At 71.6% G+C, this 54570-nt stretch carries 25 protein-coding genes and 3 pseudogenes; 5 read left to right on the top strand and 23 right to left on the bottom strand.

The annotated features are described in order from the left end of the window. Nucleotides 1–132: 132 nt before the first annotated feature. From ABT147_RS40055 to ABT147_RS40045, 3 genes are all read right to left on the bottom strand, one after another. Nucleotides 133–1287 carry a uroporphyrinogen-III synthase gene (locus tag ABT147_RS40055; protein ID WP_351415885.1) on the bottom strand — a complete coding sequence of 385 codons (1155 nt, stop codon included), beginning with the start codon at nt 1285–1287 and terminating at the stop codon, nt 133–135. 225 nt (nt 1288–1512) lie between these two features. Continuing rightward, nucleotides 1513–2895: a nitrate/nitrite transporter gene (locus ABT147_RS40050; protein WP_351415882.1), complete on the bottom strand. Its 1383-nt coding sequence runs from the start codon at nt 2893–2895 to the stop codon at nt 1513–1515. Nucleotides 2896–3286: 391 nt separating this feature from the next. Then, nucleotides 3287–5521: an MMPL family transporter gene (locus ABT147_RS40045; RefSeq protein WP_351415880.1), complete on the bottom strand. Its 2235-nt coding sequence runs from the start codon at nt 5519–5521 to the stop codon at nt 3287–3289. 365 nt (nt 5522–5886) lie between these two features. Between ABT147_RS40045 and ABT147_RS40040 the strand changes: the two genes are divergently transcribed. Then, nucleotides 5887–7104, top strand: coding sequence for an acyltransferase family protein (locus tag ABT147_RS40040; RefSeq protein ID WP_351415877.1), 1218 nt, complete (start codon nt 5887–5889; stop codon nt 7102–7104). Between the two features lie 229 nt (nt 7105–7333). Here the strand turns inward: ABT147_RS40040 and ABT147_RS40035 are convergent, their stop codons facing one another. Next, nucleotides 7334–8947 (bottom strand): serine hydrolase domain-containing protein, encoded by a 1614-nt coding sequence (locus tag ABT147_RS40035; RefSeq protein WP_351415875.1) that lies wholly within the window; start codon nt 8945–8947, stop codon nt 7334–7336. A 196-nt stretch (nt 8948–9143) separates the two neighbouring features. Beyond that, complete coding sequence (locus tag ABT147_RS40030; RefSeq protein WP_351415872.1) at nt 9144–9908, bottom strand: TetR/AcrR family transcriptional regulator; 765 nt, start codon at nt 9906–9908, stop codon at nt 9144–9146. 219 nt (nt 9909–10127) lie between these two features. Here ABT147_RS40030 and ABT147_RS40025 point away from each other — a divergent pair, with 219 nt between their 5' ends. Continuing rightward, nucleotides 10128–11660, top strand: coding sequence for an MFS transporter (locus ABT147_RS40025; protein WP_351415870.1), 1533 nt, complete (start codon nt 10128–10130; stop codon nt 11658–11660). 180 nt (nt 11661–11840) lie between these two features. Here the strand turns inward: ABT147_RS40025 and ABT147_RS40020 are convergent, their stop codons facing one another. The 18 genes and pseudogenes from ABT147_RS40020 to ABT147_RS39935 all read right to left on the bottom strand — a co-directional run bounded on the left by ABT147_RS40020 (nt 11841) and on the right by ABT147_RS39935 (nt 51184). Next, complete coding sequence (locus tag ABT147_RS40020) at nt 11841–13106, bottom strand: acetylornithine transaminase (protein ID WP_351415868.1); 1266 nt, start codon at nt 13104–13106, stop codon at nt 11841–11843. Next, the gene (gene argB / locus ABT147_RS40015) at nt 13103–14041 is read right to left on the bottom strand and encodes an acetylglutamate kinase (RefSeq protein WP_351415890.1); all 939 of its coding nucleotides are present in this window, start codon (nt 14039–14041) and stop codon (nt 13103–13105) included. Before argB ends, ABT147_RS40020 begins: the two co-directional genes overlap by 4 nt. A 59-nt stretch (nt 14042–14100) precedes the next feature. Next, nucleotides 14101–15252, bottom strand: coding sequence for a bifunctional glutamate N-acetyltransferase/amino-acid acetyltransferase ArgJ (gene argJ, locus ABT147_RS40010; protein ID WP_351415865.1), 1152 nt, complete (start codon nt 15250–15252; stop codon nt 14101–14103). Further along, the gene (argC, locus tag ABT147_RS40005; RefSeq protein WP_351415863.1) at nt 15249–16277 is read right to left on the bottom strand and encodes an N-acetyl-gamma-glutamyl-phosphate reductase; all 1029 of its coding nucleotides are present in this window, start codon (nt 16275–16277) and stop codon (nt 15249–15251) included. The genes argJ and argC overlap by 4 nt, the downstream gene beginning before the upstream one ends. Nucleotides 16278–16430: 153 nt before the next feature. Beyond that, nucleotides 16431–16928: an AAA family ATPase gene (locus tag ABT147_RS40000; RefSeq protein ID WP_351415861.1), complete on the bottom strand. Its 498-nt coding sequence runs from the start codon at nt 16926–16928 to the stop codon at nt 16431–16433. 321 nt (nt 16929–17249) lie between these two features. After that, entirely contained in the window at nt 17250–18479 is a 1230-nt protein-coding gene (locus ABT147_RS39995; RefSeq protein WP_351415858.1) for a cytochrome P450, read from the bottom strand. A gap of 451 nt (nt 18480–18930) precedes the next feature. Further along, the gene (locus tag ABT147_RS39990) at nt 18931–19827 is read right to left on the bottom strand and encodes a dimethylarginine dimethylaminohydrolase family protein (RefSeq protein WP_351415856.1); all 897 of its coding nucleotides are present in this window, start codon (nt 19825–19827) and stop codon (nt 18931–18933) included. Beyond that, on the bottom strand, nt 19824–20039 hold the full coding sequence (locus ABT147_RS39985; protein WP_351415854.1) for an MbtH family protein: 216 nt from the start codon (nt 20037–20039) through the stop codon (nt 19824–19826). Before ABT147_RS39985 ends, ABT147_RS39990 begins: the two co-directional genes overlap by 4 nt. A gap of 79 nt (nt 20040–20118) precedes the next feature. Continuing rightward, nucleotides 20119–21447, bottom strand: coding sequence for a lysine N(6)-hydroxylase/L-ornithine N(5)-oxygenase family protein (locus tag ABT147_RS39980; protein ID WP_351415851.1), 1329 nt, complete (start codon nt 21445–21447; stop codon nt 20119–20121). 107 nt (nt 21448–21554) lie between these two features. Next, nucleotides 21555–22250, bottom strand: a complete 696-nt coding sequence (locus ABT147_RS39975) for an FMN-binding negative transcriptional regulator (protein WP_351415848.1) — start codon at nt 22248–22250, stop codon at nt 21555–21557. A gap of 115 nt (nt 22251–22365) precedes the next feature. Next, complete coding sequence (locus ABT147_RS39970) at nt 22366–38805, bottom strand: non-ribosomal peptide synthetase (protein WP_351415846.1); 16440 nt, start codon at nt 38803–38805, stop codon at nt 22366–22368. Between the two features lie 6 nt (nt 38806–38811). Next, nucleotides 38812–42303 (bottom strand): annotated as a pseudogene (locus ABT147_RS39965) (acyl carrier protein); the annotation flags it as partial. Between the two features lie 141 nt (nt 42304–42444). Continuing rightward, the gene (locus ABT147_RS39960) at nt 42445–43329 is read right to left on the bottom strand and encodes a condensation domain-containing protein (RefSeq protein ID WP_351415841.1); all 885 of its coding nucleotides are present in this window, start codon (nt 43327–43329) and stop codon (nt 42445–42447) included. After that, on the bottom strand, nt 43326–47324 hold the full coding sequence (locus ABT147_RS39955; RefSeq protein ID WP_351415839.1) for an SDR family NAD(P)-dependent oxidoreductase: 3999 nt from the start codon (nt 47322–47324) through the stop codon (nt 43326–43328). The genes ABT147_RS39960 and ABT147_RS39955 overlap by 4 nt, the downstream gene beginning before the upstream one ends. Continuing rightward, nucleotides 47321–48136: a thioesterase II family protein gene (locus ABT147_RS39950; protein WP_351415837.1), complete on the bottom strand. Its 816-nt coding sequence runs from the start codon at nt 48134–48136 to the stop codon at nt 47321–47323. Before ABT147_RS39950 ends, ABT147_RS39955 begins: the two co-directional genes overlap by 4 nt. Nucleotides 48137–48309: 173 nt before the next feature. Continuing rightward, nucleotides 48310–49413, bottom strand: a complete 1104-nt coding sequence (locus tag ABT147_RS39945) for a ParB N-terminal domain-containing protein (protein WP_351415834.1) — start codon at nt 49411–49413, stop codon at nt 48310–48312. Nucleotides 49414–50078: 665 nt separating this feature from the next. Beyond that, a pseudogene (locus tag ABT147_RS39940) lies at nt 50079–50513 on the bottom strand (GtrA family protein); the annotation flags it as partial. 200 nt (nt 50514–50713) lie between these two features. Beyond that, the gene (locus ABT147_RS39935) at nt 50714–51184 is read right to left on the bottom strand and encodes a helix-turn-helix domain-containing protein (RefSeq protein WP_351415832.1); all 471 of its coding nucleotides are present in this window, start codon (nt 51182–51184) and stop codon (nt 50714–50716) included. A gap of 441 nt (nt 51185–51625) precedes the next feature. On the opposite strand from ABT147_RS39935, the gene ABT147_RS39930 reads away from it, so the two are divergent. The 3 genes and pseudogenes from ABT147_RS39930 (at nt 51626) to ABT147_RS39920 (ending at nt 54223) form a co-directional block, all read left to right on the top strand. Next, the gene (locus ABT147_RS39930; RefSeq protein WP_351415830.1) at nt 51626–52261 is read left to right on the top strand and encodes a ScbR family autoregulator-binding transcription factor; all 636 of its coding nucleotides are present in this window, start codon (nt 51626–51628) and stop codon (nt 52259–52261) included. 142 nt (nt 52262–52403) lie between these two features. Then, a pseudogene (locus ABT147_RS47480) lies at nt 52404–52576 on the top strand (beta-ketoacyl synthase N-terminal-like domain-containing protein); the annotation flags it as partial. A 654-nt stretch (nt 52577–53230) separates the two neighbouring features. Continuing rightward, nucleotides 53231–54223, top strand: a complete 993-nt coding sequence (locus ABT147_RS39920; RefSeq protein ID WP_351415828.1) for a ScbA/BarX family gamma-butyrolactone biosynthesis protein — start codon at nt 53231–53233, stop codon at nt 54221–54223. Nucleotides 54224–54570 lie beyond the last annotated feature (347 nt).

The raw sequence follows: 54570 nt of genomic DNA, 5'->3' as shown, positions 1-54570 counted from the left end.
CGCGCAGTTCCCCGCGCCCCTGAAAAAGCAGGGGCTGCGCCCCGTGCTTTTTCAACGGCCCGCAGGGGCCGTTGCCTTCAGGGCGCGGGGAACTGCGCGACCAGCCCCCACTCAGCCGCGGACGAACGGTCCTCACGCGTCGTACTTCGTGTCCGCCGCCGGGTCCAGGGCCAGGCGGTAGCCGCGTTTGACCACGGTTTGGATCAGCTTGGGGGTGCCGAGGGAGGTGCGGAGGCGGGCCATGGCTGTTTCTACGGCGTGTTCGTCTCGGCCGGCGCCGGGGAGGGCGCGGAGGAGGTCGGAGCGGGGGACCACCCAGCCGGGGCGGCGGCAGAGGGCGCGGAGGAGGGACATGCCGGCCGGGGGGACGGGGCGGAGGGCGCCGTCGACGAGGACCGCGTGGCCACGGATCTCCACGCGGTGGCCGGCGATGGGGAGCGTGCGGGCGCGGCCGGGGAGTTCCTGGCAGAGGAGCTGGACGAGGGGGCCCAGGCGGAAGCGTTCGGGCTGGACCGTGTCCACGCCGTGCGCCTGGAGCGGGAGGGCTGTCACCGGGCCCACACAGGCGGGCAGGACGTCGTGGTTCAGCGCGTTCAGCAGCTCCGGGAGCAGGCCCCGGTCCTGGGCGCGGGAGAGCAGGGACGCCGCCGCCGGGGCGCTCGTGAAGGTGAGGGCGTCGACGCCCCGGGCGACGGTGGAGTCGAGGAGTCGGTCCACGGGGGTGATGTCCTCGGGGGGCATCCAGCGGTAGACGGGGACGCCCACGACCTCCGCCCCCGCCGCACGAAGCGACTCCACGAAGCCGGGGAGCGGTTCGCCGTGGAGCTGGATGGCCACACGGCGGCCCTCGACGCCGTGCTCCAGCAGCCGGTCGAGCACCTCGGCCATGGACTCGGAGGAGGGGGACCACTCCTCCGTGAGTCCGGCGGCCCGGATCGCGCCCTTCACCTTCGGTCCTCGGGCCAGGACCTCGACGCCCCGCAGCCGGTCGAGGAGGGCCTCGCCCAGGCCCCAGCCGTCCGCCGCCTCGATCCAGCCGCGGAAACCGATGGCGGTCGTCGCCACCACGATGTCCGGTGCCTGGTCGAGCAGGTCCTTGGTCGCGGCGAGCAGTTCGCTGTCGTCGGAGAGCGGCACGATGCGCAGGGCGGGCGCGTGGAGGACCGAGGCTCCCCGGCGCTGGAGGAGCGCCCCGAGCTCGTCGGCCCGGCGGGCGGCCGTGACCCCCACGGTGAACCCGGCGAGCGGCCCGTGTTCCGTCTGTGCTGCCCGATCCGTCCGATCCATCAGATGCGTCCTGTCTGGTCGATCGGCTCGATCGGCTCGATCTGATCGCCCGGGTGACTGCTGTTCGTCGTACATGGCTCTCGTCCCGCAGTCGAGTCGTTGCACTCGGTGGGCGCACCGATTGGTGGGCCCACATGCCGAACGAGCCTGTCAACGGCGCGTGACAGGCTCGGTTCGGGTTGATGTCGGCGGTGTTACGTCGCACGTGTCACGGCATGGGTGATGTCACACCTCGGCGTAGCTGAGCTGCGGCTTCGCCTCAGTGGTGGCCGTCGCCGCAGAGGCGTTCGAGGCCTGGCGGCGAAGGTATACGGCCCAGGTCACCGCGAAGCAGAGGCCGTAGAAGGCGAGGAAGGTGACGAAGGCGCCGGTGCCGGAGCCGACCGTCAGGAAGGACTGGCGGAAGGCCAGGTTGATGCCGAGGCCGCCGAGCGCGCCCACCGCGCCGATGATGCCCATGGAGGCGCCGGAGAGACGGCGTCCGTAGGCCGCGGCCTCCTCGCCCTCCAGGCCCTTGGCGAGGGCCTTGGCCTGGAAGATGCCCGGGATCATCTTGAAGGTGGAGCCGTTGCCGAGGCCGCTGAGGACGAAGAGCGCGATGAACGCGGTGGTGAAGAGCGGCAGCGACTTCTGCATGGAGGCGATGACGATGATCCCGGTGGCGGCGGCCATGCCGACGTAGTTCCACAGGGTGATCTTGGCGCCGCCGTACTTGTCGGCGAGCGCGCCGCCGAAAGGCCGGATCAGCGAGCCGAGCAGCGGGCCGATGAAGGTGACGTAGGCGGACTCCAGGGGCGTACGGCCGAACTGGGTCTGCAGGACGAGGCCGAAGGCGAAGCTGTAGCCGATGAAGGAGCCGAAGGTGCCGATGTAGAGGAAGGACATGATCCAGGTGTGGGCCTCCTTCACGGCGTCCTTCGCGGCACCGGTGTCGTTCTTCACGGACGCGATGTTGTCCATGTAGACGGCGGCGAGGACCGCGGCGATGACGATGAAGGGGATGTAGATCCCGAGCAGGACGCGGGGACCGCCGGAGGCGCCGATGACGGCGAGACCGATGAGCTGCACGACCGGGACACCGATGTTGCCGCCGCCCGCGTTGAGGCCGAGCGCCCAGCCCTTCTTCCGCAGCGGGAAGAAGGCGTTGATGTTCGTCATGGAGGAGGCGAAGTTGCCGCCGCCGATACCGGCGAGCATCGCGCAGATCAGGAACGTGTTGAACGAGGTCCCCGGCTCCATCACGACGAAGGCCGCGACGGTCGGGATCAGCAGCAGGCTCGCCGAGACGATCGTCCAGTTGCGTCCGCCGAAGATCGCCACCGCGAAGGTGTACGGGATGCGGACGATGGCGCCGACCAGGGTGGCCATCGAGACGAGGAAGAACTTGTCGGCCGGGGTGAGCCCGTACTCGGGGCCCATGAAGAGCACCATCACCGACCAGACGGTCCAGATGGAGAAGCCGATGTGCTCCGAGAGTACCGAGAAGAGAAGGTTGCGGCGGGCGACCTTCTCACCGGTCTCGTTCCAGAAGGCCTCGTTCTCCGGATCCCAGTGCTCGATCCAGCGGCCTCCCCTGCTCGATGCGGGGGCAGTGCTCGGGGCTGTCATGACGCCTCCACGTTCTCCGGGCTCAGGTGTTGCGATGCGGTATGAGGGGTGATGAGTCCCGAAGGTAGGGAGAGCGCGTTTCCTGCCTGTGGCACCGGGTGACCGGTAAGGAACTTTGCTCTCACGATGACGAGGGTCCGCCGGTGAGGAAGACGCCACATTGGCCGCGGTGGCGCTGCGCGGCTGGGCCTCGGATCAAAGTACCCGATGGCTGTGGTGGGCCCGGTCCGATGGGTTCGTCGTCGGGTGCGGGCCCGGTGGGGGCTGGTCGCGCAGTTCCCCGCGCCCCTTAAAAGCTCGGGTGCGACCCGTGCTTTGAAGGGGCGCGGGGGAACCCACGGAACGGCCCGGCGATGGTGGTGCGTCGCCGGGCCGGCCGTGGGGTGGGGGGTCAGTCCACGAGGGACGGTTCGCGTGTGCGCTGGTGCGGGACGTGGGCGCGGCGGCCGGTGGCGAGCTTGGCGCCCTCGACGTCCATGTCGGGCAGGACGGCGTCCAGCGGGCGGGGCAGCCACCAGGCCGAGCGGCCGAGGAGGGCGAGGACGGCGGGCACGATGGCCATCCGGACGACGAAGGCGTCGAGGAGGACGGCGATGGCGAGGCCGAAGCCGATCATCTTGACGAAGTCGTTGGCGTCGAGGATGAAGCCGGAGAAGACGCTGGCCATGATGATCGCGGCGGCGGAGACCACCCGGCCGCCGTGCCGGAAGCCGGTGACGACCGCGTCGCCGGGGCTCTCGCCGTGGACGAAGGCCTCGCGCATCCGGGTGACGAGGAACACCTCGTAGTCCATGGCGAGTCCGAAGACCACACCGATCATGAAGATCGGCATCGTGCTCATGATCGGCCCGGGCTGGTCGATGCCGAAGACGTCCTTGAGCCAGCCCCACTGGAAGACGGCCACGACAGCACCGAGTGCCGCGGTCACCGACAGCAGGAACCCGAGGGCCGCCTTGAGCGGAACCAGGATCGAGCGGAAGACGAGGACGAGCAGGACGAAGGCGAGTCCGACGACCAGGCCCAGATACGGGACCATCGCGTCGTCGAGGGTCTGGGAGAAGTCGATGAACAGCGCGGTCTGGCCGGTGACCAGGACGGTCGCGCCGATCTTCGGCTCGAACCCGGTGGCGGTGTCGCGGATGGAGTGGACCAGGTTCTCGGTCCGCTCGTCGGTCGGGCCGGTCGTCGGGATGACGTTGACCATCGCCGTGTCGCCCGCCTTGTTGACCGTGGCGGGGCTGACGGAGGCGACACCGGGCTGTTCGGCCAGGTCCTTGCCGACCCGTTCGGCGGCCGTCTTCGCGTCCTTGGCCTCGACGGTGATGAGCAGCGGGCCGTTGAATCCGGCGCCGAAGGACTCCGACAGCATGTCGTAGGCCTTGCGCTGGGTGGTGTCCTCGGCCATCGTGCCCTCGCCCGGCAGCCCCAGTTCCAGGCTCGCGGCGGGTACGGCGAGTGTGCCGAGGCCGACGACACCGAGGAGCAGGACGGCGACCGGGCGGCGCAGCACCCAGCCGGCCCAGCGGGAGCCGAGGTTGGGCTTGGCCTTGGCGGCGCGCTTGGCGGCCTTGCGCTGCCGGCGGGCGCTGAGGGGCTTGCCGGAGTAGAGGTGGCGCTCGCGGCGGGGCAGCGCCTTGACCGGGGCGTAGGCGAGGAGCGCGGGGACGAAGGTGATCGCGATGAGGACGGCGACGGCGACCGTGCCGGCCGCGGCGAGTCCCATCTTGGTGAGCATCGGGATGTCGACGACGGCGAGGCCGGCGAGGGCGACGATGACGGTCAGGCCCGCGAAGACGACGGCGGACCCGGCGGTGCCGATGGCGCGTCCGACGGCCTCCTCGCGGCCATGGCCCTCGGCCATCTCGGAGCGGTAGCGGGAGACGATGAACAGGGCGTAGTCGATGCCGACGGCCAGGCCGATCATCAGGGCCAGCGTGGACGTCGTACTGGACAGGCCCAGGGTGCTGCCGAGCGCGGTGATGCCGCAGATGCCGACGCCGACGCCGATGACGGCGGTCAGCAGCGACATACCGGCGGCGATCATGGAGCCGAAGGTCACCAGCAGGACGATGGCGGAGACCAGGATGCCGAGGGACTCGGCGTTGTTCTTGGCGGCCTCCACCGCGACGGCGTCACCGCCCGCCTCGACGGTCAGTCCGCTTTTACGGGCGTCGGCCGTGGCCTCGGTGAGGGCGTCCTTCGCCTTGTCGGTGAGCTCGGTGGCGGCGACCTCGTAGAGGACGGTCGCGTAGGCGGTGGTGCCGTCCTTGCTGACGGCGCCCGCCTGGTAGGGGTCGGCGACGCCCTTCACGAGGGGCGCGTCGGCCAGGTCGGCGAGGAGCTGCTCGACCTTGGCCTTCTGGTCGGGGTCGGAGACCTTGCCCTCGGGGGCGCGGACGACCACACGGGCGGTGGCACCGTCCGCGCTCGCGTCCGGGAAGCGCTCCTTGAGCAGGTCGAAGGCCTTCTGCGACTCGGTGCCCGGCATCGAGAAGGTGTCGGCGGGCGGAGCCGGCGCGGCGGAGGCGGCATAGCCCACGCCGAACAGGATCAGCAGCCACAACAGTGTCGTCCGGCCTCGCCGTCGGAAGGCGAGTCGGCCAAGTTTTGAGAGGAACGTAGCCACGGCGAAGGGGACTCCCGTCGGGTTCGCTGGGTGGGGCTCTGGCAAACGTGGAAACCCGCCCACCGTAACAAACCGCGAGAGCGGTTTAGTCATATTGGCGGGCTGAGCGAAATGGACACTTGAACATCGGGGAACACCCAGGCAGGGCAGGGCAGTTGCGTGCGCCGCAGACGAGCAGGCCAGGAACCCTGAGGGGCCGTGATGCCTGCGAGCGGAAGGCGAACGACCACTTTTCGCCAATCTGGAAAACCGCGTGAGTGGTTTGTTAGCGTCCGGGCATCTTCCGCACCGCCCACCGAGACGAGAGGCCCTTCGCCGTGACAACTTCCCTGGACAGACCTCGCCCGGCCCCGCCGGCGAGCGCCATGGCCGGCGGGGCATCCCCCGTACGGGCCGAACGGGTCTTCGAGCCCGCGGTGGACGGCCTGCGCGCGGTCGCCACGCTGATGGTGCTCGTCGCCCACCTCGCCCAGTGGACCGGGGCGCTCATCGACAAGACCGGCAAGCCGGGCCCGTTCGCCCCGGTGATGACGGGCTTCCTGGTGGCCATCCCGATCTTCCTGATCATCAGCGGCTATCTGCTCTACCGGCCCTGGGCCGACGCGGCGCTCGGCGGCCGCAAGGCGCCGAACACCCTGCACTACTACTGGCACCGCGTCCTGCGGATCTTCCCGGCCTACTGGCTGTTCATGATCACCACACTGCTGGTGTTCAACCGGGAGCAGCTCGGCGACGGCTGGCGCACCCTGCGGCTGCTGACCGTGCAGCATGTGCAGAACTGGGCGGACCTGCGCACCGATCCGGGCATGACCAACTGGGCGCAGACCTGGAGCCTCGCCACCGAGGTGCACTACTACATCGCGCTGCCCGTCGTGGCGTTCGTGCTGCACAAGGCGCTGCGGGCGACCAAGAGCCTGAAGGTCGCCGGGGCGTTGCTCACCACCGTGATCGTGGCCGACTTCACCTGGCTGGTCGCGACGAGCCCGTCGAGCCCGCTGGGCCCGCCGTCGCTCTGGTGGCTGCGCGGCTACCTCGGGTTCCTGGCGGCCGGCATGCTGCTCGCCCTGGTCGCCGCGAAGGCGCGCACCGGGCAGCGGCTCGCCTTCGTGGAGTTCGTCCGCAGCCGTCCGTGGGCCTTCTGGGGGGCGGCGGCGGTGGCGTACGCGCTGGCCAACACCGAGTGGGCGGGGAGCATCGCGTCGATCTCGCTCACCAAGGACGAGGCCGCGATCAAGTACGTCTGTCATCTGGTGATCGCGGTCGGGCTCGCGGCGCCGTTGCTGCTGGCGCAGGGCAGTGGGCCCGAGCGGTTGCTGTCTCGGCCGACGATCGTGTGGCTCGGGCGGAACTCCTGCGGGATCTTCCTGTGGCACCTGGTCGTCATGCAGGTCACCGTCTGGTACCTGCTCGACAGTGACTTCGCGCAGCTCGGTACGGGGGCGTTCTTCGCTCTGCTGCCGTTCGTGCTGGCGTTGTCGGTGCTGGCGGGGTGGCTGTCCTACACGTTCGTGGAGATGCCGTTGCTGAAGCGGTTCCGGATTCGGTCGCATCGGCCGGTCGCAGAACCGGAGCGCTCCGCTTGAGGGTGGGGTGTACGCGTGAACGCCGGCCCCTTGGGGAGGGGCCGGCGTTCGTGTGTGCGCCTCTGAGCTCGGGGGGTTCGGATTGTTCGGCGGGTGCGGGTGCGTCGTGGCTGGTCGCGCAGTTCCCCGCGCCCCTGGGGAAAGCGGGGGCTGCGCCCCCTGCCTTCCCCAGGCATTCCCCAGGTCTTCCCCAGGCCTCAGGCCCAGGCCCAGGCCCCAGAAAGACCGCTTACGCCGTCTTCGGGGCCGCCCTCATGCCGATGTAGGCGTACTTGGTGCCGTCGGGGGTGGTGGTGAAGACGACCGGCATCCAGTCTTCGGTGAAGGAGGCGCCGCCGCCGGAGCCGGCGAAGACCGTGTCGGAGAGGGGGACGAGTTCCATTTCGAGGTCCGGGGAGTAGCCGGCCATGCCGTCGACGAAGGCGTAGACGAGGTGGGGCTTGCCGTCCTTCTCGGAGACGGTGATGAGGACGCCCTCGCGCTTGTAGGTGCCGGCCCAGGGGGTGATGTCGACGGTGGGCGGCTGTTCGGCGGGGGCGAAGGGGGCGGGCATCGTGACGTCGGCCAGGTCGGCGAGCAGTTCGCGCATGAGGTCCGCGTAGAGGAGGCGGGAGCCGCCGCCGTTGGTCAGGAGTGCGACGGCCACGCCGGCGCCCGGCACCACCCGGAGGTAGGCGTACTGGCCGATGGAGGCGCCGTCGTGGCCGAAGCCGGGGACGCCGTCCCAGTCGTAGAGGGTCCAGCCGAGGCCCCAGCCGTCGGCGCTCACGGTCCACTTGTCGGGCACGTCCGTCTCGCGGTGCTGCATCGCGGCGACCGAGTCGGGGCCGAGGAGCGGGGTGCCGTCGGCCGCCTTGCCGCCGCCGAGGTGCAGCCTGGCGAAGCGGACCAGGTCACCGGCGGTGGCGCAGACCCGGGCGGCCGGGCCCGCGGCGCGCGGCATCAGGTCCCAGGCCGGAGCGAGCATCTGCTCACCCTCCGGCCCGGTGAGATGCCCCATCGCCGCGCGGAACGGCAGGACCTCCTCGGGGAGCGTCATGGTGTGGGTGAGGCCGAGCGGGGTGAGCAGCCGGTCCTTGAGGGCCTGGTCCCAGGTGGTGCCGGTCAACACCTCGACGATGCGGCCGAGCACCACGTACCCGATGCCGCTGTACGACACCGCCGTGCCCGGCGGACAGTCCATCGCCACGCCCTTGGCGGCCTCGACGTACTTGGCCAGGCTGTCGTCGCCGCGCCCGGTGTCAAGGTGGAAGTCGCAGGTCAGGCCGCTGGTGTGGGACAGGAGCATCCGGGTGGTGATGACCTTCGTGGCCTCGGGGTCGATGGTCGCGAACTCCGGCAGGACGGTGATCACCGGGGCGTCCAGGTCGAGGTCGCCGGACTCGGCGAGCTGCATGATCAGGGCGGCCGTGTAGACCTTGGCGATCGAGCCGAGCTGGAAGACGGAGTCGGTGGTGGCCTCCACCTCGGTCTGCCGGTTGAGGACACCGCTGGCCAGCTCCTGGACCTCGTCGTCGATCACGAAGGCGAGGGTCGCGCCGGGGACGTCGTGCGTCTCCCGCAGCTCGTCGAGGCGGTGCTGCCAGTGGCCGAGGTCGATCCGGCGGCCGGTGGCGAGTTCGATGACGTCCGCCTCGGGGGCGGGGGCCGCGGTGGGCTCCTGGGCCGCGGCGGGCCCGGGGGCCGGCGGCGGATTCGTCCTGCCGAAGGTGTCCCAGGTGCCGGAGGCGCCGTCCATCGTCCAGGTCCCGGTCAGGCCCCAGCTGTCACTGGCCTCCCAGCTGCCGGTCGCGATCCAGGTGCGGAGGTCGTTCCACTGCGAACCCTGCGTCTTCTTCGACATGGCGTGTCCTTTGGGGGGTTGGGATACCGATGGCGGGGCCTGCCCGACCACACGTTGTGCGGTACGAGGAACACTGTACGGAGTGCGCACAGTGTGCGCAAGTCCGTACGGCGTTCATTACCGGCCAAGGAAAACCGCCCACGGCCGGTACTGATCGCCGTGGACGGTTTGCCGTGAGCGCGGGCCGGGCCTGGACTCAGCCCTGTGCGGAGCCCCGGCCGAGGCGGGCCTGGAGACCGTCGAGGACCCAGTCGAGTCCGTGGCCGAAGTTGTCCACGAGCACCTCGGACGAACGGCCGCCGGCCTGCGCGGAGTAGCGCCGGCGGAGGTGCGGATAGTCGCGGGTGGCCTGTTCGACGGCCGGCCACACCTTGCGCGTCCAGTCCTCCTGACTTTGCCCGCTGCGGGCGAGCATCGTGAGCCAGGCGGCCTCACTGGTGGTCATGCCGAGCACGTACGCGAAGAGGATCCGCACCACGTGGTCGGCCTGCTCCAGGTCGAAGCCCGCCTCCTCCAGCATGGCGAGCATGCTCTCCGTGAGCCGCATCGAGTTCGGCCCCAGGGAGACACCCACCTCGCCCAGCATCGGGGCGATCCAGGGGTGACGCAAGATCGTCGAGCGAACACCGTGTGCACAACGGGCCGCCGCCGCCCGCCAGTCGGCGGCGGCGTCCGGGCCCGGCACCTCCATCTCGCCGTAGATGTGGTCGACGACCAGCTCGATCAGTTCGTCCTTGCTCGCCACGTACGAGTACATCGAGGTCGCGCCCGCGTTCAGCCGGGTGCCGAGGCGGCGCATGCTCAGCGCGGCGGCACCCTCCTCGTCCAGCAGCCTCACGGCCTCCGCCACGATGACGTCCCGGCTCAGCACGGGCTGTTCGCGCTTCTGGCGCTGCGGGCGGGTCCACACGGACTGGATCACCTGGTTCCCGGACTGCTTCTCGGACTGCTTCTCGGGCATGCGGCCTCCTCCTCGTCTTTCACGTCAGCCTATCGACCCGACGAAACGTCGTACGGGATTGCGCACAGCGTACGCTCTCCGTACAGTGTTCGACCAGTGGCACACCGCACGGGAATCCGTCGGGGGTGGCGCGGCGCGAAATCGACTGGATAACAAACCGCGTTGCTGGTTTTATTGAGCTCCGGAGCAGCCCCACATCTCTGTTCGAAAGGTTTCGTCATGGAAGTCGACGTCAAGGAACGTCACCCACGCCGCTGGCTGATCCTGATCGTGTTGTGCCTCAGCACTCTGGTGCTGGTCATCGACAACATGGTGCTGACGGTGGCGGTGCCGCCGATCGCGGAGGACCTCGATGCGAGCGCCCAGGACATCCAGTGGATCCTGGAGTCGTACATGCTGGTCTTCGCCGGTCTGCTGCTGACCGCGGGAAGCCTGTCCGACCGGTACGGCCGCCGCAAGGTCATGATCATCGGCCTGACGGTCTTCGGGGCCGCTTCGGTGCTCGCCACCTGGGCCGGAAGCGCGGAGACGCTGATCCTCGCCCGGGTCCTGATGGGTATCGGCGGCGCTCTGCTGATGCCCAGCACGCTGTCGATCCTCATCACCGTCTTCGACGAGGAGGAGCGGCCCAAGGCGATCGGCGCGTGGAGCGCGGTGGCCATGATCGGTCTGGTCGGCGGGCCCGTGTTCGGCGGTGTGCTCATCGCCCACTTCTGGTGGGGTGCGGTCTTCCTCATCAACATCCCGATCGCCCTGCTCGCGATCGTCTCGGCGCTGGTGCTGATGCCGGAGTCCAAGGGGCCGTGGCGCAAGCCCGACCCGGTGGGCACCGTGCTGTCGGTGATCGGGATGACCGCGCTCGTCTGGACGATCAACGAGTGGCCGAAGGACGGCCTCACCCACCCGAGCACCCTGGCGGCGGCCGTCGTGAGCGTGCTGGCGCTGGTCGGTTTCGGGATCTGGGAGACCCGGATCGACTCGCCGATGATCCCCATCTCGCTGTTCAAGAACCGGGTGTTCACCGGGGCGAGCTTCTCGCTGGTCCTGCTGACGTTCGCCAACGGCGGTCTGATGCTGGTCCTCACGCAGTACCTCCAGTTCGTCATGGGCTACTCCCCCACCGAGACGGGTCTGGCCTTCATGCCGGCCGCCGTCGCCTCCCTCGTCTTCAACGGGGTCGGCGCCGCGCTGGCCAAGAAGATCGGCAACCGGGCGCTCGCCGTCAGCGGGCTCCTGGTCATCGCGGGCGGGTTCGCCACGCTGTCGACGCTGTCCACGGGGGACGGCTTCGGGACGCTGGCGGTGGCGATGACGCTGATGGGCGCGGGTGCGGGTCTGGCGATGCCTGCCGCCATCGCCGCGCTGATGAGTGCGGTGCCGGAGGAGCACGCGGGGGTGGGGTCGGCCCTCAACGACACGATCCAGCAGGCGGGGGCCGCGTTCGGTGTGGCTGTGCTGGGTGCGGTGTTGTCCAGCACGTACTCGTCCGGGATGCCTTCCTCGGCGCCGGCCGCCGCGCGGGAGTCCATCGGGGAGGGGCTGGCTGTGGCCTCGCGTACGGGGGATGACGGGCTGCTGGACTCTGTGCTGGACGCGTTCACCGGGGCGGTGTCCAGCAGCTTCACGGTCGGGGCGGCCGGGGTTGTGGGGGCGGCTGTGCTGGCTCTGTTCCTGATGAAGGGGGCCGGTAAGGGGGAGGCTCCGCCGGTTGCGGCGGAGGAGGAGACGCCGGAGGTGGTGGGGGTTCACTGAAGGTGGTGTGAGGTCATGACGGCGGCGGGGCTCCATGGGTGGTCCTTGGAGCCCCGCCGTCGTTTTTGGGTGCCTACGAGCTCGGGGGTTCTGGTTCGTGGGCGGGTGCGGGTGCGTTGGGGCTGGTCGCGCGGTTCCCCGCGCCCCTGAGAGGCGGCTGCGCCGCCGTCCAGTGGTCGGCTAGGGGCGGGTCGTCAGTGCTTCGTTCAGGATCGATGGGAGTTGGGTCAGGAACAGGTCCGCGTCCTCGGGCGAGAGGATCAGGGGTGGGGCCAGGCGGATTACGTTCGGGGTGGCCGCGTTGAGGAGGAAGCCCGCTTGTTGGGCCGTGTGTTGAATTTCGGCCGCCATGGGTTCCCGTAGGGCTATGCCCAGCAGGAGGCCCGTGCCTCGGACTTCGGTGATCAAGGGGTGGGACAGGGACTCGATGCCTGTGCGCAGGTGTTCGCCCACGTGTTTCACCTGGGCCAGGAGGCCGTCGGTCTCGATCGTGTCCAGGACCGCGAGGGCCGCCGCGCAGACGACCGGGTTGCCGCTGAACGTGGAGCCGTGGGAGCCGGGGGTCAGCAGGTCCGCGGCCCGGCCGTGGGCCAGTGTCGCGCCGATGGGCAGGCCGCCGCCCAGGCCCTTGGCCAGCGTCGTCACATCCGCCTCGACGCCCTCCGCCTGCGCCGCGAACCAGTGGCCGGTGCGGCCGATGCCGGTCTGGACCTCGTCCAGGACCAGGAGGGTCCCGGTGGCCTCGGTGATCTCCCGGGCCGCCCGCAGATAGCCGGGGGGCGGTGTCACCACACCGTTCTCGCCCTGGATCGGCTCCAGGACCAGCAACGCGGTGTCCTCGGTGACCGTCGCGCGCAGGGCCTCCACATCGCCGTACGGGACGAAGTCGACCGGGCCCGGGAGCGGGGCGAACGGGGTGCGCTTGGCGGGCTGGCCGGTCAGGGACAGGGCGCCCATCGTGCGGCCGTGGAAGCCGCCCAGCGTGGAGACCATGTGCGGACGGCCCGTACGGCGGCCGATCTTGAAGGCGGCCTCGTTGGCCTCGGCACCGGAGTTGGAGAAGTACACGCGGCCCGCGCGGCCGGACAGCTCCAGCAGGCGTTCCGCCAGGGCCACCGTCGGTTCCGCCATGAAGAAGTTGGAGATGTGGCCGAGGGACGCCGCCTGTTCGGTGATCGCCCGCAGGATCGCGGGGTGCGCGTGGCCCAGGGAGTTCACCGCGATGCCGGCCAGGAGGTCCAGGTACTCGTTGCCGTCCGTGTCCCACACCCGGGTGCCCGCGCCGCGCGCCAACTGCAGGCGGGGGGTGCCGAAGTTGTCCATCATGGCGCCCTGCCAGCGGCGGGTGAGGTCACCGCCGTACGCCCCGCGTCCGGTCCCGCTCGTACCGGTCTTCGTACCGGTCTTCGTATCGCCGTGCGTGTCGCCGTTCGTATCGCCGCTCATGCGGCCGCCTCCATTCGGCTCGTGGTCCGGGTCTCGTCCGGCACGACCATCGTGCCGATGCCCTCGTTGGTGAAGATCTCCAGCAGGATCGAGTGCTTGACCCGGCCGTCGATGACGCGGGCGGTGCGCACCCCGTTGCTGACGGCGTGCAGGCAGCCCTCCATCTTGGGGATCATGCCGCTGGCCAGGCCCGGCAGCAGATCGCGCAGTTCGCTCGCGCTGAGCCTCGGGATGACCTCCTCGCTGTGCGGCCAGTCGGCGTAGAGGCCCTCGACGTCGGTGAGGATGAGCAGCATCTCGGCGCCGAGCGCGGCGGCCAGCGCGGCGGCGGCCGTGTCCGCGTTGACGTTGAAGACACCGCCCCCGGCCGCGTCCTTGGCGTCGGAGCTGCGGGCGATGGAGGAGATGACGGGGATGCGCCCGTTGTCGATGAGGGCCTGGACCACGCCGGCGTCGACGGTGGCGACCTCGCCGACGCGGCCGATGTCGACCGGTTTGCCGTCGACGTCGGCGTAGCACTTCACGGCGGTCATCAGCCGGGCGTCCTCGCCGGTCATGCCGACGGCGTGCGGCCCGTGCTCGTTGAGCAGTCCCACCAGTTCGCGCTGCACCTGGCCGGCGAGGACCATCCGGACGACGTCCATGGTCTCGTCGGTGGTGACCCGCAGCCCGCCGGTGAAGTGGGACTTCAGACCGAGGCGTTCGAGCTGGGCGCTGATCTGCGGGCCGCCGCCGTGCACGACGACCGGGTTCAGGCCGGCGTGCCGCAGGAACAGGATGTCCTGGGCGAAGGCGGCCTTGAGTGCCTGGTCGACCATGGCGTTGCCGCCGAACTTGATGACGATGGTCTTGCCCTGGTGCCGGGCCATCCACGGCAGCGCCTCGACGAGCGCGTGGGCCTTGGGCAGCGCCTTCTGTCTGCGGTCGGCGGCCAGGCCGGTCGGGGTCAGATGGCTGTCGGGTCCGGCGTCGGCGCCGGTCTCTATGAGTGTGGTCACGACGAGTACTCGCTGTTCTCGTGGACGTACTGGGCGGTCAGGTCGTTGGCCCAGATCACGGCGGACTCGGTGCCGGCGGCGAGGTCGGCGGTGATGCGCACCTCGCGCCCGCTCATGTCGACCAGTGCGCGGTCGTCGCCGACCGAGCCGCTCTTGCACACCCAGACGTCGTTGATGGCGACGTTCAGCCGGTCGGGGTCGAAGACGGCGGCGGTCGTACCGATCGCGGACAGCACCCGCCCCCAGTTGGGGTCCTCGCCGTGGACGGCGCACTTGAGGAGGTTGTTGCGGGCGATCGTGCGGCCCACCTCGACCGCGTCGGTCTCGCTGTCCGCGCCGACCACCTCGATACGGATGTCCTTGCTGGCGCCCTCGGCGTCGCCGATGAGCTGCCGGGCGAGGTCGGCGCAGACGGCGCGTACGGCCTCGGCGAACTCCCCGGGATCCGGGGTGACTTCGGTGGCGCCGGAGGCGAGCAGCAGGACCGTGTCGTTGGTGGACATGCAGCCGTCGGAGTCGACCCGGTCGAAGGTGGTCCGGGTCGCGTCGCGAAGTACCTTCCCCAGTACGGCACTTGGCACATCGGCGTCGGTGGTGAGGACGGCCAGCATGGTGGCGAGGCCGGGGGCGAGCATGCCGGCGCCCTTGGCCATGCCGCCGACCGTCCAGCCGTCGCCCTCGTACACGGCCGTCTTGTGCACGCTGTCGGTGGTCTTGATGGCGACGGCCGCCCGCTCGCCGCCGTCCGGGGAGAGCTGGGCGGCGGCCGTCTCGATTCCGGTGAGCAGCCTGTCCATCGGCAGCCGTACGCCGATGAGTCCCGTCGAGGCCACGGCCACCTCGTCGGCACCGCGGCCGAGGATCTCCGCGGCCTTCCTGGCGGTGGCCAGCGTGTCCTGGTAGCCCTCGGGTCCCGTGCAGGCGTTGGCGCCGCCGGAGTTGAGGACGACCGCGGAGACATGGCCGTCGGCGAGGGCCTCGCGGGTCCAGTGGACGGGCGCGGCCTGGACGCGGTTGGAGGTGAAGACACCGGCGGCGGCCGACCGCGGACCGTCGTTGACCACGAGGGCGAGGTCGGGATTGCCGTTCTGTTTGATCCCGGCGACGACACCCGCCGCCGTGAACCCTTTCGCTGCGGTGACGCTCATGGTGCGACTCCGATCGTGGAAAGCCCCAGGTCCTCGGGGAGCCCGAGGGCGACGTTCATGCTCTGGACGGCACCCCCCGCGGTGCCCTTGGTGAGGTTGTCGATGGCGCTGATCGCGATGATCCGGCCGGCCGAGGTGTCGAGGGCGACCTGGATCTGTGCCGCGTTCGACCCGTACACGGCGGACGTGGCGGGCCACTGCCCGTCGGGCAGCAGGTGAACGAACGGTTCGTCGTGCAGTGCCTTCACGTACGCGGCCCGTACGTCGTCGGCGGTGACCCCCGGCTTCGCCTTCGCGCTGCAGGTGGCGAGGATGCCGCGGGGCATGGGCGCCAGGGTCGGGGTGAAGGAGACGGAGACCGGCTCCCCCGCGGCGGCGCTCAGGTTCTGCATCATTTCAGGGGTGTGCCGGTGTTCACCACCCACGCCGTACGGGCTCATCGACCCCATGACCTCGGAGCCGAGGAGGTGCGGCTTGGCCGCCTTGCCCGCGCCGGAGGTCCCGGAGGCGGCGACGACCACGGCCTCGGGTTCGGCGAGCTGGGCGGCGTACGCGGGGAACAGGGCGAGCGAGACGGCGGTCGGGTAGCAGCCCGGCACCGCGATCCGGTTCGTCCGCCTCAGCTCCGCGCGGGCCCCGGGGAGTTCCGGCAGGCCGTAGGGCCAGGTGCCGGCGTGCGGGGAGCCGTAGAAGCGCTCCCAGTCGGTGCCGCTGCGGAGCCGGAAGTCGGCGCCGCAGTCCACGACGAGCACGTCCGGGCCCAACTCCCGGGCGACGGCCGCCGACTGGCCGTGCGGCAGGGCGAGGAACACCACGTCGTGTCCCGCCAGCACCTCCGTCGTCGTCGGCTCCAGCACCCGGCCCGCCAGGGGCGGCAGATGTGGCTGGAGGCCGCCCAGCAGCTGCCCCGCGTTCGTGTTTCCCGTCAGGGCGCCGATCTCCACCTCGGGGTGCCCGAGTAGCAGGCGGAGAAGCTCACCTCCCGCATAACCGCTCGCTCCGGCTACGGCTGCTCGCACTGTCATGACCCCTCCCGGTTCGGCATGGGTTGCCGTTGTAACCGGGGGCGGAGTGGCCCAACAAGGTGTTTCATCATGTCCATGACAAGAAAGTGAGGTCAGGAACGCGAACGGGGCGGTGGCATCAGCTCGATGCCACCGCCCCGTTCACCGGGTGATTCAGCCCACCAGCCGCAACGGCCCCCCGTACACCGCCTCGACATACCCGAACCCCTCCGCCGGCAGGTCGGGGGTGGCGTCGACCGTCTCCGCGTACTGGAGGCGTACGACCTCGTCGGGGACGCGGCGGTCCGGCGAGCGCCGGGCGTTGCGCTCCAGACAGGTCTCCAGCGGGGTGGTCAGGATGAGCGCCGCCGCCGGGACGCGATGCCGGCCGGCGATGTCGAGCAGTTTCGCGCGCACCGCGCGGTCGGGGCCGTCCGCGTCGACGACCGTGGTCAGCCGGCGCGCCAGCCGCGCCTCCAGCACCTCCCCCATCACATGGACCGCCTCGTCGGTCGCCCCCTCGTCGACCGGGTCGTCGCAGATCCGCTCCCGGAACGCGTCCAGTTCCAGCACCGCGCTCGGTGGCCAGGCTCCGGCGAGCGCGCTCTTGCCGCTGCCCGCCGCCCCCAGCAGCACGATCAGGATCGGGTCGGGCAGAACCGCGTCGGCCATGGCTCGTCTCCTCTCGGGTCTGGGTGGACGAGCCGGGTACCGCCCCCGGGGAGCCCGTACAAGACCGAACGGCCCGCTCCGGGCGGGCCGTTGATCAGGGTGTGCGCGATGTACGGGGTGTACGGGGATGTCCGAGGGAGGTGAACCCGGCCCCCACGACTGTCCGTCAAGGATCGTCCAAGGGCGGGTGTCCAGTCCAGAGATGACAGAAGAGGAGGGGAGAGGAGGAGAGAGGGAGGGAGGGGGAGGGGGAAGGGCAGGGGAGGCGAGGGCAGGGGTGGGGTGAGGAGGGGCGGGGCGGGGGCGGGGCGCCCGGGGGTGTCAGAGGCGGACCGGCAGCGACACCAGGTGGATGCCGTCGCCCGGCATCGCCACGTACTCCAGGGCCTCGCGGTCCACGGCGAGGGTCAGGCCGTCGTTGCGGACGAACAGGGTGTCCAGGACCACCTCGGCCTGGAGGCGGGCGAGGGCGGCGCCGATGCAGAAGTGGGGGCCGTGTCCGAAGGCCATGTGGCCCACTCCGCGCCCGAGTTCACGGCCGATGTCGAGCTTGTCGGCGCCGTCCGGGAACTCCTGCGGGTCGTGGTTGACGCCGACCAGCGCGGCCGTGACCGCCTCGCCCCGCTTCACGGGCATCCCGGAGAACTCCAGGTCCTCGGTGGCGTACAGGGGGGCGCCGATCGGCACCGGTGTGGTGAAGCGGAGGAGTTCGGGGACCGCGCGGCCGGCGAGCAGCTCGGGCTCCTCGCGCAGCCGGGCGAGCTGGTCGGGGTGGTCGAGCAGGGCGAGGATCGCGTCGGCGATGAAGTGGGCGGGCGGCATGATGCCCGTGTTGATCAGCAGCAGGAAGATGGCGATGATCTCCGTCTCGCCGAAGTCGCCCTCCTCCTGGCTCACCCGGATCAGCTCGGAGATCAGGTCGTCCGACAGTGCGGCCGTGCGCTCCTCGATGAGCTGCTTGCAGTGCTCGACCATGCCCTTGAGGGCCGGGATGAAGAGCTCCGGGTCGCCGGAGATGTAGTCGCGGATCCAGGCGCAGATGCGGGGCTGGTCGGCCGCGTCCACGCCGATCAGTTCGCAGACCCCGAAGCCGGCCAGCGGGTGGCTGAGGCTCTCCAGCAGGTCGGCCTCGCCCTGGGCGGCCATCTCCGCGTACAGGTCGTGGGTGATCTTCTCGATCTTCGGGCGCAGGGCGTTGATACGGCGGGCCGTGAAGGCGCGGGTGATCAGGGTGCGCATCCGCGTGTGGTCCTCGCCGTCGGCCAGCACGAGGATGCCGAGGTAGTCGCGGTACTCCGCGGGCAGCCCGTACGCCTCGATCATCTGGTCGGCGATGCTCGGGCCGTCCTGGCCGGGGAGCTTGGCGCTGTCGCGTACGAAGCGGGGGTCGGTGAGGGCGGCCTTGGCGTCCTCGTAGCGGGTGAGCAGCCAGACCGGGGTCTCCACGTCCGGGAGGGTGACGCGGACGAGGGGGGCCTGCTCGCGCAGGCTCGTGAAGCCGCCGGGGGTGCTGACGAACTTCGAGGTCAGGCTGAGGACTTCCTGCGACATGGTGTCTCCATCCATGGGACGTGTTGTCCGCCGACGGCCGGGCCGACCGGATGGCTTGAAACATACCGGGACAGCGGTATGTTTTCTATCGCGTTCAACTGTTCGGGGGTGGGGGGGGGTGGGGGTGCCTGCGGCGCGGGGGCATGGCTGAGGGCCGCGCGGGTGCTGCGCGGCCCTCGGGGTGGGGGTGGTGGTGTTTCGCGGGAGAGCTCGGGGGGTGGGGGTTGCGGGGCGGGTGCGGGTTCGGTGGGGCTTCTCGCGCAGTTCCCCGCGCCCCTGAAAAGCCGGGGCTGCGCCCCGTGCTTTTCAGGCCCGCAGCCCCGGTCCTCTTTCGAACCGTAGCCCCGTCGCTTTTCAGGCCCGCAGGGGCCTGAAGCTTTTAGGGGCGCGGGGAACTGCGCGAGAAGCCCCACTCACCCGCAGCCGCCGACGGACCCGCAGCCCCGAGTTGTCAGGCGCCCGGTCCCAATTCCAGCGTGCAGGACTTGATGCCGCCGTCTTCCCGGACCAGCTCGGAGAGGTCCATGCCGATCGGGCGGAAGCCGCGTCGGCGGAGGTGGTCCATGACGGGGCCCGCGGCCTCCGGCAGGATCACGTGGAGGCCGTCGCTGACCGCGTTCAGACCCCCCGCCGCGACATCGGGCTCGTCGACCAGGAGCGCGTCGGGGAAGAGGCCGGCCAGAACATCCCGGCTGACCTCGGAGAACGCGGCGGGACAGTACATGATCTCGTCGCCGTCCAGGACGGACAGCGCGGTGTCGAGGTGACCGAACCGGGGGTCGGCCAGCTCCAGGCTGATCAGGGGCCGCCGGAAGTAGTCCAGCGCCTCGCGGTGGGCCTCGGGCGGGCTGCCCAGCCGCCGCCCGGCGAGCACCCACCGGGTGGTGGCCAGGAAGTCCCGGGCCCCCTCGTTGGCGTACACCGCACCCCGCACCTCGGTGAAGCCCTGCGCGCGGAACCAGTCCAGATACGCCGCCTCCCCCGCCGGACCGCCCCGCCGCGCCCCCAGCACCCGCCCGTCGACCACCGTCGCGGTCGCCGCCGCGCGGACCGCGTCCGGCAGTCCGGGCAGCGGGCCGATCAGGCGGACGTCGTGGCCGAGGGAGAGGTAGAGGCTGTAGAGGCGGCCCCACTGCATCAGGGCGCGCCGGGAGGTCAGGGGCGCGGAGGTCCGGTCGGTCCAGGGCCGGTCGGCCTCCACCGCGTCGAACGGATACGGCTGGCACATCAGATACCGGCGGCGGGTGGCGGTGCGCTCCCCGCGGTGGTGCGCCGCCGGCCGGAGGGGGATCCGGCGGCGCACCGTGGCGCGAGGGCGGGGAAGGACGCCCTCGCGGCGGGCGCTCATACGGCGGCCATGGCCTCGCGGAGGCTCTTGGGTCGCAGGTCGGTCCAGTGCCGCTCGATGTACTCCAGGCACTCCTGCCGGCCCGCCTCGCCGAACACCGCCCGCCAGCCCGCCGGGACCGGGGTGAAGGTCGGCCACAGCGAGTGCTGCTCCTCGTCGTTGACGAGGACGTGGAAGGTGCCGTTGGCGTCGTCGAACGGATTGGTGCTCATGTCGGTTCAACTCCCTTGATCTGTACGGTGGTTGGCTGCGATTGGGTGTGGCTGGTCGTGACTGTCCGTGGTCGGCCGGTCAGCTGATCGTGGAACTGGCCGTCGTGTGCTGTCGTGCCGCCAGGTCGATCGCTATGGCGTCGGCTATCTCGCCGCTGCGGATGGCGATGTTGGACAGCAGCGCGGAGGCGAGGCCGTGGGTGTGCTCGGTGCCGCCCTGGAGGTAGATGCCGACGTTGAGGTCCGGCGAGGTGACGAGGCGGTAGTCGCGCTCGACCCGCAGCCGGCCCTGTTCGTCGCGCAGGCAGTGCGGCGCCAGGTCGCCCAGCAGTGCCGTCGGGTCCATGGAGTCGTACCCCGTGGCGAAGACGATCGCGTCGACGTCGAGGCCGTAGGTGGAGTCGTCCCGTACGGAGTGCATCGTGAGCCGGGCCCCGTCGGCGGTCTGTTCGACGGCCTGGACCCGGGAGAGGTTGAGCAGGTGCAGGCGCTTGATCCGGGCGACCTCGTCGTCGTACGCGCGCTGGTAGAGGTCGCGGATGACCTCGTCGTCGGCGACGCCGTAGTTGGTGTTGCGGTGGTAGCGCCAGAACGAGTCGCGGGTGCGGTCGGTGCCGCCGTAGTAGTCGTCGACGGCGTCGGCGTCGAAGATGCGGTTGGCGTAGGGGGTGTCGTCGGCGATCGAGTAGCCGTACGACGGCATGATCGCGTAGACCTCGGCGTGCGGGACGGTGTCGTAGACGTACCGGGTGATCTCGGCGGCGCTCTGGCCGGCGCCGACGACGGCGAACCGGCGGACGCGTCGCTGGTCGAGGGTGTTGAACCGGCCGAGGAACTCGGAGCTGTGCCAGACGCGTTCGCCGCGGTCGATGCCGGTGGGCATCGTGGGGACGAGGCCGGTGGAGATGACCAGGTTGCGTGCCTCGACGAGACGGGTGCCGCCGCGCGGGGTGTTGTCCTTCACCTCGACGCGCACGGTGTCGACGGGGCCGCCGGTGTGCCCGTCGGGGAGGTGGACCGCGTTCACCTCGCAGTTGTAGCTGACGCGGTCCGAGAAACTCGACTCCGCCCAGTCGAGATAGTCGTGGAATTCGTTCCGGGTGGGGAAGAAGTTCTGGTTGTTCACGAACTGGGCGAGGCGGCCGGCGGCGTGCAGATAGGAGATGAAACTCCACTGGGAGGCCGGATTGCGGAAGGTCGCCAGGTCCTTCAGGAAGGAGATCTGCATCTTCGTGTCGGGAAGCAGCATGTTGCGGTGCCAGCCGAGGGACGGCTGCTTCTCGAAGAAGGCCGAGGTGAGCGGCTTCTCGTCCTTTCCGCGCTGCTCCTCCAGGGCGATGGCGAGCGAAAGGTTGGACGGCCCGAAACCTATTCCCACGACCTCGTACGCTTCGGTGTGCGCTTCCATGAATTCTCCCGCAAGTGGTGTGCTGGAAAGGTACGTTGCGTCTTTTTGGGGCGTCAACGACGGTGGCGGTCGGACAGTTGAACTCCGCGCCGGACTCGGCGATGGACTCAGTGATGGACCGGGCAGCCCTTGATGGTGCCCGTCTTCTCCATGCGGTCCATGAGGCCGGCCGTCTCGCGGTACTGGGTGGAGTCGCGCAGGGCGAAGTCCTCGCGGACCCGGTCGCGGATCTCCTCGTCCTGTTCCTGGCTGAGCTTGAACATGCCCTCGGCGCCGGTGACCTCGACGCGGAAGGCGCCCACCGCGGGCAGGATCGTCGCGAAGTAGTCGATGGAGCGGGACATGTCCCAGGCCTTGGCGGCGCCGAAGTCACGCTCGTAGGCCTTCACGGTGTCCTTGCAGACCTCCAGCGAGTCCTCGCCGGGGGCGGCGGCCTCGATCTTGTGGAAGACGCCGTGGACATGGACGGAGGTGAAGTCCCAGGTGGGTGCGGCGGGCGTGATGTCGTACACCGTGGGCGACACATAGGCGTGCGGGCCGGTGAAGGTGATGAGGACCGGGGTGCCGCTCTCCAGGGCCGTCCAGTGCGGGTTCTCCCGGTTCATATGGCCGATGAGCCGGCCGCCGGCCAGGTCCTCGGTCCACTCGCCGGTCCACTCCGGGTCGCGGAGCACGGGGAGGTGGGTGGCGTACGGGTCGGCGTCGGCGGGGCCGTTGGACACCAGCAGGGCGAAGGGGTTGAGGCGGATCAGCTCGGTCATCCACGAGCCGTCCGGCTCCCGGTACGGATCGGGAACGAACATTCGGACCTACCAATTCTCGGCGCTTCGGAGGGTTTTTCCGTCCCCGGGGAGTTCCTTGTGGGTTCGCCCCGGGGACGGGTTCGCGGGACCGGAGGGTGGGGGTCCCGCGACGGGGTCAGGACGGTTTGCCGTCCCGAGCCTTGTCGAGCTCGTCGAGCTTGTGGCCGATGACTTCCGCCATTCCGGCTGCGTGCGCCGGAAGGCACATCTCGTGGTGGGTGCTGTGGACGTCGTACGCCGTCACCGTGCCGGTGACGTACGGCTTCCACTGGCCCGTGTAGGGCGCCTCGGGGTTCAGCGTCGCGTTGAAGAAGAGGACGTCGCCGTCGAAGACCGGCGGGGTGTGCCTCTTCAGCAGTTCGACATGGTGGACCACGAACGCGGACGACTTCTCCAGAAGGATTTCCTGGTCCGCCCCGCCGATGTTCCCGTCGCCCTCTCCGACGAATTCGCCGAGGAGGCCGCGCACCTGGTTCAGTTCGAGATCCGGGTCGTTCGCGAAGTGGCCGCCCGGGGCCGCGTCGAGCAGGCCGAGGAGGGCGACTTCATGACCCCTGCGCCGGAGTTCCGCGGCCATCGCGTGGACGACCGCTCCGCCGAAGGACCAGCCGATGAGGTGATACGGCCCTTCCGACTGAGAAGAGAGTATCTCTTCCACGTATTCCGTCACCAGGGATTCCAGAGAATCCGGCAGGGAATTCGTCGACGACGCCGGTGAATTCGTCGGCGAGTTCGTCGCTGCGGAATTCCCGTCCGCCGGTGCGGACCACGCGGGCGACTGGATTCCGTACGCCGGCCGGTCGGCGGGGAGGTGCCCCGCGAAGGACAGGTAGGGCCAGGCGAGCCCGCCGGTGAGGTGGACGAACCACAGGGGTTCGCGGTCGCCGCCGGCCTTGATGGTCAGGACACGGGCGAACGGGTCGGTGTCCTCCCGTACGGCCCTGGTCCCGTAAGCGGCGAGCTGGGCCACCGTGGGCGCCTGGAACACCGCCCGCATGGGCAGCGCCGGATCCAGCTCCCGGCGGACCCGGCTGACGAGCCGGGCCGCGAGGAGCGAGTGACCGCCCAGGGCGAAGAAGTCGTCGTCGATACCGACCTTCTCCAGGCCGAGCACCTCCGCGAAGAGGGCCGCCATGGTCTCCTCCCGGCCCGTGCGCGGCGCCCGGTAGGCCTCGCCGGTGAACTCGGGTTCGGGCAGCGCCCGGTGGTCGAGCTTGCCGTTCGGGGCGAGCGGCAGCCGGTCGAGGTGCACGAAGGCGGCGGGGACCATGAACTCCGGGAGCCGCCGGGCGACGTACGCGGACAGCTCCTCGGTGTCCGGCTCGGTGTCGGGCTCGGCCCCGGGTCCGGCCACGACGTAGGCGACGAGCCGTTTGTCGTTCCCGTGGGGCTTCGCGACGACGACCGCCCGGTCGACGGCCGGGTGGGCCGTCAGGGCCGCCTCGACCTCGCCCGGTTCGACACGGAAGCCGCGCACCTTGATCTGGACGTCACCGCGGCCGGCGTACTCCAGCTGCCCGTCGGCGTTCCAGCGGGCCAGGTCGCCCGTGCGGTACATCCGGGAGCCGGCAGGACCGAACGGGTCGGCGACGAAGCGGTCGGCGGTCAGGTCCGGGCGGCCCCGGTAGCCGCGTCCGATGTTCCCGGCGACGTACAGCTCCCCCACCGCGCCCGGCGGTACGGGCGTCAGGCCCGAACCGAGCACGTACGCCCGCAGGTTGGGCAGCGGGGCGCCGATCGGAGCGCTGCCCCCGACCTCGCCGCCGGCCTCCCCGACCGGGGAGACGGTGGCGTAGAAGCTCTCCGTCTGGCCGTACGCGTTGACCACGCGCACCCCCGGGAACGCCTCCCGGACCCGGCGCAGCAGCCCGGACGTGAGGGCCTCGCCCGCGAAGACCAGGGTGTCCACGGAGGTCGTGCCGGCGAGCTGGTCGACGAGTTCGGCGAAGACCGACGGGACCGTGCTGATCACGGAGCCCTGCCAGCCGTCCCGCTCCCCCAGGGCGAGCACGTCGCGGACGATCTCGACGGTGCCGCCGTGGGCGAGCGTGGTGAACAGTTCGAACACCGAGACGTCGAAGTTGACCGAGGTGCCGGCGAGCATCCGGCGTCCGGGGGCCATGCCCACCGGACCGGCCAGCCGCAGTACGCCGTTGACCACGTTGGAGTGCGTGATCGCGACGCCCTTCGGGGTGCCCGTGGAGCCGGAGGTGTACATCACGTAGGCGAGGTTCTCCGGGCGGACCGGGCGGCCGAGGTCGGTGTCGTCGGCCGGCAGGACCAGCTCGTCGACGTACAGCTTGGGCACGGTCGTCGGGGGCAGTACGGAGAGCGTCCCGGAGTCGGTGAGGACCAGATGGGGCCTGGCCTCGCCGAGGATGTACTCCAGGCGGTGGCTCGGGTACTTGGGGTCGATCGGGAGGTAGGCGCCGCCCGCCTTCAGCACCGCCAGCAGGGCGACCGCCAGTCCGGCCGTGCGCGGCAGGGACACCGCGACCACCGTCTCCGGGCCGACTCCGTGGGCGACCAGTTCCCGGGCGAGCCGGTTGGCCGTCGCGTTCAGCTCGGCGTACGTCAGCGTCGTGCCGTCGCACTCGACGGCGGGCGCGTCCGGGGTACGGGCCGCCTGGCGTTCGACCAGTCCGGCGACGGTCGTCCCCGGGGTGTCCGCGGCCGTGCCGCTCAGCTCGGCGAGCCGCTCGTGCTCGGCCGGTTCGAGGAGGTCCACCCGGCCGACCGGCACCGACGGATCGGCGGCCATCTGCCGCAGGATCCGCACGAGCCGGCCGCCCAGTGTCTCGACGGTCTCGCGGTCGAAGACGCCCTGCTGGTACTGGAGCACCAGTTGCAGATGCGGGTCGGCGGCGGCCATCACGGTCAGCGGGTAATGCGTGCCGGAGAAGGGGCGGATGCCGGTGAAGGCGATCCCGGAGGCGCTGTTGGCGGAGTCGATGCCCTCCTTGTCCACGGGGAAGGACTCGAAGACGACGAGGGTGTCGAAGAGCGTGCTCAGACCGGTGGTGCGGTGGATCTCGCTCAGACCGTGGTGATGGTGGTCGAGGAGCGCGGCCTGGCGGCGCTGGAGCCCGGTGAGCAGGTCGGCGAGGGTGTCGCCGGGGCCGTGTTCGACGCGTACGGGCAGGGTGTTGATGAACAGCCCGACCATCGAGTCGACGTCCGTCACCGTCGGCGGCCGTCCGGAGACGGTCGCGCCGAAGACGACGTCCTGACGGTTCGTCGACCGGCTCAGCAGCACCGCCCAGGCGCCCTGTACGAGCGTGTTGACGGTGATGCCGAGTTCGGCGGCGCGGCGGTTGAGGGCGCGGGCCTCGTCCAGCGGGAGCCGTACGTCGATCTGGCCGACGCCGGTGGCGTCGCCGTCCGCGGTGTGCGGGGCGAGGAGGGTGGGTTCCTCCACGCCCGCCAGTTCCGCCGCCCAGGCCCGGGCGGTCTCGGTCTCGTCCTGCCGGGACAGCCAGGTGAGGAAGTCCTTGAAGCCCCGGGTGCGGGGCAGCACGGACGGGTCGCCGGCGGAGCCGTACAGGTGGAGCAGTTCCTGCATGAGGATCGGGAAGGACCAGCCGTCGAACAGCACGTGGTGGGCCGTGAGGACCAGTTCGGAGCGTTCGTCGGTCATCCGGACCAGCGACAGCCGCAGCAGGGGCGGGACGGCCGGGTCGAAGTGGGCGGTGTGGTCCTCGGCGAGGAACCGCTCGAAGGCCTCCTCCCGTTCGGCCTCGGGGAGGTCGCGCAGGTCGGCCTCCCGCCAGGGCAGCGGCACCCCGTCCACGACCGCCTGGACCTGCTGTCCGGACGAGTCCGTCACGAACGCGACCCGCAGGTTCGGGTGGCGGTCGAGCACGGCCTGGCCGGCGGCCCGCATCCGGGCGGGGTCGACGCGGCCGGAGACATGGAAGGCGATCTGCATCTGGTAGGCGTCGTGTTCGGCGCCGTCGTCCAGGAGGGACTGGAAGAGCAGGCCGGACTGGAGCGCGGTCAGCGGCCAGACGTCGGTGAGGCCGGGATACGTCCGCTCCCACCGCTCGATGTCCTGCTGGGTCACGTCCACGAGGGGGAGGTCGGAGGGGGTGAGTCCGCCGGCCTTCGGGTCCTCGGTGACGTGCCGGGTGATCGCGTGCAGTGCCTCTGACCAGAGGTCCATGAGGTCCTGGACCTCGGTGGGGGTGAGGACGCCTGCGGGGAAGCCGACGCTGGCGTCCAGTTGGGCGCCGAGTTCTGTGTCTATCACCGCCGAGTTGATCTCGATGGTTGTCATGGCGGGCATTTCGCCGAGGTCCGCGGTGAGGCCTTCGGCCGGGAGTTGGGTCCAGCCGAGGCCGCGGAGTTCTTCGGGCATGTCCGCTGCGGAGAAACGGCCCAGGTAGTTGAAGCCGATCTGGCCGGCCTCATGGGTTGTCGGTTCGCTGCGGGTCCGATGGGGCTGGTCGCGCAGTTCCCCGCGCCCCTTGAGGGGCGCCAGTGCCGGCCTTGTTTCCTTGTTCAGGTAACGCAGCAGGCCGTAGCCCAGGCCCTTGTCCGGGATCGCGAGCAGTTGCTCCTTGATCGCCTTGACCACCGCGCCTGTTGTGGGGCCTCCCTCGAAGGCCTCGTCCAGGTCGAAGCCCGTGGTGTCCAGGCGGACCGGGTACATGCTGGTGAACCAGCCGATCGTGGCGGAGAGGTCCGCGCCGGGTACGACGTCCTGTTCGCGGCCGTGGCCTTCGAGGCGGACCAGGGTGGACGGCTCGTCCAGGCCCCGGCCGCGCCGCCACTTGGCGACCGCGAGGGCGAGGGCGGCGAGGAGGCCGTCGTTGACTCCGCCGTGGAAGGCCGTCGGGACCTTCGTCAGCAGCGCCTCGGTCACGGCGACCGGGAGGCGGACGGACAGGTGGTCGAGGGTGGAGCGGGTGTCGACGGCGGGGTCGAGCGGGCGGGACCCCAGGTCGGGGTCCGGGCCGTCGAGGATGCCGCGCCACAGCTCCAGCTCGGCCGTCCGCTCCGGCGAGTTGGCCTCCTCGATCAGGGCGTGCGTCCAGCGGCGTACGGAGGTGCCGACCGCCGGGAGTTCCGCCGTGCCGCCCGTCCGCACCTGCTGCCAGGCCTCGGCGAGGTCGGGGAGCAGGATGCGCCAGGAGACGCCGTCGACGACCAGGTGGTGCAAGGCGATGAGCAGTCGGCCGGGGACCTCCGGGTCGGCCGGGTCGAACCACACGAACTGGGCCATGACCCCGGCGGCCGGGTTCAACCGGCCGGTCGCCGCGTCGAGTTCGGTGGCCGCCGTGCGCAGCCAGCCCTCGTCCCACACCCCGTCGCACGCGACCCGCCGTATCAGCGTGGCCGTGTCCACCGATCCGGCCTCCGCGACCACCAGGCTCTCCCCGGTCAGCCGGGACCTGAGCAGGTCGTGCCGGTCGAGCACCGCGTCCAGGGTGGCGACGAGGCCGGCCCGGTCGATACCGAGGGGCAGTTCCAGGGGGAGGGACATGGAGAAGCGGTCGAAGTCGCCGCCCAGCTCCAACATGTACTGGGCGACCGGGAGCAGCGGGAGGGTGCCCGTGCCGCCGCCCTCGAACTCCTCCAGGAGCACGGCGGTGCCGGTGGTGCGGGCGACCAGGGCGAGTTCGGCGACCGTGCGGTGTTCGAAGATCTCGCGCGGGGTGACCTCGACGCCCTGGGCGCGGGCCCGGGTGACGACCTGGATGGAGCGGATGGAGTCGCCGCCGACGGCGAAGAAGTCGTCGTCGACACCGACGCGGGCGTGGCCCAGGACGTCGGCGTACACGGCGGCGAGGATCTCCTCCTCGGGGGTCCGGGGCGCCCGGTACTCCCCGCCGCTGAACTCCGGTTCGGGCAGCGCCCGGGTGTCGAGCTTGCCGTTCGGGGCGAGCGGCAGCCGGTCGATGACCACGAAGGCGGCCGGGACCATGAACTCCGGCAGCCGCTCGGCGACGAAGGCGCGCAGATCGCGGGTGGTGAGCCCGGCGGTGAGGTCGAAGTCGGTGTCCCCGAGGCCCTGACCGCCGCCCGGCCCTGAACCGGCGTCCACGGGCACGACGTAGCCGACGAGCTGCTTGCTCTTTCCGTGCTCCCGCACCACGACCGCGGCGCGGCCGACGCCCGGGTGGGCGGTGATCGCGGCCTCGACCTCGCCGGGCTCGATGCGGAAGCCCCGCACCTTGACCTGGGAGTCGGCCCGGCCGGCGTACTCCAACTGCCCGTCGGCGTTCCAACGGGCCAGGTCGCCCGTGCGGTACATCCGGGAGCCGGCAGGACCGAACGGGTCGGCGACGAAGCGCTCGGCGGTCAGGTCGGGCCGGCCCCGGTAGCCGCGGGCGATGTCGCCGGCGATGTACAGCTCACCGACGACGCCCACGGGGGCCGGGGTGAAGCCGGGGCCGAGGACGTACGCCCGCATGTTGCCCAGCGGGGTGCCGATGGGCGCGCTGCCGGTGCCGCCGCCGGAACCGTTGGCGGTGAAGGTGGTGGCGTAGAAGGACTCGGTCTGGCCGTAGGCGTTGATGACGCGGACGCCCGGGATCTGCTCGCGCATCCGCTCCACCAGGGTGGTGGGCAGGGCCTCGCCGGCGAAGACGACCGTCTCGACGGTCAGCCGGTCGGCGAGCTGGTCGAGCAGTTCGGTGAAGGCCGACGGCACGGTGGAGATCATCGTGCCGTTCCAGGTGTCGCGTTCGCCGAGGACGAGGACGTCCCGGACGATCTCGGCGCTGCCGCCGACGCTCAGCGTGGTGAACAGCTCGAACACCGAGACGTCGAAGTTGATCGACGTGCCCGCGAGGATCCGCGAGCCCTTCCGGACGCCGACCCTCGGAACCAGTCGCAGGACGCCGTTGACGACGGTGTGGTGGCTGAGGGAGACGCCCTTGGGCGTGCCGGTCGAGCCCGAGGTGTACATGACGTACGCCAGGTTCTGGGGGCGCGCGGTGACCGGCAGGTTGTCGGGCGACCGGTCCGTGAGGTCCAGGCCGTCGACGTACAGCTTCGGGATGTCCGTCTCCGGGAGCACGGACACCGTCGCGGAGTCCGTCAGGACGAGGGCCGGGGCGGCCTCCGTCAGGATGTGGTCCAGGCGGTGGCTCGGGTACTTGGGGTCGATCGGGAGGTAGGCGCCGCCCGCCTTCAGTACGGCGAGCAGGGCGACCGCCAGTTCGGCGGTGCGCGGCAGGGACACCGCGACCAGGGTCTCGGGGCCGATGCCGTGGGCGACCAGCTCGCGGGCGAGCCGGTTGGCGCGGGCGTTCAGCTCCCAGTACGCGAGCGTGGTGTCGCCGGAGACGATCGCGACCGCGTCCGGAGTGGCCGCGACCTGCTTCTCGACCAGTTCGGTGAGCGTGACCTGCGGGGTCGGCTCGGCGGTGTCGTTGAGCCGGTGCAGGACCTTGTCGCGCTCGGCCTCGTCGAGGATGTCCACCGCGCCGACGCGGGCCGCCGGGTCGGCGACGAGCTGGCGCAGCACCCGGACGAAGCGGTCGGCGACGCGTTCGGCCGTCTCGCGGTCGAACAGGTCGGTGGCGTACTCCAGCAGGCCCTCGACCTCGCGTCCGTCCGGGCCCGTCACCTCGGTGAGGTTGAAGAACAGGTCGAACTTGGCGGTGCCGGTCGGCGTCGGGACGTACTCGACGGCCAGGCCCGGCAGGTCGAAGTCGGCCTGGGCGAAGTTCTGCCAGGCGAACATCACCTGGAACAGCGGGTGGTACGCCGTGGACCGCTCGGGGTTGAGCAGCTCCACCAGGCGCTCGAAGGGCGCGTCCTGGTTGGCGTACGCGGCCAGGGCCTTGTCGCGGACCTGGGCGATCAGCTCCTCGAAGGTGGGGTTGGCGGACAGTTCGGCGCGCAGCACCCAGGTGTTGACGAAGAACCCGACCAGGTCGGCGAGGGCCTCGTCGGTGCGGCCGGCGATCGGGGAGCCGATCGGGATGTCGTCGCCGCCACCGAGCTGGTGCAGGAGCACGGCCAGCACGGACTGCATGACCATGGACACGGTCACGTCGTGCTCGCGGGCCAGCCTCTCGACGGCGACGAGGAGGTCGTCGTCGATGGAGAAGTCGAGCATCTCGCCCCGGTAGCTCGCCTTCGGCGGGCGGGGCCGGTCGACGGGCAGCCGCAGCGGCTGCGGTACGGCGGCCAGCTCCCGTCGCCAGTACGACGACTGGGCGGCCAGCGGGCTGTCCGGGTCGGTGGCGTCGCCGAGCAGGTCCCGCTGCCAGAGCGTGTAGTCGGCGTACTGCACGGGGAGTTCGGCGAACTCGGGGGCCAGGCCCTCGCGGCGGGCCGCGTACGCGGTGGAGATGTCCCTGATCAGCGGGGCCATGGACTCGCCGTCGCCGGCGATGTGGTGGATGAGCAGGGTCAGGACGTGCTCCCCCGGCCCGCAGCGCAGGACGCCGGCGCGGACGGGGATGTCGGTGGCCAGGTCGAAGTGGTGGCCCGCCGCTCGGGCGACCGCGGCCGGCACGTCGTCCGGCGCCACCTCGACGACGGGCACGGGCAGGCTGAACTCGCCCGGTTCCAGGACGATCTGGTACGCCGTCCCGTCGGCCTCCTCCCCGTACACGGTCCGCAGGCTCTCGTGCCGGGCCACGACGTCCCGGATCGCCTCGGCCAGGGCCTCGGTGTCCAGGTCCCCGGTCAGCCGCAGCGCCATCGGGATGTTGTACGTCGCCGAGGGGCCCTCGAACCGGTCGATGAACCACAGGCGGCGCTGGGCGAAGGACAGCGGCAGCCGCTCGGGGCGCTCGCGCACCCGTCGCAGGGGGGTGCGGACGGTGTCGCCCGAGGAGAGCTGGGCGGTGAGCTCGGCGACCGTCGGGGAGCCGAAGACCACCTTGATCGGGATCTCCACGCCCAGTTCGGTGCGGATACGGCTGATCAGGCGGGTGGCGAGGAGCGAGTGGCCGCCCAGGTCGAAGAAGTTGTCGTCGATGCCGACCTCGTTGGCGCCGAGCACCTCCGCGTACAGCCGGGCGAGGATCTCCTCCCGCTTGGTGCGCGGCGCCCGGTAGGGCACCCCGGCGAACTCGGGGGCGGGCAGCGCGGCCCGGTCGAGCTTGCCGTTCGGCATCAGCGGCAGCCGGTCGAGGACCACGAAGGCGGCCGGGACCATGAACTCGGGGAGCTTGCGGGCCGCGAAGTCCGCCAGTTCCCCGGTGTCCACCTCGGTGGCGGGCACGACGTACGCCACGAGCACCTTGCCGGTGTTGGTGCCGCGTCCGTCGCGGGCGATCACCGCGGCCTGGGTGACGTCCGGGTGGGACGCGAGCGCTGCCTCGACCTCGCCGGGCTCGATCCGGAAGCCGCGCACCTTGACCTGGGTGTCGCCGCGGCCCACGTACTCGATCTGCCCGTCGGCGTTCCAGCGGGCCAGGTCGCCCGTGCGGTACATCCGGGAGCCGGGCTCGCCGAACGGGTCGGCCACGAAACGGTCGGCGGTCAGGTCCGGCCGGCCCCGGTAGCCGCGGGCGAGGTTCCCGGCGACGTACAGCTCGCCGACCGCGCCCGGCGGTACGGGGGTGAGGCCCGAACCGAGCACGTACGCCCGCATGTTGGGCAGCGGGGTGCCGACGGGCGCGCTGCCGGTGCCGTCCCAGGCGGCCGCGTCGAACGTGGTCGCGTAGAAGCTCTCCGTCTGCCCGTAGGCGTTGATCACCCGGACGCCGGGGAAGGCCTCGCGGACCCGGGAGACCAGGGTCGAGGAGAGGGCCTCGCCGGCGAAGACGACCGTCTCCATGGCGGTCCGGTCGGCGATCTGGTCGAGGAGTTCCGCGAAGGCCGACGGCACGGTGCTGATGACAGCGCCGCTCCAGTGGTCGCGCTCGCCGAGGACCAGGACGTCCCGGACGATCTCCGCCGTGCCGCCGTGGGCGAGCGTGGTGAACAGCTCGAACGCGGAGACGTCGAAGTTGATCGAGGTGCCGGCCAGGACCTTCGAGCCCGCCCTGATGCCCAGGCGGGCGGCGAGCCCGTGGACGCCGTTCACGAGGGCGGAGTGGGTGACGGCGACACCCTTGGGGGTGCCGGAGGAGCCCGAGGTGTACATCACGTAGGCGAGGTTCTGCGGGTGGACGGTGATGCCCGGGTCCGCCGCGGACGCGTTCGTGAGGTCGAGCGTGTCGACGTACAGCGTCGGCGCGTCCGTCGCGGGCAGCACGGAGACCGTCGCGGAGTCCGTCAGGACCAGGCCCGGCCGGGCCTCGCCGAGGATGTACTCCAGGCGGTGGCTCGGGTACTTCGGGTCGATCGGCAGATAGGCGCCGCCCGCCTTCAGTACGGCCAGGAGGGCGACCGCCAGCTCGGGCGAGCGGGGCAGGGACACGGCGACGACCGTCTCCGGGCCGACGCCACGGTCCACGAGGACGTGGGCCAGCCGGTTGGCGCGGGCGTCGAGCTGCTCGTACGTCATGCGCGCGCCCTCGAAGACGAGCGCGACCGAGTCCGGGGCGGTGGCGGCCCGCTTCTCGAAGAGCCGGGTGACCGTGGCGTCCTCGGTGGGCTCGGTGGTACCGCTCAGCTCCAGCAGGCGCCGGTGCTCGGCCGGCTCCAGGACGTCGACCAGGCCGACCGCCCGCGTCGGGTCGTCCGCGAGCTGCCGCAGGACGAGCGCGAACCGGGCCGCGTACGACTCGACGTCCGCGCGGTCGAGGACATGCTCCTGGAACTGCAGGGCCAGCCGCAGATGCGGGTCCGCGTCCGCCATCACGGTGAGCGGGTAGTGGGTGCCCGTGGAGGGGCGGATCGTGGTGAAGGCGATGCCTGCCGCCGCGTTGGCCTCGTCGAGGCCGGCCCGGTCGACGGGGTAGGACTCGAAGACGACCAGGGTGTCGAAGAGGGTGCTGAGTCCGGTGGTCCGCTGGATCTCGCTCAGGCCCTGGTGGTGGTGGTCGAGCAGCGCGGCCTGCCGCCGCTGGAGCCTGGTCAGGACGTCGGCGAGGGAGTCGCCGGGAGCGTACTCGACGCGGACGGGCAGGGTGTTGATGAAGAGGCCGACCATCGAGTCGACGTCCGGGACCGCCGGGGGCCGTCCGGAGACGGTCGCGCCGAAGACGACGTCCTGCCGTCCGGTGAGCCGGCCCAGGAGGACCGCCCAGGCGCCCTGCACCAGGGTGTTGACGGTGACGCCCAGTTCGGCGGCGCGCCGGGTGAGCGCGCGGACCTCGTCGAGCGGCAGCGGGACGTCGACGGAGCCGATGCCCTGGCTGCCGGTGGCCGGGGCGCCGCCGCGCACCAGCAGGGTGGGCTCCTCGACGCCCTCCAGCTCCTTCGCCCAGGCCCGGCCGGACGCCTCGTGGTCCTGGCGGGCGAGCCAGCCGAGGAAGTCCTTGAAGCCACGTACCCGGGGCAGGACGGACGGGTCGCCGCCGGAGCCGTACAGGTGCAGGAGGTCCTTCATCAGGTGCGGGAAGGACCAGCCGTCGAAGAGGACGTGGTTGGCGGTGAGGACCAGCTCGGAGGTCTCCCCCGTCATCCGGACCAGGGTCATGCGCAGCATCGGCGGGAGGGCCGGGTCGAAGGCCGCCGCGTGGTCCTCGGCGAGGAAGCGCTCGAAGGACGCCTCGCGCTCCGCCTCGGGGAGGTGGCTCAGGTCGATCTCCCGCCACGGGAGGGCGACACCGTCGATCACCGCCTGTACCTGGCGGCCGGAGGAGTCGGTGACGAACGCGGCCCGCAGGTTCGGGTGCCGGTCCAGGAGCGCCTGGCCCGCCGCGCGCATACGGTGCGCGTCGACCTCTCCGGTGACGTGGAACGACATCTGCATCTGGTAGGCGTCCCAGGAGTCGTCGTTCAGCATCGTGTGGAACAGCAGGCCCGACTGCAGGGCGGTCAGCGGCCAGACGTCCGCGAGGCCCGGGTACAGCTGCTCCCAGCGCTCGATGTCGTGCTGGGTGACCTGGACGAGGGGGAGGTCGGAGGGGGTGAGGCCGCCGGCGTTCTCCTGGCCGACGTGCTGGACCAGGGCGTCCAGTGCCGCGAACCAGAGTCCGGCCAGCTCTTCCACGTCCTCCTTGGCGAAGAGGCCCGCCGGGAAGCCGAGGCTGGCGTCGAGTTGGGCACCGTTCTCCGTGTCGACGACCAGGGAGTTGATCTCCAGGGCGGACATGGCGGGCATGTCGGCGTCCAGGGGGGCGGAGAGTTCGGAGAGCTGGGTGAAGCCGAGGCCTCTGAGGTTTTCGGGCATGTCGGCGGTGGAGAAGCGGCCCAGGTAGTTGAAGCCGATCTGGCCCGCTGAGGTGGTTGGTTCGCTGCGGGTCGTTTGTGGCTGGTCGCGCAGTTCCCCGCGCCCCTTCAGGGCGCTCCCCGTGCCCTCGTTCAAATAGCGCAGCAGGCCGTAGCCCAGGCCCTTGTCCGGGATCGCCAGCAGTTGTTCCTTGATGGCCTTCACGGCGCTTCCCGCCGCGCTGCCGCCCTTGAACGCGTCGTCCAGGTCGAGGCCGGCCACGTCCAGCCGGACCGGGAACAGGCTCGTGAACCAGCCCACCGTGGACGACAGGTCGGCGCCCGGTACGACGTCCTGTTCGCGGCCGTGGCCCTCCAGCTTGAGGAGGGTCGAGGACTCGTAGACGCCGCGGGCGCGCCGCCACTTGGCGACGGCCAGGGTCAGCGCGGCGAGGAGGCCGTCGTTGACGCCGCCGTGGAAGGCGGCCGGGACCTTGGTCAGCAGGGCCTCCGTCGTGTCGGCGGGGAGCTGTACGCGGACGTAGTCCAGGCTGCCCCGGGTGTCGACGGCGGGGTCGAGCGGGCGGGTGCCGAGGAGCGGGTCGGGGCCGTCGAGGATCCGCTTCCACAGGCCCAGCTCGGCCTGCCGCTCGGGCGAGTTCGCCTCCTCGATCAGGGCGTGCGTCCAGCGGCGTACGGAGGTGCCGGTGGCGGGCAGCTTCGCGCGTCCCGTCTCGCGGACCTGCTGCCAGGCGGCGGCGAGGTCGGGGAGCAGGATGCGCCAGGAGACGCCGTCGACGACCAGGTGGTGCAGGGCGATGACGAGGCGCCCGGGGACCTCCGGGTCGGCCGGGTCGAACCACACGAACTGGGCCATGACCCCGGTGGCCGGGTCCAGCCGGCCGGTCGCCGCGTCGAGTTCGGCGGCCACCCGCTCGTCGCAGGCCTCGTCCCACACCCCGTCGTACCCGACCCGGCGCACCAGCGGGCCCGCGTCCACCGAGCCCGGCGCGGTCACCGACAGTCGGTGGCCGTCGAGCCGGGAGCGGAGCACGTCGTGCCGGTCGAGGACGGCGTTCAGGGTGGCGAGGAGTCCCGCGCGGTCGATGCCGACGGGCAGTTCGGCGAGGACGGCCATCGAGAAGCGGTCGTGGGAGCCGCCGAGTTCGAGCATGTACTCGGCGATCGGCAGCAGCGGGAACTCGCCGGTGCCGCCGCCCTCGAACTCCTCCAGGACGACGGCGGCCGCCGCCCGCTCGGAGACGACGGAGGCCAGCTCCGCCGCCGTACGGCGTTCGAAGATCTGCCGGGGGGTGACCTCGACGCCCTGGGCGCGGGCGCGGGAGACGACCTGGATGGAGCGGATGGAGTCGCCGCCGACGGCGAAGAAGTCGTCGTCGACACCGACCCGCTCCAGGCCGAGCACCTCGGCGTACACCTCGGCGAGGATCCGCTCGCGCTCGTTGCCGGGCGCCCGGTACTCGCCTCCGGTGAACTCCGGTTCGGGCAGCGCCTTGCGGTCGAGCTTGCCGTTCGGGGCGAGCGGGAGGCGGTCGAGGACCACGAAGGCGGACGGGACCATGAAGTCGGGCAGCCGCTGCCCGACGAAGGAGCGCAGTTCGGCGGTCTCGACGCCGGCGCGCAGGTCGGTGCTGGTGGAGTCGCTGCTGTAGGCGGGCACGACGTACCCGACGAGCTGCTTGGTGTTGCCGTGGGTCCGGGCCACCACGGCGGCCTGCGCGATGCCCGGGTGGGCGGTCAGCGCGGCCTCGACCTCGCCGGGCTCGATGCGGAAGCCGCGCACCTTGACCTGGGTGTCACCGCGGCCGAGGTACTCCAGCCGGCCCTCGGCGTTCCAGCGCGCGAGGTCGCCCGTGCGGTACATACGCGAGCCGGCGGGCCCGTACGGGTCGGCGACGAACCGGTCGGCGGTCAGCTCGGCGCGCCCGTGGTAGCCGCGCGCCACGTTGCCGGCGACGTACAGCTCGCCCGCCACGCCCTGCGGAACCGGGGTCAGGCCGGGGCCGAGGACATAGGCGCGCATGTTGCCCAGCGGGGTGCCGATGGGCGCGCTGCCCTCGCCGTGCCACCTTCGGCTCTCGTCGATGGCGAACGCGGTGGCGTAGAAGCTCTCGGTCTGGCCGTACGCGTTGACGACCCGCACCCCGGGGAAGGCCTCGCGGACCCGGGCGGCCAGGGTCGAGGACAGGGCCTCGCCGGCGAAGACGAGCGTGTCGATGGTCGTCGTGCCCGCGATCTGGTCCATCAGCTCGGCGAACACGGACGGGACGGTGCTGATGAGGCTGCCGGTCCAGCCCTCGCCCCGGGCCGCGCGCTCGCCGAGGACGAGGACGTCCCGGACGAGTTCGACGGTGCCGCCGTGGGCGAGCGTGGTGAAGATCTCGAAGACCGACACGTCGAAGTTGACGGAGGTACCCGCGAGGGTCCGTGAGCCCTTGCCCAGGTCCACGCTCTCGGCGAGCTGGAGCACTCCGTTGACGATGGTGTGGTGGCTCAGCGCGACGCCCTTGGGGGTGCCGGTGGAGCCCGAGGTGTACATGACGTACGCGAGGTTGTGCGGGTGCGTGCCGGCGTCGGGGCTCTCGGTCGGCCGCCCGGTGAGGTCGAGCGTGTCGACGTAGAGCTTCGGCGCGTCCGTCTCCGGGAGCACGGACACGGTCTCGGAGTCCGTCACGATCAGGCGCGGCCGGGCCTCGCCGAGGATGTACTCCAGGCGGTGGCTCGGGTACTTCGGGTCGATCGGCAGATAGGCGCCGCCCGCCTTCAGGACCGCCAGCAGGGCCACGGGCAGGTCGAGGTCGCGGGGCAGGGACACGGCGACGACCGTCTCCGGGCCGACGCCCTGCTCGACGAGGAGATGGGCCAACCGGTTGGCGCGGGCGTCGAGTTCGCCGTACGTCAGCGAGGCGCCCTCGTGGACGACCGCCTCGGCGCCGGGGTCGAGCGCGGCCTGCTCCTCGACCAGCCGGGCCAGGGTGACCATCGGGATCGGCTCGGCGGTGGCGTTCATGTCGACGAGGAGGCGCCGGCGTTCGGCCGGGTCCAGGGTGTCGACGGCGCCGACGGGCAGGGCCGGGTCCGCCATCAGCTGCCGCAGGACGCGCACGAAACGGGCGCCGATGGACTCCGCGGTGGATCGGTCGAAGAGGTCGAGGGCGTACTCGATGGTGCCGCGCGCGCCCTGCCCGTCGTGGTGCCGGGCGATGTTGAACTCCAGGTCGAACTTGGAGGTCTTCGTGTCCAGCTGCTCGAAGTCGAGGCGGGCTTCGAGGCCGGGCAGGTCCAGCTCGGGGCGGGTGATGTTCTGCCAGGCGAACAGCACCTGGAACAGCGGGTTGTAGGCGGTGGAGCGCTCGGGGCTGAGCCGGTCCACCAGCATCTCGAAGGGGGCGTCCTGGTTGTCGTAGGCGTTCAGGGCCCGCTCGCGGACCTGCTCCAGGACGTCCTCGAAGGTGGGGTTGCCGTCCAGGCGGACGCGCAGCACCCAGGTGTTGACGAAGAAGCCGACCAGGTCCGCGAGATCCTCGTCGCCCCGGCCGGCGATCGGGGAGCCGATCGGGATGTCGTCGCCGCCGCCGAGCTGCTGGAGCAGGACCGCCAGGACGGACTGGAGCACCATCGACACGCTCAGACCGCGCTCGGTGGCCAGCTCCTCGACCTGGGCGAGGAGTTCGGGCTCCAGCTCGAAGTCGACGGTGTCACCCCGGTGGCTGGCCACCGAGGGGCGGGTGCGGTCGACGGGCAGCTGCAACGGCTGCGCCAGGCCCGCGAGTTCGCCCTCCCAGTGGGCGAGCTGACGGGAGACCAGGCTGTCGGGGTCCTTCTCGTCGCCGAGCAGCTCGCGCTGCCAGAGCGCGTAGTCGGCGTACTGCACGGGGAGTTCGGGGAACTCCGGTGCCCGGCCGGCGCGGCGGGCGGTGTAGGCGAGGCTCAGGTCCCGCAGCAGCGGGGCGCCCGACTCGCCGTCGGCGGCGATGTGGTGGAAGAGCAGCAGCAGGACGTGCCGGTCCGGGGCCTGGCGCAGGATGCGGGCGCGGACGGGGATCTCGGTGTAGAGGTCGAAGGTGTACGAGACGGCCTCGGCGACCGCTTCGGAGAGCCGGTCGGGCTCGACGTCCACCACCGGGATGTCGAGCCGGACCTCCTCCGGCGGAAGTATTCGCTGGTAGGGGACGCCGTCCTCGTCGTAGAGGATCGTGCGCAGGCTCTCGTGCCGGCCCACCACATCGCGGATCGAGGCGGCGAGCGCGCGGGTGTCCAGCTCGCCCGTGAGGTGCAGGGCGAGGGGCACGTTGTAGGTGGCTGAGGGGCCCTCGAAGCGGTCGATGAACCAGAGCCGACGCTGGGCAAACGACAACGGGATCACTTCGGACTACTCCTTGTTCATTCTGCGCAGACGGGGCCTGCTCGGGCTGGACGCGGGGGATCCGGCGGATCCGGCCGACGCGGGAGCGGCGGCGATGTGGTCGGCGAGTTGGGCGACCGTGGGGCTGGAGAAGATCGTCTTGATGGAGACCTCGGCGCCGAGCTGCTTGCGGATACGGCTCTTGAGCCGGGTCGCCAGCAGCGAGGTCACGCCCAGGTTGAAGAAGTTGTCGTGGACGCCGATCCGGTCGGGCTCGACGCCGAGGACGTCCCCGAACAGGGCGCACAGGGCCTGCTGTCCGGGGGTGAGGGGAGCGCCGTCCCCGGTGGGTGCCACCGGCTCCGGCGCGACCGGTTCCTGCGGGGCGGCGATCGGTGCGCCGAGGTCGAGGGTGCCCACCGGCCGCTCCGGGTCGGTGGCCAGCGCCCGCAGTACCGTGCCCAGGCCGGTGGCGACCCGGTCGGCGGTGTCCTCGTCGAAGACGCCGCGCTTGTACTGGAACGTCAGCCGCAGCCGGGGGCCGGTCTCGGCGATCAGGGTCAGCGGGTAGTTGGAGCCGCCGAGCGAGCGTGTCCCGGTGAGGGTGAGGCGGGCGGCGGCGGAGGCCTCGGCGAGCGCGGACTCGTCGACGGGGAACGCCTGGTAGACGAGCAGGGTGTCGAAGAGGGCGCCCAGGCCGGTGGCCTCGTACAGGCCGCTCAGGGGCTGGTGGTGGTGGTCGAGCAGCTCGGTCTGCCGCTCCTGGAGGCCGGTGAGCAGGGTGCCGAGGCCGTCCTCGGGGGTGTACCGCACCCGTACCGGCAGGGTGTTGATGAACAGCCCGACCATCGACTCGACGCCGGGCAGCCCCGGCGGCCGGCCGGAGACGGTGGCGCCGAACAGCACGTCGTCCCGTCCGGTGAGCCGGCCGAGGACGACGGCCCAGGCGCCCTGGACGAGCGTGTTGAGGGTGACGCCCAGCTCGGCGGCCCGCCGCACCAGCCGCTCGGCCTCCTCGTCGGTCAGCGGCACGTCCGCGTGGCCGGTCCCGGAGCCGGCCAGTTCGTCGCGGGCGACCGCCGTGCCGCCGAGCAGCGTGGGGCGGTCCACACCGGCCAGTTCGGCGGCCCAGGCTCCGGCCGCGCTCCGCTCGTCCTGCCGGGCCAGCCACGCGAGGTGGTCGCGGAAGCCTCGGACCGGCGGGAGGGTCGCGGGGTCGCCCCCGGTGGCGTAGAGGCGGAGCAGGTCCTGGGCGAGGACCGGCTCGGACCAGCCGTCGAGCAGGGCGTGGTGCAGGGTGAGCACGAGCGCGGCCCGCTCGGCGCCCAGCCGGACGAGGGTCATCCGCAGCAGCGGCGGGTCGGCGAGGTCGAAGGGCTCGGTCTGGTCCTCGGCGAGGAAGCGCTCGAAGGCCGTCTCCCGCTCCTCGGGTACCAGGGTTCTGAGGTCCAGCTCCCGCCAGGGGAGTTCGACGCCGTCCACCACCAGCTGGACCAGGTCGCCGGACGCGTCCGGGGCGAAGGCCGCGCGGAGGGCGGAGTGCCGGTCGAGCAGGGCCTGTCCGGCGGCCCGCATCCGGGCGGGGTCGACGCGGCCGGCGAGCGTGAACACCGACTGCATGCGGTACGCGTCGTAGTCGCTGTCGCTGAGCATCGACTCGAACAGCATCCCGGACTGCATCGGCGTCAGCGGCCATATGTCGGACAGGTTCGGGTGACGTTCACGGAAGGCCGCCAGGTCCTCGTCGGCCAGGGAGACCAGCGGGCCCGACACCTCCTCGTACGACGGGGCGGGCGTGGGTGTGCCCGCGTGCGGGGCGAGCCGGGCCGCGGTCCGGTGCGTGAGCAGCTGCCGCTGGGTGATCTCCAGGCCCCGGGTGCGGGCGAGGGCCACCACCTTGAGCGAGCGCAGGGAGTCACCGCCGATCGCGAGGAAGTCGTCGTCGGCGCCCACCCGGTCGAGGCCCAGCACCTCGGCGTACACCTCGGCGAGGATCCGCTCCCGCTCGCCCTCGGGCTCCCGGTACTCCCCGCCGTCGAAGACCGGCGCGGGCAGGGCCTTGCGGTCGAGCTTGCCGTTGGGCGAGAGCGGCAGCGCGTCCAGGAACACGAAGGCGGCCGGGACCATGAACTCGGGCAGCCGCCCGGCGGCCGAAGCCTTCAGTTCGGCGGCCTCGACCCCGTCCGCCACCAGGTAGGCGACCAGGTGCCGGCCCTCGTGGGCGACGACCGCGGCCTGCCGTACGGCGGGATGGGCCAGCAGCACGGACTCGATCTCGCCCAGCTCGATGCGCAGTCCGCGCAGCTTGATCTGGTGGTCGGTGCGCCCGAGGTACTCGATCTCGCCGTCCGCCGTCCACCGCGCGAGGTCGCCGGTGCGGTACATCCGCTCCCCCGCCGGCCCGAACGGGTCGGCCAGGAACCGGTCGGCGGTGATCTCCGGCCGCCCCAGGTAGGCGGTGGCCAGCTGGACGCCCGCGAGATACAGCTCCCCGGACTCGCCGGCCCCGACCGGCCGCAGCTCGGCGTCGAGGACGTACAGCCGGGTGTTCCACACGGCCTTCCCGATCGGTACGGGACCGTCGGCGCCGGTGTCGCAGGGGTGGTACGTCACGTCGACGGCGGCCTCGGTCGGCCCGTACAGGTTGTGCAGCTCCACGCCCGGCAGCAGCCGCCCGAACTCCCGAACCGCCTCGCGCGGCAGGGCCTCGCCGGAGCAGAACACCCGGCGCAGCCCGGTGCAGCCGGCGGCCTCCGGCTCGGCGAGGAACACCTGGAGCATCGAGGGCACGAAGTGGCAGGTGGTCACGGCCTGTTCGCGGATCGTCCGCGCCAGATACGCCGGGTCCTGGTGGCCGCCGGGCTCCGCGACGACGATCGCCGCCCCTTCGCGCAGCGCCCAGAAGAACTCCCACACGGACACGTCGAACCCGGACGGTGTCTTCTGCAGCACCCGGTCGCCGGCGGTGAGCGGGTACTCCCCCTGCATCCACCGCAGCCGGTTGTCGATCGCCGAGTGCGGGACGACGACACCCTTGGGCCGGCCGGTGGAGCCCGAGGTGAAGATGATGTACGCGGGGTGGCCGGGGGTGACCGGCGGCGCCGGATCGGTGGCCGGGCGGCCGTCCACGGCGGCCCCGTCCTCGTCGAGTACGACGACGGGGATGCCCTCCGGCACCGGCACCCGCCCGGCGGTGTCCGCGACCACACAGGCCGGGCCGGTGTGCTCCAGCATGTAGGCGAGCCGGTCGGCCGGGTAGTCGGGGTCCAGCGGCAGATAGGCGCCGCCCGCCTTCACCACGGCGACCAGGGTGACCAGCAGCTCCAGGGAGCGGGGCACGGCGACGGCGACCGGGGTGCCGGGGCGGACGCCGAGGGCGGTCAGATGGTGGGCCAGCCGGTTGGCGCGGGCGTTGAACTCGGCGTACGTCAGGGTCGCGGTGCCGAAGACCAGGGCCGTCGCGTCCGGGGTGCGCCGGACCTGCTCCTCGATGGGCGCGACGAGTGTGAACTCCGTCAATTTCCACACCTCTTCTCTCGCTGGATGGTGCGCGAATAGGCAAACGGATCGGGCAAACGGATATCGTCCGGCGATTTCACGAACGAAGGGAAAGGGATCGCGGAGAAACAAGAAAGGGGGAATTCGATAACGACCCTAAGGTCACCGTCTTTTCCCAACAACGGTCGCCCCGGAATCCGTCGCGATCCGCCGCAGTACGCCCGCCAGCCGGTCCGCCGTGTCCCGGGCCGCCTCGGGCCCGAACAGCCCCCGCCGGCCGCGCAGCCGCAGCTCCAGCGGCCCCGGGTCGGCGTGCATGACGAGGGTCAGCGGCGGCTGCCCGTGGTGGACGGCCCGGACCCCGGTGACCGTGACCCGCCCGCCGGGGCCGGACCCCGGAGTGCCGATGCCGGGCATCCCGAGGACCGCCTCCCGGCGGTCGGCAGCCCCCGCGAGGACCACCGACCAGGCGCCGCGTACGACCGTCTCCAGGTCCACGCCGAGCCCGAGCGCGCGCAGGGTGAGCCGCCCCGCGTCCGCCACGCTCAGCGGCACCTCGGTCTCCTCGACCGGCGGTTCCCCGCCCCGGGAGCGGACGGTGCCGGTACCCGCGTACGAGCGCAGCAGGTCCCGCAGCAGCGCGCCCAGCCCGTCCTCGTCGAGGTGCGGGTGCCGTGCCGTGAACACCAGCAGGTGCCGTTCCCAGGCCAGCCGGACCAGCGTGGCCCGTACCGCGGGGCCGGGGGAGCCGACGCTCCTGCGGCCCGCGGCGAGGAGGGCGTCCAGGGCGTCGGTGCGTTCACCGACGGTCAGGACGCCGAGGTCCAGCTCCCGCCAGAGCGGCTTCCGGCCGTCCCGGTCGAGGAGCGACTTCACGGCCGTACGCATCCGTACCGGGTCGACCCATCCGCCCAGATGCACGACGAGCTGGAGCGGGCCGGTGCCCGGGGTGGTGAGCAGCGTGGGCGGCGGGGCCGGGGCCGCCGTCCGGGGGGCCGCCGACCGGGGCGGGGGCACCGGCGCGGGGGCGGTGCCGGGCCGGGTCACCGGCCGGCTCCCGTGACCGTCGGCACGCCCGTGGGCGCGCCCGCCGCCACCCTCGCCGCCATCCCCTCGACCGTCGGGCTCTCGTACAGCTCGTGCGTGCTCAGCCGGACGGAGAGTTCGGCGGAGACACGGGCCAGCAGACGGGTGGCGCGCAGGGAGTTGCCGCCGAGATCGAAGAAGGACTCGTCGCGGCCGACGCTCTTCTGCCCGAGCACGTCGGACCAGATCGCGGCGATCCGCTGCTCCAGTTCCCCTTCCGGCGGGGTGTGCTTCCGCTTGCCGAGGGCCGCGCGGCGCGGCGCCATGTCGAGCAGCAGCTGGGTCGTGTCGATGGCCCCGCTGCCGTCCTTGGGGATACGGGTGACCTCCATCAGCCGTACCGGGACGGCGAGTTCGGCCAGGGCGGGGGCGAGCGCGGCGTGCACGGCGGCCGGGTCGGCGCCGTCCGAGGTGTAGGCGACCAGGACCTCCCGCACGCTCAGCTCGTCCGGGGCCAGTTCGTCCACGACGAAGGGGTTCCGGGCATCGAGGCCGATGAGCTGGTAGTGGTACGGCAGTGCCGTGGCCGTGAGGAAGCAGCGCAGGCCCCGCTCGGGGTCGATCGCGCGGAAGCCGCGCAGCCGGGCGGGTGCCGTGGACCGGCCCCGGCTCATGCCGATGTCGTCCCACAGGCTCCAGGCCAGGCAGCGCACGTCCCGGCCGCGTTCGTGGTGCCAGTGGTCGGCGAAGCCCACGAGGAAGGTGTTGGCGGCGGAGTAGGCGCCGAAGGAGTGGCCGCCGAACTCGCCGTTGACCGATCCGAACAGGACCAGCGAGGCGTCCGGCCGGCTCTCCAGGACGTCCGCGAGGGCGAGGGTGCCCTCGACCTTGGCCGCGTACTGGGCGCGGAAGCCGTCCTCGGACTCCCGGGCCAGCGTGTGCCGTTCGAGGTTCTCCCACTGGTCCGAGACATCGGCGGCGGCCAGGTGCAGCACGCCGTCCAGCGGGCGCCCCCAGCGCTGCTCGGCGGCGGCCACCACGGCTTCCAGCTGCGCCCGGTCGGTGATGTCGGCCTGCCGGTAGGTGACCTCGCCGAGGTCGGTGAGGTCCTTCAGCCGGGCCGCCTTGGCGCCCTCGGCGGGCGACCGGCCCACCAGCAGCAGCCGGGCGCCGTACGCGGCCAGCAGATATCCGGCGAGGTCGCTCGCGATACCGCCGAGACCGCCGGTGACCAGGTACAGCCCGCCCGCCACCAGCGGCGGCGCGGTCTCGGCCTCCGTCTCCTCGTGGACGGCCCGCAGCCTCGGCTGCCAGCGCAGCCCCTCGCGGGCGGCGACCACTCCGGTGTGGGTGGGGTCGGCGAGTTCGGTCCGCACGGCACGGGCCCACTGCGCGCGGTCGGCGGGCAGATCGAGCTGCCGCACGGTGATCAGCGGGTTCTCGGCGGCGGCCGTACGGATCAGGCCCGGCAGGGCGCACACGCCGAGGTCGACGCGGTCGCCGGGCCGGACATGGGCGGCGCCCTCGGTGAGGACGAGCAGCAGGGGGGCGCCGAACTCGTCGAGGACGCCCATCAGCGCGGTGAGCTGGACGCTGGCGGCGGTGAGCCGGCGGGCGGGGTCGGGGTCCTCGTCGTCCAGCGGCCAGGCGAACACCACCGAGTCGATGGGCCCGTAGTGGGCGGTGACATCGGTCAGGACCCGGCGCAGATCCTCGGGGTCGCCGGGCGTGACCCGGTACCGGTCGAGGTCCGTCTCGGCGAACGAGCGGCCCTTGCCGACGAGCACCACGGCTTCGTCGTCGAGCCCGAGCGCGGCGAGTTGGCCCTCCTCCCCGAACACCACGCGCGTACCGCAGTCGGCGGAGAACACGAGCCGGGAGGATCCGCTGTCGGCCGGGGTGCGGCCGGCGGGCAGCCGCGACCACTGCCGCCGGAAGAACCAGGTGCCGGACTCCCCCGTCTCCTCCTCGTCCTCCTCGGTGGCGATGCGGTCGGCGTACCGTCCGGCCCGCAGATCGGCGACGAGCGCGGCCCGCTGGATCTTCCCGCTCGCCGTCTTCGGGAACTCGGCGTCCGTGACCGGTACGACCAGGTCGGGGGCGATGCCCGCCTCCCGGACCAGCGCGGCCCGTACGTCCTGGAAGGTCCGCGTGAGCGTCTCGGTGTCCCAGCGCACCGGCACGAAGAAGATCACCAGCCGGTCGGATCCCTCGCCCGGCTCGCGCACCCCGGCCGCCGCCGAGAACGTGACGCGCACGCCCTCGACCTGCTCGACGACGCTCTCCAGCTCGTGCGCCACGAAGTTGGCGCCCCGCACGATGATCTGGTCCTTCTTCCGCCCGGCGATCACCAGCGACCCGTCCCGCACGAAGGCGAGGTCACCGGTGCGGAACCAGCCGTCCTCGGTGAACGCCTCCCGGTTGGCCTCGGCGTTCCCGTGGTAGTGCCGCAGCATCGTCACGCCACGGATCTGCAGCTCGCCGACCCGGTCCTGCGGCAGCGTCCGCCCCTCGGCGTCGACGACCCGGATCGTGACCCCCGGGACGGGCCCGCCGACCTCGGTGAACGCGACGGCGTCGGCGCCCTTCTGGCCGGACGTCAGATAGACGAGGTGGTCCTGGTCGAGGGAGGACTGCGCGACGACCACGGTCCCGAGCGCGTGGTCGTCCCGGCTCTGCCGTGTGTACGTCACACCCGAGCAGGTCTCCGACATCCCCCAGCACGGCACCATCGCGTCCGCCCGCAGCCCGTGCGGGGCGAGCAGTTCCAGGAAGCGGTGGCTGGTGGCGGCGACCACGGGCTCGCCCGCGTTGACGAACTCCCGCATCCGGGACAGGTCCCAGCTTCGCCGGCCGATCTCCTCGGCACACTCGTTGACCAGGTTGTACGCGAAGTTCGGCGCCCAGGTGTTGGTCACGCCGTACCGCTCGATCCAGTCCAGCCAGAGCAGCGGGTCGCCGAGCACGTCGTCGATGCGCCCGTTGACGTGCCCGCACCGCAGGAACACGTCGCGGACGTTGTAGTAGACCATCGTCACGTGGTCGAGCGGCATCCAGATGAGGCTGACGTCCTCGCTGGTGTAGCCGCGCGCCTGGATCACCGCCCACTCCCGCGCGGCGACGGAGGCGTTGGTGTGCTGCACACACTTGGGGACGCCGGTGCTGCCCGAGGTGAGGAGGTTGATCACCGGGGAGTCCGGGGTGGTCGGGAACCAGTCGGAGTCCCGCTCGTGGGCGATCAGTTCGTCGACCCGCAGGACCCTGAGGACAGCGTGGTCCGGCTCCTCCCACAGCCCGTGCAGCGCGGCGAGCGCCGGAGCGGTCTCCCGGTCGGTGAGGATCACCGGCCGGTCGAGCAGCTCCCACGCGTTGCGCAGCTTCCGGTTCGTCTCGTTGTGACTCCCGTACGTCGTCGCCACGGCCACCGGCGTCGGCACGAACCCGCCGAGCACACAGGCCCAGAAGGCGGTCATGTACGCCCGGTGGTCCCCGAACTGGAACAGCGCCGCGTCCCCCGGGGCGAGTCCCTCGGCCCGGAGCCCGGCGAGCACGCGCTCGGCGTCCGCGAGCAGCTCGGCGTACGTCTGGAGGTCCGGTTCGCTGCCTTCGCGCAGGTACCGCGTCCCCTGCCCCGGGGCGAGTTCGGCGGCCTGCCGCAACCCTTCCTGGAGCGTCATGGGGGCACCGTCCGGGATGCGCGGCTCGCCGCCGAAGGTCTCGGAGGAGGGGCGGTCGGGGGACGGGGCGGACGCGGGCGCGGTGGCGCTGACGGTGGCCGTGGCCTGCGGCTCGACGGGATGCGCGGGTGTGCCGCCGCTCTCGCCGTCACCGTTGGCGTCGCCGTCGCCGTCGAGGGTGCGCGCGCCCTGCCGTACGACGACGGCGGCATCGCGCACCCCTGGTATCGCCCGGGTCGCGGCGGCGAGGCGGGCGGCGACGGCGGGGTCGAGGCCCGGGGTGACGTCGGGCGTGACGTCAGTGGCGACATCGGGTGTGGGGTCGGGTGTGAGGGTCATCGCGCGCTCCCCGCGAGTTCGGGCGCCGCCCCGGAGGGGCCGGCGTGGGACTGGCCGCCGAGGGCATGGCCGAGGTAGGAGACCAGGTCGGCCGGATCGGCGAGGAAGTAGAAGTGGCCGCCCGGGTAGAACCGGGTGTGGAAGGCGCCGGTGGTGTGGGCGGCCCACCCGTAGAGGGTGTCCTTGGGCGCCCTCGGGTCGGCGTCCCCGCTGAGCACGGTGATGGGGGTGTCCAGCGGCGCCCCCGCCTCCACCCGGTGCCGCTCCCACAGCGTGAAGTCGGCCCGCAGCGTGGGCAGCAGCCCCTCCATGACCTCCTCGTCCTCGGCGATCTCGGGCTCGATCCCGCCCAGGCGCACGACCTCGGCACCGAGTTCCTCGTCGGAGAGGGTGTGCATCACCGGAACCCGGCCGACGGTGCCGGGCGCGGGCTGCGCGGACAGGAAGAGATGGCTGGGCCCGGGGGCGCCGCGCTCACGCAGCGCCTTGGCCACTTCGTACGCCAGCGCCGCTCCCCCCGAGTGCCCGAAGAACGCGAAGTCCCCGTCGAGCACCGGCCGCAGCGCCTGCGCCAGCACCTTCACCAGCGGCCCCACCTCGGTCACCGGGTCCTCGGCGATCCGGTTCTGCCGCCCCGGCAACTGCACGGCGGCCAGCTCGATGTCCGCCGGCAACAGCCGCGCCCACTCGCCGTAGGCCCCGGCCCCGGCCCCCGCATGCGGAAAACAGATCAGCCGCCGTCGCGCCCGGGGCCGCCGCGCCCGCCATATCCAGGGCGTCTCGACAGCGAGATCGGGACTGTGCTCACTCATTGGGTTCCTCCATAAGAAGGTGCTTCAAGAAAGTGGGTTGAGAAGAGCCGCGCCCAGAAAGGGGTGCGGGACCTTATCGATATGCGGCTCCGCCGCGTGAGCGCGACCAGCCAAGACGAACCCGCAGCCGCCACCCGAAAAGAACCCCTGACGGCGGCCCGGCGAAAAGAAACTCAGCCCCGCCGCATCTCCAGCTCATTGGCCAACCGCAGCCAATGGTCCGCACAACGCCTCGCCGCCTGCGCCAGCACCGGCGCCCGATGCCCCGGCACACTCCGCGCGAGCCGCCGCCACCGCGCCTCGTCCCCGATCGAGTGCACGCTGAGCATCTGCAGCAGCATCCGCCCCGCCTCCGTGCGCAGCGACGGATCCTTGCGCAGGTTCGGCAGGATCAGCCCGATGGCCGCGGCCGACATGTGCGAGGTGTCCCGCCCGCCCCCGGCGACCCCACGGCCCGGCTCCTCCCGCGGAGCGACCCGCGACTTGGCCGACTGCGCCTGCGGCACGGGGTCCTGCCCCCTGCGGATGCGGTCCCGTACGTCCTTGGCGGTGGCGGTGGCGATCCCGGCCCGCTCGGCGATCTCCCGCAGCGACGCGGTCGGGTTCGCGGCGATGACCTGGCTGGCCCGCAGCCGCCCCTCGGTCGCCTGCAACGGCCGTACCCGGCCGTCCCGTCCGACCCGGGGCGCGTTCAACTGGTCGCTTCGGCTCGTTGAACGGCGTCGGATCGCCGCGACCGTGCTGGGCGCGAGCCCCGCGTTGGTGGCTATGCGGCGGTCGGACCAGTAGGGGTGGGTTTCGAGGATGCGTTCCGCGGCGGCGGCGCGGTCGGCCTGGGACAGCGGGAGGCCGTGCGCGATGTTCAGCTCGACGGAGAGGGCGAAGACCTCGCCCTCGTCGCCGTCGAAGTACTCGACCTCGATGGTCGCGGCCCCGCGCAGCCGGGCCGCGGCGAGCCGGTGCATACCGTCGATGACCCGCATCGACGGGTGGTGCACCAGGACCGGCGGCAGCGGTTCCTCCTGCTCGGCGAGCATCCGCACATGGTCGCGGTTCTCGCCGCCGAGACGCGGTGAGTCGGACGCGCGGAGCGAGTCGATGTCCACGACCGCGGTCCGCCGCGCCCGCCCCTCCTTGCCCGCGGCACCGCTCCGGTCGCCCGCGGGGGCGGAGCCGGCCGGCGGTGCCTCGATGCCGCCCGCGACGGCCAGACGCAGGCCCGGCCTGGACCCTTCCCGGCGGTCAGTGGACTCGGCGTGAGCGCCTGAGACGTTCATGACGTGTTCGCTCCTCCCCGTACGGGCGGGGCCACAGCTCTGCTTTCCCCCGTGGCCCTCTCAACCGTGCCAAAAACATACCAGGCGAGCGGGTTTTTTTACCCCGCCTGTTGGCCGGTTTTTCCGCAGCGGCTCGACAAGCCGGTGCCACCGAGAATTCCGATCAATCTACACAAAACATCCCGTAGCCGCGCCCAGGAGGATGCAGGCGCGGCCACGGGAGTCCTATTTGTCGCGAAACGAGAGCTTCCCTCACGGAGGCCCGCCCTCACTCACCGGCTCCCTCCAAAGAAACATACCGCTCTCGCGGTTTTCTCTGCCCTCTCCACACCACCCGGGGCCACAGGCAGCCGAGTGGTGCCGCCGGCGAACCCATCACGACGAAGCGGCCCGCACCCACGCCCGTCCGGGTTGCCGACAGCACCCGCCCGCGGTCATCACGCGGGTGTCGGCGACCACGAACCGGCTGTCGTCCAGCGGCCGTACGCAACCGGCACGGCATCGGGGCACACCCACTCCTGCCAGCTGTACGACCACGAGGGCGCCGTGGAGCGAGGGCGGCGGGCCCGCGGCCTGTCGGGCCGGGGCGGCGCAGGGAGCACGGCGGGCCGGTTCCCGGCGGACCCCGCACTGCCGGCAGACCCCGCGCTTCCGGCGGACCCCTTCGCGCCGAAGACGAAGACCCGCAGCACCACGAACCGTCCGACCCCGGCCGCCGCGGCGGCGGACAGGTACACGGCCTGTTCCAGGAGGACACCGGGGGCGGCGTGCACCAGGTGCAGTACGGCCATCGCCGCGCAGGTGACGCCGTACGCGGCGGCCGCCGAACCCGCCGCCTGCACATGCTCCCGCCGCCCGGCCCGGCGTCCGGCACCGAAGGTGAAGCGGGCGTGCAGTTCGGTGGCGACCACGGTCGACACCACCGTGACGACCGCGTTCGCCACGGCCCACGGCAGCAGCGCGGCCAGCAGCGCCACGGCTCCGCCGGACAGGACACCGATGCCGCCGCCGCACACGACGAACCGGACGAAGGAGGCCAACGGGCCCGTGGACCCGGGAAGTTCGCGCGTCATCTGCTGCTCCGTCTCCGTCTGCCTCATCGCGAACCTTCCGCCCCCTCGATCCGGTCCCGCCCATCCCGCACGTCGTGCGTCGATAAGAACAATGTACGGCTGTGCGCACACTGTGCGCAAGGGGGTACGGCGTACGACGGCAGAGCGGGTGTCAACGGGTGTCAGCCCTCGGGACGACACCACGGCTCGGGCGCACACACCGAGGGCGGCCCCCGGGCCGGGGCCGCTCAGATGCCTGCCTGGCCGTCCGTCCCCGCGCCCGCCTCGGGGATCGCGGGGCCCGTGGGCGCGCCGAGTCTGAGCTGTTCGGTGATCTGCACGAAGGCCGCCCGGAGGTGGTCCGGGATGCCGAGCGCGGTCGCCGCCTGGTCGGCGGAGAGCGTGTGCCCGGCGGGGACCGTGCCGGCCTCGGGTGGTGCCGGGGTCTGCGGCAGTTCCTGCTCGGTCAGCTTGCCCGAACGGATCAGGACATCCCGCACGGGGATGCCGAGCGCACGGGACAGACCCCGCATCGTCTCCAGATCGGGCATGCTCTGGCGCTGCAGCAGCCGGGTGATGGCCGCCCGGTGCACCCCCGCGTCCTCGGCGAGCTTGGTCTTGCCGCCGCCGCGCGGGCTGTCGATGTCGTACCCGCGCGCCCGCATCACGCCTTCGATCCAGGCCGCGAACTCGTCGATGTGTCCGGCATCGCTCTTCATGTCGTGGACGCTCCCCTCGGCTACACCCCCACTTGACGGTCGTGCGCACGCGAACCATGCCGTTGCGTGCACGCACGAGCAAAGGTTTCAGTGAGGGCCCTTCGTCAATCCGGCCTTGTTCCGAGCTCGTTCTCGCCCCGCGTTGCGCACGAACGCAACATGTGAAGTTGTGTGCGGGCTCGCAACAACAGGAGACCTTCCTTTCCCTTCAGTTGCCGCCGCCCCAGCTCTTGGTTGCCGCCGCCCCGGCATCCGTCGCCGACGTTGACGGTCTGGCTCCCGGTTGACGGTGCCGGCGTCCATGTCCCCGCAGGCGGTCCGGGTCCGTGGCAGGGTCCGTTCCCAGCCGATTACCGTGCACAGGTCGTCTTTGACTACAAACCGCATCGTCGGTTTGTTAGGCTGAGTTTTCGATGGTGAACCCGGAGAGTGACGGAGCCCATGGCCACGCAGGAACGCGCGATCCGTACGCGCAACGCCCTCATCAAGGCTGCGGCCGAACTGCTGGACCAGGAAGGCCCGGCCTCGGTCTCGCTGGCGACCATCAGCGCCAAGGCCGGTGTCAGCAACGGAGCGTTGCACTTCCACTTCCCCAACAAGGGGGCGCTCCTGGACGCAGTCGTCGTCGAGGCGGAGGCGCGACTGCGCCGGATCATCCGCCCGCGCGACCTCCACGCCGTGCAGGCGCTCATCGACGCCAGCCACGACCTCGTGCAGGGGCTCGGGCGGAACGTGGTGCTGCGGGTCGGCTTCCGGCTCAGCGGCTGCGGCAAGCGCTCCGCGACGGCGCCGGACCTGTGGGGTGACTGGCAGCGATGGGTCGAGGCCACGCTCGCGCGGGCGGACGGCGAGGGGGCCCTGGTGTCCGACGCCTCGCCCGAGGAGCTGGCGGCCGTCGTGGTGGCCGTGGGGGCCGGTCTGCAGGCCCGGGGGGAGAGCGACGTCCGCTGGCTGGAGCAGGTCGTACTGACGCGATTCTGGGCGCTGTTGCTGCCCCGCATCGTGGGCAGCGCCGCACGGCACCACTTCAGCCCGGCCGGGTTCGTGCCGGGGAGTGGCGAGGATCAAGGGCTCTAAAAACATCGGCGTCTTCAGCGACCTCGTGCACCACGACTACGGCAGCAACATCCAGCAGGTCCCCGAAGGCACCGAGGGCTACATCGGCATCGGCATCGGCATCGGCATCGCCGCCTCGGGCCGCCTCTCCTAATACCCTCGGCATACCATCGGCCTGGAGGGCCCCGCGGTCACCGTCGACACCGCCCGCTCCTCCATCCTGGTCGCCCTGCGTCTCACCGTCCGCTCCTTGTAGAGCAACGAGTGCTCCATGGCCCTCGCGGGCGGCACCGCTCTGATGCCGAACCCGGCGTCTTCATCGAGTTCTCACGTCAGCTCTGCCGTCGACCAGGACGCGGCGTCCCCGGACATCGACGTCGTCGAGGCGCACGGCACCGGCACAGCGCTCGGCGCCCGCACGAGCCGCACGAGCCGTACGACCGCCCGTGGTTCCGTCCCGTATGCACGCGGCGGCCTCCGCCCCGGTCGGCATGGGGCAGCCGTCATCGCCGTACATGGCCCCTTCCCGGGGACAAGCCGATGCGGCTCGCCCAGCCCCGGGGTACTTCAAAAAAACCGTATGCGCGGTTTATAGAGGCTGGGGGTGCTCCCCCGGCGGGCACATCAGCGCCGGCAACACCACCGCACGAGCGGCCGGGCCCTCTCAGCTCGCACGACCGCGTTCCACGCGGAGCAGGCCCTCCGGTGCCCACCCCCGTGCGCCCTCGGCCCACCGCACGGCTGAAAAGGTACGTTTCGCGGCGCCACAAACACCCCTGGAACCACCCACACCCCAGGGAAGACCCTGAGGTCAGCCCGCCCACCTGCGACCAGAGGGGCCGGAACGCCGCCGACGGGAAACCAGCCGTTCGCCGGGCTACCCGGCCGGAATGACTGCTACCGCTAGAAATTAAACCGGGTGGTATGTATCTTCACAGGCCTGAGGGACCCACACATCAACTTCACGCTTCTTGGCTCAGGGGGAGAGACATGTCTGCGAGTACCTTCCGCGTCGAACATCCCATCACCGGCGCTCGTCCCGCCGAGAAGGGCAACGCGACGACGGCGCGTATCGTCCTGTCCCGTTTTCCGTCCCTGACCAGCACCGTTCCCAAGGAACTGGTGCACCGCGCCAGCGTCGCCGAGGTGATGCTCACCGACTGGGAACGCAAGGACGACACTCATTTCACCGTGGCCGCGCAGTTGCCCCGTCGGCACGGCTTCTTCGACACCATCGACGGCTGCCACGACCCGCTCCTCATAGCGGAAACGGTCCGTCAGGCCGGGATCCTGCTGGCGCACGCGGAGTTCGACGTCCCACTCGGTCACCACTTCCTGATGTGGGACCTCGAAGTCGACGTCAGACCCGAGCACCTGCTCGTCGGGGCCACGCCGGCCTCTCTCGACATCGCGATCGCCTGCACGGACATCAAGCGCCGGGGCTCGAATCTTTCGGGGCTTCACTTCACGGCCGTGATCCACCGTGACGGGCAGGTGGCCGCGACCGGGGCCGCCACCTTCACCTGCACGTCTCCAGCCGTCTACCGGCGCCTTCGTGCCGCCAGGATCAAGGACGGTGTCCCCACTCCTCTCGCGCTGACGAGCCCGACGGCACCGCAGACCGTCGGCCGGCTCTCTCCCACGGATGTCGTCCTGTCCCCGGTGCCGGAGCCAGGCTGCTGGCAGTTGCGAGTGGACACCCGGCATCCGGTGCTCTTCGACCATCCCGTCGACCACGTGCCGGGCATGGCGCTGCTGGAAGCCGTCCGCCAGGCCACGTCGGCGTTCCTGGGACGCGCCTGCCTGCCGGTCGGCATCACCACCGAATTCATCTGCTACGCGGAGCTCGACGCCCCCTGCCTGATCGAGGTGTGTTCCCTTCCACGGCACACGGACGGCGGGGAACGCGTGCTCGTGACCGGCCGCCAGAACGGCAAAATCGTCTTCACCTCCGCCGTGACCGTGGCCCCGGCCTCGGCCTGAACGGTCGGCCGTGCCCCGTCTTCGGGCGGCGCACGGCTCCACCGTCCGCCGGGCGCGCCGTGGCCCCGGCCGCCGGAACGCGGCGACAGCGGCCCGCGACCGCTCGGATGTCCGGCGGCCGGCCGCCCGCGCGGCCGCCCCCCGGGCGCGGGGGGGGGAGGGGGGGGGGGCCCCGGGCCCGCGCCGGCCGGGCCGGGGGTGGGGTGGGGGGGGTGGGGGTGCGGGGGCGGGTCGCGGTGCGGTGTGCGGGGGGGGGATGGGGCGGTCTCGCAGGCGGCCTCGTCATGAGCGGGGGCTCATCGTTCGGCCTCTTCGGTCACCTGGTCGTCCGTCGCCGCCTTCAACTC

Origin of the sequence: Streptomyces sp. NPDC001868 (assembly GCF_040297125.1) — a bacterium.
GTDB lineage: Bacteria > Actinomycetota > Actinomycetes > Streptomycetales > Streptomycetaceae > Streptomyces.
The sequence above is the reverse complement of the archived record's forward strand: the minus strand, read 5'-3'. Positions and strand labels throughout refer to the sequence as shown.

Coding starts and splice junctions, on each gene's coding strand:
- ABT147_RS39995 (WP_351415858.1), bottom strand. CDS start 18,479: ATGTCGCAGGAAGTCCTCAGCCTGACCTCGAAGTTCGTCAGCACCCCC.
- ABT147_RS39950 (WP_351415837.1), bottom strand. CDS start 48,136: ATGAGTGAGCACAGTCCCGATCTCGCTGTCGAGACGCCCTGGATATGG.
- ABT147_RS39930 (WP_351415830.1), top strand. CDS start 51,626: ATGGCCACGCAGGAACGCGCGATCCGTACGCGCAACGCCCTCATCAAG.
- ABT147_RS40040 (WP_351415877.1), top strand. CDS start 5,887: ATGGCCGGCGGGGCATCCCCCGTACGGGCCGAACGGGTCTTCGAGCCC.
- ABT147_RS40055 (WP_351415885.1), bottom strand. CDS start 1,287: ATGGATCGGACGGATCGGGCAGCACAGACGGAACACGGGCCGCTCGCC.
- ABT147_RS40050 (WP_351415882.1), bottom strand. CDS start 2,895: ATGACAGCCCCGAGCACTGCCCCCGCATCGAGCAGGGGAGGCCGCTGG.
- ABT147_RS40030 (WP_351415872.1), bottom strand. CDS start 9,908: ATGCCCGAGAAGCAGTCCGAGAAGCAGTCCGGGAACCAGGTGATCCAG.
- ABT147_RS39980 (WP_351415851.1), bottom strand. CDS start 21,447: ATGGAAGCGCACACCGAAGCGTACGAGGTCGTGGGAATAGGTTTCGGG.
- ABT147_RS40000 (WP_351415861.1), bottom strand. CDS start 16,928: ATGGCCGACGCGGTTCTGCCCGACCCGATCCTGATCGTGCTGCTGGGG.
- argJ (WP_351415865.1), bottom strand. CDS start 15,252: ATGAGCGTCACCGCAGCGAAAGGGTTCACGGCGGCGGGTGTCGTCGCC.
- ABT147_RS39935 (WP_351415832.1), bottom strand. CDS start 51,184: ATGAAGAGCGATGCCGGACACATCGACGAGTTCGCGGCCTGGATCGAA.
- ABT147_RS40035 (WP_351415875.1), bottom strand. CDS start 8,947: ATGTCGAAGAAGACGCAGGGTTCGCAGTGGAACGACCTCCGCACCTGG.
- ABT147_RS39975 (WP_351415848.1), bottom strand. CDS start 22,250: ATGTTCGTTCCCGATCCGTACCGGGAGCCGGACGGCTCGTGGATGACC.
- ABT147_RS40025 (WP_351415870.1), top strand. CDS start 10,128: ATGGAAGTCGACGTCAAGGAACGTCACCCACGCCGCTGGCTGATCCTG.
- argC (WP_351415863.1), bottom strand. CDS start 16,277: ATGACAGTGCGAGCAGCCGTAGCCGGAGCGAGCGGTTATGCGGGAGGT.
- ABT147_RS39985 (WP_351415854.1), bottom strand. CDS start 20,039: ATGAGCACCAATCCGTTCGACGACGCCAACGGCACCTTCCACGTCCTC.
- ABT147_RS39955 (WP_351415839.1), bottom strand. CDS start 47,324: ATGACCCTCACACCCGACCCCACACCCGATGTCGCCACTGACGTCACG.
- ABT147_RS39990 (WP_351415856.1), bottom strand. CDS start 19,827: ATGAGCGCCCGCCGCGAGGGCGTCCTTCCCCGCCCTCGCGCCACGGTG.
- ABT147_RS39920 (WP_351415828.1), top strand. CDS start 53,231: ATGTCTGCGAGTACCTTCCGCGTCGAACATCCCATCACCGGCGCTCGT.
- ABT147_RS40020 (WP_351415868.1), bottom strand. CDS start 13,106: ATGAGCGGCGATACGAACGGCGACACGCACGGCGATACGAAGACCGGT.
- ABT147_RS39945 (WP_351415834.1), bottom strand. CDS start 49,413: ATGAACGTCTCAGGCGCTCACGCCGAGTCCACTGACCGCCGGGAAGGG.